We start from the raw sequence: 49,803 nt of genomic DNA, 5'->3' as shown, positions 1-49,803 counted from the left end.
GGGGCGACGGACGGCACGTACGCGATGGTCGGCCAGCACCTGAACGGGCTCGAAAGCACGATGGAGGTGAATCGATTCGGGGGCGCGCTTCCGCCGTTCCGGCCCTTGACTCTTTACCAAGCGCTTGCTACAAACCCGGGCATGGCGCTGTCCCCCCTCGATGACCACCCCGTGCACCAGGCGGCCCAGGTCATGCGGCACGTGGCCACCTCCGACCGCAACTTCTACGACCGCTACTACTTCAACTGCCACGCGGGCACCGACGAGCTCATGCTGATCGTCGGCCTCGGCCAGTACCCCAACCTGGGCGTCACCGACGCCTTCGCCTGCGTCCGCCGCCGTGAACTGCACCGCGTCGTCCGCGCCTCGCGCGAGCTCGGCGCCGACCGGATGAACACCGCGATCGGCCCGTTCCGCGTCGAGGTGCTCGAAGGGCTCAAGCGGCTCAGGGTCGTCCTGGAGCCGAACGAGCACGGCCTCTCCTTCGACCTCCTCTGGGAGGGCACGATCCCGGCCACGCTGGAGCCGCCGCACTTCCTGAGGTGGCAGGAGCGGGTCATGTTCGACTCCGTACGCCTCGCGCAGACGGGAAGCTGGTCCGGCACCATCCGGATCGGCGAGGAGGACATCCCGGTCACCCCCGACCGCTGGCTGGGCACCAGGGACCGCTCCTGGGGCATCCGGCCGGTGGGCGAGCCGGAGCCGCCCGGCATCCAGACCAAGAACGCCGGCACGTTCTACTGGCTGTACGCGCCGATGAAGTTCGACGACCACGCCATCCTCTGCATCATCCAGGAGGACGAGCGGGGCCGGCGGATGCTGGAAGAGGCCGTCCGGGTCTGGTCGGACGGCCGGGAGGAGGAGTATCTCGGCAGACCGGACTACCGCCCGGTCTACGCCCCCGGCACCCGCGACGTCGTCGAGGCCGTGATCACCTTCTCCCCGCCCGGCGGCAAGCCGTTCGACGTGCACTGCACCCCCATCCTCCCGGTACACCTCATGGCCGGCACCGGCTACGGGCTGGAGCCGGACTGGAAACACGGGATGTACCAGGGCGCGGGACCCGTCGTGCAGGGTGTCACCTACCGGCTGCCCGGCGACGCCGACCGGATGTGGGGCATGGTGGACGCCGTCGGGCGTTTCGAGTACGACGGGCTCGTGGGCCACGGGCTGTACGAGTACTGGGCGCTGGGGCCGCACCCGTCGTTCAGGGAGTGAGCCTCGTCTACTCGGGCTTCTTGCAGACGATCTTGATGGTTTTGGCGGGGCCGTCGGGCGCCGCCACCCCGGCCTCGACCTTGCGCAGCTCCTGGCCCGGCTCTGCGTGCGGCGCGTCGAGCGGCACGCCGTCCGGCAGCGGGATGCCTTCCTCGAACGGCACGGCCAGCGCCGCCGCGTCGGGCAGCTCGCCGTCAGGCAGCTTCTCGATCTTCATGCCGTCCTGCTTCGAGCCCGGCTCGACCCGCGTCACCTTGCCGTCGGGAGAGACGATCACCGCTCCCCGCTTGGGGGGCAGGGCCTTGGACAGCTCGATGGGCTTGCCGTCGGCGGTCGTGCAGGTCGGCTTGGGGGACGGGGTTTCGTCGGCCAGAGCGGAGCCGGCCAGGCCGGTGATGGCGAGAACGGCGGCCGCGCCGAGCGCCACGAGACGTCGCTTGAACATGGATTCTCCTCCTGCGGATCGCTGGAACGACCACGACATTGCCCCGGCGAACCTGAAGCAGCCCTGAAGGGGACCTAAATGATCTTCAGGTTGGCTTTAGGTGCCGTGCGGCACGCTGGTGGACGTGCGAGTCTTATTGGTGGAGGACGAGGAGCGGCTGGCCGATCTGGTCAAGGGCGGGCTGGCGGGCGAGGGCTTCGCGGTGGACGTGGCCCACGACGGGCGCGACGGGTTGTGGATGGCCACCGAGAACGCGTACGACGTGATCGTCCTGGACGTGATGCTGCCCCGGATGAACGGCTACGCGGTCTGCGCCAAGCTGCGCGAGGCGGGCGACTGGACGCCGATCATGATGCTCACGGCCAAGGACGGCATCTACGACGAGGCCGAGGCGCTCGACAACGGGGCCGACGACTACCTTTCCAAGCCGTTCTCGTACGTGGTGCTGCTGGCCAGGCTGCGGGCGCTGGTGCGGCGGGGCGGGCGGGAGCGGCCCGTGTCGATCACCGTGGGGGACCTGGTGATCGACACGGCGGGGCTGCGGTGCCGCCGGGACGAGGTGGAGATCGGGCTGACGCCCAAGGAGTTCGCGGTGCTGCACGCGCTCGCCCGGCGGCCGGGTGAGGTGGTCTCCAAGAGTGAGCTGCTGGCTCAGGCGTGGGACTTCTCCTACGACGGCGATCCCAACATCGTGGAGGTCTACATCAGCGCGCTGCGCCGCAAGATCGACCTGCCCTTCGGGAAGACCACGCTGTTGACGGTCCGCGGGGCCGGGTACCGGTTGGAGGCTACGTGAGGCGACTCCTGGCGAACAGGCGACGGCTGCTCCCCGGCGTGCGGCTCCCCGGCGTGCGCCTCCCCGGCGTGCGACTCCTCAACGTGCGGTTCCCCGGCGTGCGGCGGCTGCTTCCGGAGCTCAGTTGGGGGCGGCTGTCGGCGGGGTTGTCGTCCGTGCGGTTGCGGGCGACGGCCGCGGCCACCCTCGTGGTGGCCCTGGTGCTGGGGCTCGTCGCGCTGGTGCTGGTGGTGTCGCTGCGCGGCACGCTGGAGAGCATCGCGGACCAGGAGGCCGTCAAGAAGGCCGCGGCGGCGGTGTCGCTGACCGAGGCCATCGCGTTCGTGCCGGCCGGCACGAACGCGCCGGGCAAGTCGGCGCCCATCCTCTCCACCATGCCGCCGGAGGCCGCAGGCCGGGGTGGCGCGGTGCACCTGCGCGAAGGCCACATGGCCATGGTCGCCGACCCCGACGTCATGCTGACCAGCGGCAAGGCCCGCGCGGACACCGGGTGGGCGGAGCCGGGCCAGTACGCCGTCGCGGGGAAGAAGGTGAGCACCGCCGGCGGCCCCGCCATGATCTGGTCGCGGGTCTCCCTGGAGAGCGCCGGGCAGGCGCTGCGGACGCTGTACAGCGGCCTGCTGCCCGGCGTGCCGGCGGTGCTGGCCGTGGTGGCCGCGATGACGTGGTTCTCGGTGGGCCGCGCGCTGGCCCCCGTGGCCGCGATCAGGGCCAAGGTGGCCGACATCACGGCCAGGGACCTGCATCAGCGGGTGCCCGTACCGGACTCCAAGGACGAGATCGCCGCGCTGGCCAGCACCGTGAACGGCACGCTCGACCGTCTGGAGACCTCTGTGGGCACGCACAAGAGGTTCGTCGCCGACGCGGCGCACGAGCTGCGCAGCCCGATCGCGACCCTGCGCGCCCGCCTGGAGCTGGCCGAGCCGAGCGAGCTCACCAAGGAGGCCCTGGCCGACGTCGAACGCCTGCAGTCCCTGGCCGCCGACCTGCTCATGCTGGCCAAGCTGGACGCGGGCGAGCCGCTGCGCACCGGTGAGCTGGACCTCGGCCAGGTGGCGGCCGAGGAGTCGCTGCGGGTCAGGCGCCGGCCGGAGGTGCGGGTGGAGCTGGACATCGAGCCGGACGTGGTGATGAAGGGCTCGCGCGCCCACCTCGACCGCCTGGTGACCAATCTGGCCGACAACGCGGTGCGGCACGCCGTCTCGACCGTGCGCGTACGCGTGCGCGCCGACGAGGACACGGCCGTGCTGGAGGTGACCGACGACGGGCCCGGGATCCCGGCCGAGCAGCGTGAGGCGGTGTTCGACCGGTTCACCAGGCTGGACGAGGCGCGGGCCAGGGACGCCGGCGGGGCGGGGCTGGGCCTGCCGATCGCGCGGGACATCGCCCATCTGCACGACGGGACCCTCGTGTACGCCGGCAGCGGATTCGTGGCCCGATTCCCCTTACGGCTCGCCTGAAGGTCAGGTGGTCTTGAGCGGTAAGGCGTAGGCCGAGCTGCGCTTGGTGATCTCGAATCCGGCTCGGGCGTAGACGGAGACGGCGCCCGTGGGGTTGTCGGCGTCGACGCCGAGCCCGGTGGACGCGTACCCCTGAGCGGTGAAGGCGGCGAGTGCGTGCGCGAGCAGCGCGCCGGCCACGCCCTTGCCGCGCCACTCCCGCAGCGTGCCGACGATCTGGATCCACGCCTGGCGCTCGCCGAGCCGGGCCGACTGGGCCTCGAAGAAGTGGGTGATCAGCGCGCCCACCGCCTGGCCGCCGGCCACGGCCACGAACGAGGACTCCGGACGGAAGTGGCGCGTGCCCACGATGACGCTCTGCCAGCTCTCAGCGGTGTGCGGGACACTGCCCCAGTGGTCGCGGAAGGCCACGTTGCGGACGTTACGGGCGCCCTCGTCCAGGTCGGGCGACCACGTGGCGATGGTCACGCCGGCCGGCGGCGCGGCCACGGGCAGGTCGCCGGACAGGCGCCGCTCCATGTGGGCGAACGAACGCACGACGGCGAACCCGGCCCGCTCCGCCAGCGCCTTGAAACCGGGGTTGGTGTCGTCCACGCTGAGCTGGAGCTCCAGCGGCACGCCGGGAAAGGCCCGCGCGCTCAGCCCTGGCGCCGCCCCGATGCTCCAGTCGAGGACGCGCCGGCCGAGCCCCTGCCCGCGGTGGCCGGGGTGCACGCCGCCCCACAGGAGCATCACGTGCTCGCCTTCGGCGGACTGCCTGACCGGAAGGTGGCCGAAGGCCACGATCCGGTCGCCCTCCCTGGCCGCGATCGTGCCCTCGGCCAGGTCGATCCGCGGGTGGTCGAGCTCCTCGGCCATGTCGTCGACGCTGTAGATCCGCCCGGTGCGGTCGCCGGCCCGCATCGCGGCGCAGAGCTCGGTCAGCGGTCCGGCGTCCTGGCGGGTCAGGGGTCCCCATTCCATGACGGGAAGCCTAGGGGAGCCTCGTGGCGCAGCCCAACTGCCGTCCGAGGCGGGCCAGGCCGTCGGCGAACCCCTGCCGCGTGTTCTCCTCGAACCCGATGAACAGGCGGTTGGCCAGCGGCACGCCCCAGCGCAGCCGCTGGGCCACGTTGTAGACGCGGTGGACCACGCGCGTGCCCTCGGGGTGGGGGGCGACCGACCATTCGCCGCGATACCACCAGCCGCCCTGGTAGGCGAAGGTGTGCTCGCCCAGCTCGGTCCGCGGCACGCTGTCCAGCAGGGCGGGCCACACCCGCTCGACCGGCGCCGCGACCACTCCGGTCACCTCGGTGATGAGTTCGCTCTTCTCGGACATGGCGCTGCTCCTCCTGTCGCGGCGCCTATCCTGGTGAATGCGAGTTCGGGCAGGGCAGGCGCCTTGTTCGGGCATCCGGCCGCCGGGGTGTTGGCGCACCCTGGCGGCCTCTTCAGAGTTCCGCCGGGGGAGCCCAGTCGAGCTCCCCCTTGTCGAGCCGCTCCAGCACGTCCGCGATCCAGGCCAGTTCGGCCGAGTGGAGCGCCTGCTCGTACTCGACCTCCAGCATGAGGATCGCGGGCAGCCCGCTCTCGGCCGCGGCACGCAGATGGGCCTCCATCCCGGCCAGGACGCCCTCGATCGTGGCCGCCCGCCCGCGCAGCGCGCGTTGCGCCTCGTGCAGCGGCAGGCAGCCCATGAGCGAGACCGCCGCGACGAACGTGCGCCGGTCGGAGCCGGGCTGCTCCAGCAGCCGCCGCAACCGGGCGGCCAGCTCGCCGCGGCCCTCGTCGGTGATCTCGTAGACCGTGCGCTCCGGCCTGCGGCCCGCGCGGCCGGTCCCCACGGGCACGATCAGCTCGTCCCTGACCAGCCGCTCGACCGCGTGATAGAGGCTGCGCGGCAGGCCGGTGATGTAGTCCTTGTGCGTGTCGACGATCATGCGGTGCAGCTCGTAGGGGTGGCAGGACCGCACCGTGAGCAGGGCCAGGACGGTCAGGCCGACCAGGTCGTGGCGTTGTGCCATGATGCCTCCCCCCATAGTGCAAAATGCACTATAACGCTAAGCGTCGAGCTGCAGGAAGGCCCGGGAGATGGCCAGCCTGGTCACGTCCTCGGGATAGGGGAAGAGCTTGATCACGTCGCGCAGCCCCTCCACATGGGCTCGCCGGGCCAGCTCGGCGACCAGGACCAGCTCGTCGTGCTGCGCCAGCGCGTACGCCCGGTCCACCACCGCGCCGTGCCCCGGCACCACCACCCGCTCGGGCATCGCCGCGAGCATCGCCGCCGTGGTGCCCGGCCAGTCGAGCGGAAAGGAGTCGCCGAACGCCGGCGGTGCGCCCTCCTCCACCAGGTCACCGGCGAACACCACGCCCGCGTCCGGCACATGGACGACGATGTCGTTGCTGCTGTGCCCGAGCCCGAAATGCCGCAGGTGCACCATGCGCCCGCCGATGTCGAGTCCGGCCTCGGCGGTGAACGTGTGGTCCGGCGGCACAATGGTGACCTCCTCCAGCTCCTCGCGCCGCTCCGGCTGCTCCTCGATCATGCCCGCGCGATGCAGCTCGCCGAAGGCGTCGATCTCCTCGCCGCACCTGACGTGGCCCCAGATTTCGGCCGGCCGGAAGAGGGCGTTGCCGAAGTAGTGGTCGAAATGGGAATGGCTGTTGACGATCGTCCACGGGCTGGGCGTGATCCTGCGCACCGCCTGGATCAGATCCTGCGCCTCCCGGTGCGAGGAGCGCGTATCGAGCACCAGACAGTGCCCGTCCCCCACGACCAGACCCACGTTCATGTCGAAGGACTTATGACGCCGGACGTAGACCCGGTCGCCGACCTCCTGCCACTGCTCGTTCATGCCAACGAACCCTACTTTTAGGATCAGGGCATGGCATATGACTTCCAAGTCGTCATCGACACGAACGACGACCCCCACGCGCTGGCCGACTGGTGGGCCGACGCGCTCGGCTGGCAGGTCGAGCCGCAGGACGAGACGTTCATCAAGAGCATGATCGAGAAGGGCTACGCCTCCGACGACGAGACGACCAGGCACGGCGGAGCGCTCGTGTGGAAGTCCGGGGCGGCCATCAGGCACCCCGACGGCCTCGAACGCGCGCCGCGCGTGTTGTTCCAGCTCGTGCCCGAGCCGAAGACGGTCAAGAACCGCGTGCACCTCGACCTCCGGGTGGGGGCCGACAACATCGACTCCGTGGTCGAGGAGCTGACCGGCAAGGGCGCGACGGTGCTGCACCGCGGTCGCCAGGGGCCCAACTGGTGGGTGACCGTCGCGGACCCCGAGGGCAACGAGCTCTGCATCAGCTGATCAACCCCGCACAGGTACGCCGGCACCCGCTGGTGCCCGTCGGCGGCAGGTCGAACTGCCGCACCACCTCCGGCTGGACGACCGTACCGCCCTTGGCCACCGGGTCGAGGGCGGCCAGGCCGAGCCGAGGAACGGCAGCGGTCGCCGGGTGAGCGCCTACGGTCCTGTTCAGCAGCTTGTGACCGTATCCGGGGTCGGCGTCGCCGGGCACTGGCGCTGGGACTATCTCCGCGGTCAGGCGAAACGGCGCATCGGTGCGCGGGGCAGGCCGGACTTTCTGGCGTAGGGCAGGACGCCCACCTGGAAGTCGTCCTCGTAGATGATGGAGCCGGGGTCCGGCGAGCGCACGATGTCGTACGGGACCTCATAGCGCCGCAGAAGGTCCTCCAGCGGGGCAAGGGCGGCGATGAGGGCGAGCGCGGTGGGCTTGAACCAGGGGACGGCGCGGATGGTGTTGCCGTCGGCGTAGAAGGGTGGATAGGGCAGCCGTGCGATGAACCAGTCGTCGACCTTCGTGAACAGGTCGTCGTCTGCCGTGGTCAGGCGTCCGTTCTGGCGGAGATGGTGACAGGCGGCGAAGATGCCTACCGGCACGCCGAGCCACCCGTAATAGCGGACTTGGAACCGTACATAAAGGCTGCCTCCACCTTGACGCAGGGATTTCCGGCTTCCATGAGTCACGCTGCTGGTTTTACCCAGCGGGATGGACGCGCGCACGAAAGAGGCACCCTCCGGACATGCTTGTCGCACGCCGGAGTCAGTGTCTCGGCCGGGTCGTCAGCCGGCGGGCAGCAGCAGGGGCTCGGCGGCGGTGCGCATCTCGGCGCTGAAGGGGGCCGGGCGGAAGGTGGCCGGGTCGAGGTTGACGTTGACGCGGTAGCCCTCGGCGTGCACGATCGACCGGTCCCGGGACAGGACGCGGAAGCCGTAGACGCCACTGGTGCGGCCCATGCGGTCCAGCCAGAAGTCGACCAGCACCTCGCCGGCCCCGACGATCGGCGCGTTGTAGGTGATCTTGACTTCGCGGACGGCGAGATAGACCTCCTTGAAGCGCGAGGCGGCGGGGTCGAAGCTCCAGCCCTGCTCGGCCCAGAAGGCGGAGATGGCGCGCTCGACCAGCAGGGCGTAGCGCGAGTTGTGCAGCACGCCCATGGCGTCGAGGTCGTCGAAGTGGATCTGGGCGGGGCGGGTCTCGGGCAACGGTCAGTCCTCCGGGAGGAGTGCGGGGTCGGTGGTCAGGGCGCGCAGCCGCTCGTGCACGGCACGGCGGCCACGGTCGTAGGGGGCGTCGTCGCCCAGCAGCCGGGCCTGGGTGATCGCGGCCTCGCCGAGCGCGTCGATCTCGTACGCGAGCTGCGCGGGGTCGGTCTCCGGCCGCAGCTCGCCCAGCGTCACCGCCTCAGCGACCAGCCGCTCGATCAGGCCGAGCCAGTCGGTGAGCGCCTTGGCGATCCGCTCCCGCACCGGCCCAGGCCGGTCGTCGAACTCGACCTGCGCCACGAAGAAGAAGCAGCCCCCCGGCAGGACGCCGGTGGCGTAGAAGCGCAGGCGGGCCTCGTGCAGGGTCATGACGCGGCGCACGCCCGGCGGGGTGCGCAGCGCCGGTGTGACGATCTCGTCGACCCACTGGCGGCGCGCCCAGTCGATGGCGTCGAGCTGCAGCTCCTCTTTGTCGCGCCAATGCGCGAAAAATCCGGACTTGCTCATGCCGGCGGCGGTCGCCAGCCGCCCCAGTGTGAGCCCGTCGAGCCCCTGCACCGAGGCCAGCGCCACCGCCTGCTGGAGGATCGCCTCCCGGCTGCGCCGGCCCCGCTCCCGGCGGCCGTCTTCCTTCGTGTCGGTCACGACCGCGAGTCTATATTAACGACCGGTCGGTCTTATACAAAGGCGAGCCCCTCGAACGCCTCCGACGCGCGCCACTGATCGATGTAGGCGAAGTACGCCATCGCCCCCAGCGGATAGCCGACGTTGAGCCGGCCCCGCCGTCCGGGGTCCTGGCCCTCGTTGTTGTAGTAGCCGGGCGTGCAGTCCGGGGAGCCCAGCAGCCGGCCCTCCCCCGACAGCAGCAGCTCGACCCAGGCGTCCTCGGCCTCCCGGGTGGCCTCGACCGCGCGATGGCCGTGGTCGAGGGCGTGCTTGACGACCTGGGCGATGGTCCGGCCAGCCTCGGTGAGGTTGTGCGGGATGTTGGAGATCAGGTTCGCGCCCTGCGTCGGCTGCACCAGGAAGGCGTTCGGGAAGCCGTGCACGTGGATGCCGTGCAGCGTGCGCATGCCGTCCGCCCAGTGGCCGGACAGGGTGACCCCGCCGCGGCCGGTCAGGTCGTGGCCGGCGCGGCGGGTGTAGTCGGTGCCGACCTCGAAGCCGGAGGCGTAGATGACGCAGTCGACCTCGTACTCCCGGCCGGCCGCGACCACGCCCCGCTCCGTGATCCGGGTCACGCCCTTGCCGTCGGTGTCCACCAGGTGGGTGCCGGGCACGTTGTAGGACTGGAGATATTCGTCGTGGAAGCAGGGGCGTTTGCAGAGCTGGCGATACCACGCCTTGAGCTTCGCCGCCGTCTCGGCGTCCTCGACGATGCCGTCGACGCGGGCCCTGATCTCCTCCATCTTCTCGAAGTCGGAGTCCTCGAAGGCGGCCAGCATGTTCTCCTGGGTGAAGTCCTCCGGAGGCAGCGCCATGATGCGGGCGCGGACCCGGCGGGCGAGGTCGGTCCAGCCGTCCATCACCAGGTCCTCGTCCGTCAGGCCGCCGGTCTGGTTGGCGGTGAAGTTCTCCAGCCAGCGCTGCTGCCAGCCCGGCGTCGCCACGCTCGCGAACCAGCCGGGATCGGTCGGCCGGTTGTCGCGCACGTCCACCGAGGAGGGGGTGCGCTGGAAGACGTACAACTCCGCGCAGGCCCGCGCCAGGTGCGGCACGCACTGCACGGCCGTCGCCCCGGTGCCGATCAGCGCGACCCGCTTGCCGGCCAGCCCGTCCATGGGGGCGCCGAGCGGGTCGCCGCCGGTGTAGGCGTAGTCCCAACGGCTGGTGTGGAACGTGTGTCCCCCGAAGGTGGAGATCCCGGGGATGCCGGGCAGTTTGGGCACGTGCAGCGGGCCGATGCCCATGGTCACGAAGCGGGCGGTGAAGTGGTCGCCGCGGTTCGTCCGCAGGTGCCAGCATGATCGGGTGTCGTCCCAGGCGAGGCTCTGGACCTCGGTGTGGAAGAGCGCGTTGTCGTACAGGCCGAAGTGTTTGCCGATGCGGCGGCAGTGGTCGAGGATCTCGGGCGCGTGCGCGTACTTCTCGGTCGGCATGTGGCCGGTCTCTTCGAGCAGCGGCATGTACACGAACGAGGCCGTGTCGCACTGCGCGCCCGGATAGCGGTTCCAGTACCAGGTGCCGCCGAAGTCGCCGCCCTTCTCGACGACGCGGACGTCCTCGATCCCGGCCTCCTTCAGCCGGGCGCCCGTGACCAGGCCGGCGAAGCCGCCGCCGATGACCGCGACCGTCACGTGGTCGGTCTTCGGCGCCCGCTCGGTCACCGGCGTGTACGGGTCGTCGAGGTAGCGCGCGAACCGGCCGGTGAGGCGCAGGTACTGGTCGTTGCCGTCCGGGCGGAGCCGCTTGGCACGCTCTTCGCGATATTTCGCGCGAAGGGCTTCCTTGTCGATGGTCATTCATCCTCCGGAAGCGCGGGGAACTCAATTCCAGAATGTCATTCGGGATCGCTTCCCGACAAGGAACAGCGGTCCCCACACCGCCTGAACCGCCACTATGGTGAAGAACTTGCACACACGAGGAAGCTGATTCGTCTTGGCTCATCGCGCCCTGGTCATCGCCATGCTGCCCGCGATCGGGCTGCGCCTGCTGGCCATGCTCGGATTCCCGCCCGCGATCCTGTTCTACGGCGACTCCTTCGCGTTCCTGCGCGAGGAGCTGACGCCCGGCACCGCCAGGCCGTCCGGCTACTCCCTGCTCCTGGCCGTGTTGCGGCCCGCGCACAGCCTCACGCTGGTGACCGTGCTGCAGCACCTGCTGGGGCTGGCGCTCGCGGTCGCGGTGTACGCGCTGCTGCGCCGCCGCGGCCTGCCCGGCTGGGGCGCCGCACTGCTGGTCACCCCGCTGCTCTACGACGAGTTCCTCGTGCTGCTGGAGCACATGATCATGGCGGACGCGGTCTTCGTCGTGCTGGTCACGGCGGCGATCGTGCTCATCGTCTGGCGGGTCACCCCGGCGACGGCCGCCGTGGGCGGGCTGCTGCTGGGCCTGGCCGGGATCACCAGGACGGTCGGCCTGCCGCTGCTCGTCCTCACCGCCGCCTACCTGCTGATCAGGCGGTACGGCTGGCGCCCGCTGGTGGCGCTGCTGGTGGCCGGCGTGATCCCGCTGGGCGCGTACGCGACGTGGACGAAGGTCGAGAAGGGCAAGTTCGCGCTGACCGAGGCCGACGGGAACTTCCTGTGGTCCAGGACCATGAGCTTCGCCGACTGCGCGGTGATCAAGCCGACCGAGCGGCTGGCCGTGCTCTGCCCCGATATGCCGGTGGCGCAGCGGCCCTATCCGCCGCACTGGTTGTGGGAGAGCTTCTCGCCGCTGCTCAAGGTGCCGGGGACGGCTAACCGCAACCAGCTCGCCGGGGAGTTCGCCCGGCAGGCCATCCTGGCGCAGCCCGTGGAGTACGCCGGCGTGGTGCTGACCGATCTGGGGCAGCTCCTGCGCTGGGAGCGGACGGCCGTGGACGAGAAGACGCCGTACAAGCTGCCTGCCTCGGAGCGGCCGATCAGTGAGTCGGTGCGGGGGGTCGCGGAGGCGTACGAGGGAGGTCCGGCCGCGACGCGAGTGGTGGAGCCGTTCGCCGGCTGGCTGCGGGCCTACCAGCGGTTCGGGTACGTGCCGTTCCCGCTGCTCATGCTGGCCCTCGGCGGGGCGCTGGTCGCCGCGCTGGTCCGGCGGCGATGGGACGCGCTGCTGCCGGGGGTGACGGCGCTCGCGCTGGTCGTCTCGCCGCCGTTCCTGGCCGCCTTCGACGTGCGGTACGTGATCCCGGCGATCCCGCTGATCTTCCTGGCCCTGGGGCTGGCGCTCGGCGGCCGGTCACCGTCCGAAGAGAGGCCGGGGCCGGCGTCCGCGTCCAGGGCCTCCATTGCCGCGCCCCTTTGAGAATGCTACGGTTTCATGTGTAAAAGAAAGCTGACAGGTGATGGGATGCCATGACGCAGGCCGAGCCGACGGGCGACGACCTGGTCCAGATGCTGGCGGCGCTGGCCAACCCGCTGCGTGTGCGCATCATCGCGGAGCTGGCGCGCGGCCGTGACTATGTGAGCAACCTCGCTCGCGTGATCGGGGTCAGCCGCCCCCTGCTCCACATGCACCTGCGACGACTCGAAGCCGCCGGTCTGATCTCCGGCACGCTGGAGCTGTCCGAGGACGGCAAGGCGATGAAGTACTACGAAGTCACCGACTTCAGCTTGCATCTGACCGCTGCGGCGCTGGCCGAGGCGGCCAAGACACTCACCAGGCCGGACCCGGAGAAGGAGCACTCCTGATGTTTGGGGCATTGTCCTGGCCAGAGGTGATCTTCTACCTCGGCGTGCTGATCATCGTCGGCTTCCTGATCGCCCTGTTCACGGTGGGGGTCTTCGAAACCCGCAAGGCCAAGCTCGACGCCGGTCAGGCCGACGACCTGCGCCGGCTCGTCCAGCGCTTCGAGCAGCTCGCCGAGAACACCCTGGACGCCCAGCAACGTGTGGCCGCCGACCTGGCGGAGCTGCGCTCGCGGACGGCGTCGATCGAACAGATCTTACGAACCGTCGAGTAAGGGGGCTCCGCCATGAAGGCCGTCCACTGCTCCGCCTACGGCCCACTGACGTGCTCGAACTCAAGGACGTCGGCAAGCCGGAGATCGGCCGACCACGAGACGCGCGGCAAGGTCGCCATCTCCGTCTGACGCGCGACCGTCACGCGAAGCGGGTGACGAAGCGGCGCTGCCAGGGGGTCTCGACGGCGTGGCGGGTGTAGTGCTCGCGCACGTAGGCGATCGCCTGGTCGGCCGGGACTCCGTCGAGCACGGCCAGGCAGGCCAGGGCCGTGCCGGTGCGGCCCCGGCCGCCGCCGCAGGCGATCTCGACGCGCTCCGACTCGGCACGGGCCCAGCTCTCGCGCAGCGCCTCGGCGGTCGCGCGCCGGTCGGACGGCAACCAGAAGTCGGGCCAGCGCAGCCAGCGCTGCTCCCAAGGCGTCGGCGGGGGGCGGCGGCCGAGCAGGTAGAGGGCGAAGGCGGGGTGCGGGCCCGGCGGAAGCGGATGTCTCAGGCCCCTGCCGCGAACCAACCGGCCCGACGGCAGGCGCAACACCCCTGCCGCGCTCTCGTCCCACGTCGTGACCACGCGCACGAGCGTAGTGGCGGCGCGGGTGGCCCGGCCGCCGGTTCGCTCTCCGCTGACTCGCCTCGTAGCGGCCGAATTTAAGGTGCTATTTCGGTTAGCCTTTAATTTGAACCGTTCCAAAAAGGCCGATAAATCCGCAGACTTTCTTCCGGTGAATGTGATACATATGACCTCACTGTGAGCCATCGGGGGCCTACTGCCTGGCACCTGCGGGGGGAATCGATGGAATGGCTCGTCACGATCGTTGCTTCCGTGCTGGGAAATCTCGCGGGGAAGCTCCCTGAATTGATCATCGACGGAGTCCGCGACCGGCGAGCGGCCCGCGAGCAGGCCGCAGCAGCCTCGGTGAACCAGGTGGCGGAGGAACGACTGCAGGCGACCCTCCAGGCCTACTCCCGAGAGCGCTACGAGCGCGACTTCCTGCTCGAACGCTATCGGCAGCAGGGCGCCCACTACCCGCTCGGCACGGTCGGCCGCATTCATCAGGGCGCGCAGAACTCGAACCCGTCGGTTCTCGTCTCGCCGGTTCCGGCCGGCGGCCGGCTGGCCGGAAATCGTATTCCCGGATTGGTCCACGAGGCGCTGCGCGGCGTCCCCGCTTTCGGCAGCCACGCCAAGCTGCACACCGGCTCCTTCGTCTCCGACAACGGCATTCCCCGATCGATTTCCGGGTCGGTGGGCGCGGAGGAGATCGGCGCACTGGAATTCCCCGGCCACCCCGCGATCATTCTCTATTTCGAGCACGACGGCGACGTCCTGTCGGTCTTCGCCTTGCTGAACTCGCTTTTCCCGACCGTGGACGGCTCTCTGGGATTCTCCCTGCCGGTCGCGAGCTTCGGCTGGGACCCCGGCCGGGCGCCCAGCCGCCCCGGCAGCGGCGACCTGCCGACCTGGCAGTACATCAACCTGGCCACCACCCCGCAACCGCAGGAGAAGGTGGTCGCCGCGGTCATCGCCTGGTTCGTCCTGGTGTGCCTGGACCACCACTGGCGGGCGCGCGGCGTCGGCGACGTGGACCTGCTGGGACAGATCCTGCCGGAGACCTGGGAGCAGCCGCCGCCGAGAGCGGCGGAGCCGCCGGTCGAGGACGTGTTCGCCTACCGGCTGGAGACCGAGCTCGGCGAGCTGCTGCACGCGGGATACGAGCCCGAGGTCACGCCCTTCACCGACAACCAGGTGGCGCTGATCGTCGATCTGCAGGACCGCCAGGTCGCCCTCATCGTCACGGCCGCCTATCCCGCGAAACCTCCCCTGGTGCTCGTGCAGTCCGGCGCCGAAGGTGAGCGGCTGGACCTCGACGAGTCGGCGTGGACTCCCGACCGTACCCTTCTCGAGATCGTGGAGAGCCTGCGATGACCGACCACTACGTCATCAGGATTTACGAGTCCGAACTCGAGGTCATCTGCGACGAGACGTTCGACCATCAGAAGATCGAGACCGGCGGCAGCCTCTACGGGCTCTTCAGCCACGGAGGCAGCGCCACGATCTTCCTGGCCACCCGACCGGCCGGCGACTTCGTCCGCCACGAGGCGCAGCTCGAGCTCGACCCGAAGGTCGCCCGGGTGGTGGAGAGCAGCGTGTGGGAGACGTTCGGGCTCCAGGGCCTGGGCATGTGGCACTCTCACCACTGGTTCAACCTGTTCGTGCCGAGCGCGGGCGATCGCGACCGCGCCCAGCGCCTCGCGGCCAAAGCCGAACGCGAGCGCCATGTGGAGATCCTCGCCAACTTCGTCAACGAGGACGGCGCACCGCAGGAACACCGGTCGAAGCTCTGGAACTGGAACAACTCGTCCAAGGAGACCCTGGTCCGGCTCACGCCGTTCTTCTATCCCAACGCCCTGGCCGGTGACTGGGCGGCGACGTCGTTTGCCGTGATCTCCGGCGAGAGCCCGGTCCGCAGGGAGAGCGGCCGGCTGAAACTGCCGTCGGACATCGGCTCCGACACCCTGCGGGACGCCAGATCACGCAACCGCGCCCAATATCAGCTCTCCACCTCCACCGCGCTGCCGCGCGCCGAAGCGGCGCGTCCCGAAGCGGCGGCGGCGCGCGCCGTCGAGCGGCCGGCGGCCGGCCAGGCGCCGCCCGAACCGATCGAGGCGGGATCCAGCACGGCGGCTCCCACGGAGTCCGCCGCACGCACCGAGGAACCGCGGGCGGAGCCGATCCCCGACCCGGCCGTCTTCCTGGACGCGCACGTCAACCCGCTGCTGCAGAAGAGCGGCTACGCGGCCGAGCTGCACCCCCAGGGGGACAGCATGATGTCCATCGTCGTCCACAGCCACCGCCGTCGTGCCCTCTTCCTGTTCACGCTGGGCTGGGACGGCAGATATCCGTACGTGCGGGACGCGCGCGTCACCGCCGGCCAGCAGCGGTTGGACTGGAGTCCGTCCATTCCGGCCGACAGGTATCGCCTGGAAGAAGCCTTCGTCTGGGGCATCCAGATCCTGCACGGACATTAGGGAGTGAGGAGAGACCAGTGGCATGGGACGATTGGCAGAGATACGTGCTGGCGGCCGAGCGAAAGTTTCTCCGGAAGGAGTTTCCGGGCTTCGACTTCTTCAATCCGCTGGGCGACACCTTCGTGCACGGCACCTATTTGAGCAACACCGACCACTCCTACGGGCTGCGTATCTATCTGCCCGCCGGGTTCCCGGACGAGTGCCCGTCCACCTACGTCACGGAGCCGCATCCGCTGATGGGCTACAGCCAGCCCATTCTCCAGTACGAGACCAGTCACGAGATGCACACGTGGAAGACCGACCGCGCCGGCTGGGTGAAGGTCTGCACCTACCGTCCTGAGGCGTGGTCGGCGGGGATCTCCATCGTCAAGGTCGTCCGCAAGGCGATGCTCTGGCTGACCGCCTACGAATGCCATCTCCAGGATGGCAGCCCGATCTCCAGATTCCTGATGGACGCCTGAAAGGAAAGAAGTCCGTGGCCTCCGACCGACACAATGACATCCGCGCTTTCATGGAACAGGCGGCCAAAGGCGAGATGCCGCGCGGGAAGCGCATGGTATTCAACCCGCAGAGCGGGAAATGGGAGGTGCGCTCCTCGGGGGAGCGGGCGGGGGACGTGGTTCCCGAGATCGACGCCGAAGACATGAAGGCGTTCGCCGGATGACCACCGACCCGGGCCTTCCGCGGCACGTCGTCATCCATGGATCCGCGCTGTCCGCGGCGCGGACCAGGCTGGCGCTGAGCACGCTCGACGAGGGTGATCTGGGCCTGATCGACGGGACAGCCGGTCAGGACGTGCTGGTCGTCCACGGGACTTCCGTGGCCCGGATCGGCAACGCCGTTCTCGTCTGCCTGGTGGCGGCGGACGGCGTACGGTGCCATCGGGTGGTGGACGGCGAGCTCGGGGAGCAGGTCGCCACCACCGTCGTTCCCGCCTCTCTCGACGTCTTCGACCGGGTGCGCGGCATCTTCGAGACCGATGTGCTGCGCGACCGCTCCGTAGCCGTTCTCGGGCTCGGATCGGGCGGCAGCTTCATCGTGCGCGAGCTGGCCAAGGCAGGGGTCGGGCGGTTCCTGCTGCTCGATCACGACCGGCTCGAACCGGGCAACGTCTCCCGCCACGAATGCGGCCTGAACGACGTCGGCCGGCTGAAGGCACTGGCCATGCGGGATCTCGTGCGCCGGCACAACCCGGCCGCCGAGGTGGTGACGAGCACGCTCCACGTCGACGGCACCACCAGGCACCAGGTCGTGGAGCAGATCCAGAAGGTCGGCGCCGACCTGGTCATCTGCGCCACCGACTCGCGGGAGAGCCGCCTGCTGATCAACCGGCTCTGCCTGGACAACGACCTGCCGCTGATCCTCGGCGGGGTCTTCCAGCGGGCCTACGGCGGCATCGTCCAGCGGGTGATCCCGGGGCTGACCGCCTGCTACCAGTGTTTCGTGCAGGCCCTGCCCCGCCAGGCCGGCGACAACGAGATCAGCAGCGAGGCGGACGCCGCGCGCTTCTCCTACACCGACCGGGAGGTCCTGCCCCAGCCCGGTCTGTCCACCGACGTCATCCCCATAGCGCTGCACATGGCCAAGCTCGCGCTGGTCGAGCTGCTCGGCGAGGAGTCTCCGGCCTTCCGCGGGCTCAGTGAGGATCTGGTCGCGCCGCTGTTCCAGTGGATCAACCGGCGGGAGGCGGCGCACGCCGCCCTGGAGCCCATGGGCGTGTCCGTGGACGAGCTGAGCGTGCTGCGCTGGTACGGAGTGTTGCTGCCCAAGCTGGACGACTGCGCGACCTGCGCGAAACCGGAGGCCCTCGTGACGGACGACGACATGTTCACGGTCGCCGGAGACTCCTGACCACCGCCGCCGATCACCGAACCCGCCCGCACCCGATCCTCGTCTGACGGCTCGCTGACAACGTTCGCCGGCTCGTGACAGCGTGCTGTCGACGCGCGGTCAGCGGCGGGCGGCATCGTCTTCCTCATCGAGACCCACGAGGTCGCGGAGGACCACTCCGCGGACCCGCCCGATGAGGAGCTCCCCCATGATCGCACTCGCCGCGTCGGCCCAACTGCTCATCGCCCTGGCCTTCCTGAGCATTCCCCTGATCCGGCACCGCTACGGCGCCCAGGCGAAGGCGACGGCGGAGGCCGAGCTGCGGCGCCAGGGCGTCCCCACCACCGTCCTGGCGGAGAACAAGCTCAGCTTCGACGCCGGCGGACACGAGACGGCCGTGCCCGCCACGGTCGCGCTGGTCATGGCCGTCCTGGCGGTGCTGAACCTGGCCGGGAACGACTGGGGACAGACACTGTCCTGGGTCTTCCAGCCGATCGTGCTCATCGGGAACGTCCTCATCCTGCACAGCCAGCTCACCGCCGTGAAGTCCGTGGAGACGGCCTTCGCCCGCAAGGGCGACCCGATGCTCCAGCGCATCGACGTGCGCGCCATGCTCAAGGCCGCCGAGCAGGGCTTCCCCACCTGGGTGATGCCGGTCCTGCAGAACATCCGGCACGCGGTGGTGTTCGGCGGCTCGGTCCTCGTCCTGGTGGCGCTGATCGTCGCGTCATGACCCCGCTTACCTGGGACGTAATCGACAGACCACGCCGTGGGCCGGGAAGATCGTGCCATGACTCGGAAGATCGTCGAAGAACTGCTGCGCCGGATCGCCGCGAGAGACCATGACCGTACGGCCGAGCTGTTCGCCGAGCCGATCGACTGGCAGCTCAACTGGCCCGCCGCGGGGCACCCGGCGGTGCCGTGGATCCGTCCCCGGGCGAGCCGGGCCGACATCGCCGACCATTTCCGTTCGCTGAGCGCCCATCATGCGCCCGAGCTGGACGGCACGTCGGTGGCACACATTCTGGTGGACGGCGCGGACGCCGTGGTGCTCGGGGAGCTCGCGCAGACGGTGAAGGTGAGCGGGGTCGCCTACACCTCGCCGTTCGCGCTGCATCTCACCGTCGAGAACGGGCTCATCGTCCGCTACCACATCTACGAGGACAGCCTCACGGTCGCGCGGGCGCTCAGCGCCTGACGGCCTCCCCGCCGTCGGACGGCCTCCGGATGGAGGCCGTCTTCGGCGTGCGGAGTCCTTCACCGGCTCGCTGTCAGGTGAGGTTCTTGCGCTGGATCTGCCACTGGCCGGAGCACAACCCGCAGCTCGGCCCGACGAACATCGCCTTCGCCACCGCGTCCCCCTTGAGCTGCCACTTCAGCCAGGCCGCGCCGACCCGGCCGAACTCGCCGCCGTTGGGCTGGGAGTAGGTGCCCAGGTGGCCGACGTTCAGGTTGCCCATGAACGCGGGCAGCCCGGCGGGCAGACGGGCCCAGTCGTCGAGGGCGTTCTCGTAGGCGATGTCGCTGGGACCGCCGATGAAGTAGCCGATCGGCGCGTGCAGGCGGGCGAGCTGGGGGTTGTCCGCGTCGCTCAGCATGCCGCTGTTCCAGATGCCGGTGGTGGTGACGCGCGGGTCGTTCGACACCTCGTACGCCTCCAGGCCGCCGCACGACTGCCCCATCACCGCCACCTTGGTGATGTCGATCCTGCCTCTGAGCCTGCTGCCGAAGCGGCTGTTCTCCGCGACCGCCCAGCTCACCGCGTCCAGCAACATCTGCGCGCTGGTGCTCCCGGTGCCGCCCGGCCGGCCGTTGGCGATGACGAGGAAGCCGTGCGAGGCGAGCTCCTTGAGGAAGAGCTCGAAGAGCGTGCCGTCGGCCCGGCACGCGCCGTTGCCCCAGGCCACGATGGGCAGGAGCACGCCGGTGGGCAGGGTCGCGGGCCGGTAGACCGTGTGGCGGGGCAGGCGCAGGGTGGTCTCGTAGTCGGCCGGATAGGGCCCGGAGCCGCCGGGGGCCGCGTGCGCGGGAGCGATCGGCACCTGCAGGAGCGCGGCGGCGACCACGAATCCGGCGCCCGCCGTGGTGAGGCGCCGGACGAGCTGCCTGAGCTTCATGAATCCTCCTGGGGTCAGGTCGACTCGGTGCCGCGACCTTCGCACAGGCGCTCAGAAGGCATCAATGGGCGGACGGCAGGACTGGTGATAACACCGATGCCGGCCACAGGGGCCACCGGGCCGGGCACGTTCGACGAGCGGCGCAGCCGGTCTACGCGAGCGGCGGGCCGTCGGGGAGCTCGGCCGGTGCGCACCAGGTGCCGAGGAACTCCTCCGCCTGCTCGCACGCGCCGGCGAACGGGCCGCCGGGGTGCTCCAGGCTCGCGGCGGTCAGGTGGCCGACCCGCTCGTCCACCAGGGCGCGCACCGATTCGGGGCCGGTGACCACGCCTTCCCGCTCCGCCAGGTAGCCGATGGTGGCGCCGGCGCTGCAGACGAAGTCCGCGAGCGGGACGACCGCACGCTGCTGAAGGACGCGCAACCCCGCGGCGGTGTACGGGACGTTGGCGGCCGGTGCGACCACGCGCGCGCGTACCCGGGCGGCCCGATCCTGGTCCAGGACGCCCGTGCGCGCGCCCGGGACCAGGACATCGGCGGCGACCTCGTACAGCGTCTCGGGGGGAAGGACGGGCCGCCCCAGCCGGTGGACGCAGCCGTCGCCGTGCTCGGCACGCAGCTCGAACAGCGCGGCGACGTCCAGCCCCGACTCGTCCACCACGCACCCGTGGATCGTGGACAGGCCGACCAGGCGCCCGCCGCGCCGCGCCAGCTCACGCACCACCGCACCGCCCACCTTGCCGAACCCCTCCACGGCGAACGTCCGCCCGGCCAGGCCGCCGAGGGCGGTGTCTGCGGCGGCGACCACGCCGAGACCGGTCACGACCGTGTCCACGAGCGCGCCGTCGATCTCCCCATGCATGATCGAGTCCGCCTGGTAGTCCGGCAGCGAGGCGAAGTCGCCGGTCTGCGTGCCGAGGTCCGAGGCCGTGACGAAGAACCCGCTCGCCACCAGCGGCGTGATCTCCGCGCAGTACTTCGCCACCAGTGCGGCCCGGTCCTCCGCCCGCCCCCGCAGCACCGCTTTCGCGCCGCCGAACGGCACACCGAGCACCGCGAGTTTGTAGGTCATCGCTCTGGCCAGCAGCCGCGCCTCCGTGGAGGTGACGTCAGGGGCGAGCCGGGTGCCGCCCGCACTTGTCGGGCAGTCGATGTCGAAGGCCACGAAGCCGTCGACCGAGGTGAGTTCCATGATCTTCATGTGCGCCCCCCAGAGCCGTTCCGCGCGGTGACGTGATGGGGCATCTTAGGCATCTCGGCAGTGCGATATCCAGAAATTTACCGGTAAGCGGTTCGGTCCTAAGAGGGCAGCGGGCGGGTGCCCAAGGGGGTGAGCTGGTGGATGTCGTACCGGGCCCGGACGGCCGCGACGGCCTCCTGGTCCGGCGGCCGGGAGGCGGCGAGCACGTCGGCGAGCGCCCTCAGGTAATCCTCATGCCCGGCCGGGGAGACGAGGAAGAGCAGCCGGGCGGGACGCGGGCCCGGGTTGAAGAAGGCGTGCGGGCAGCCGGCCGGCACCTGCATGACGCTGCCGGGCCCGCCCCTGAACACGGGCGTGCCGGTGTCGGACTCCCAGGTGCGCCAGTCGCCCGCAGGCTCGGCGCGGGGGTGGAAGGCGAGCAGGTCAAGCTCCCCTTCGAGGACGTAGAACACCTCCTCGGCCTCGTGGTGCAGGTGCGCTCCGACGTCGAAGCCCGGCGGGACTTCGGCCTCGAACATGGACCAGATCGCCGAACGATCCGTGCCGACCTTGAGCGTCATGCCCGCGGTCTGGATGCGTGAGCCCTCGCCGGGCGGTAAGAGCAGTCCGTCTGTCACGTTCGCCTCGCCTTCTTCGGGGTTGCGGGGTTCAGGGTTTCCAGCCGGTGGCGTCCAGCCAGGTCGCCAGGGTCATCAGGTCCGGGTGGGCGGCGCGCAGAGCCGGGAAGTCGGGCTCGTCGTCGTCGCGCGTGCCGACCCACTCGAACATCTTCGCCACCTGCCCGTCGAAGGCGCGCAGTTGCTCGATGGGCGTCCGCTGGAACCGCGCGGGCAGGCCGCAGCTCCGGCCGAACGCGGCGGCGATCTCCGGGCCCGTCAGGCAGTCGCCGGCGATCTCGACGCGCCGGCCGAGGTAGCGGCTGGGCTGGTCGAACGCGATCGCGGCGAAAGCGCCGATGTCGCGCGTCGCGATCAGCCGCACCCGCGCCTCCGGTGGCACGGCCAGGCTGACCACGAGCTCGCCGGCCACCACGACCGGCCGGGTGAGGTTGGTGAAGTTCTCCATGAACATGACCGGACGCAGCACGGTGACGGGCAGCCCGAGCGCGTCGACGTGCTCTTCGATGGCGGCCTTGCTGTCGTAGTACGGGATCCCCTTGACGACACCGGCACCGCTGATCGAGCTGTAGACCAGGTGCTCGATGCCGTACTCCGCGGCGAGCCCGGCCACCGCCCGGCCACGCCGTTCCTCCGCGGCCACCCCTTCGGGGGTCACCTTGGGGCCGGTCAGCATGGTGAGCGCCAGGAAGACGCCCGATACGCCGGATATCGCGGCCCGCAGCGACGCCTCGTCGTCGAGGTCACCGCGCATGAGGATGGCGCCTGCCGCGCGTAACGACTCGGCCGCCGGCGAGCTCGGGTCCCGCACCAGAGCACGCACCTTCCGGCCCCGATCGAGCAGCCGGCGGGCGGCCGCCCCGCCCTGCTGGCCGGTGGCGCCGATCACCAGCACCGGTCCCGCTGGACCTGTCATGTCGTTCCTCCTCCACCTCCGCCGCCACCGGTGGTGGCGACATGATCAGGCTAGGTGGGACAGTACGGTTGGTCCTGGTACGGATACTGCTAGCCTGCGGCCGCTCCCCCGGGCCGCGCGGGAGCTGACGCGCTTTGGGCAACGGTCACGAGGGGCGCGACACCGGCCGGTCGGCGCGGCGTGCCGAGCTCGCCGCCTTCCTGCGCGCCCAGCGGATCCGCCTGCGGCCGGGTGACGTGGGGCTGCCCGAGGACCACGTCCCTGGCCGGCGCCGGACCCCGGGGTTGCGGCGCGAGGAGGTCGCCGAGCTGTCGGGGGTCGGTGTCACCTGGTACACCTGGCTGGAGCAGGGCCGGGCCATCTCGGCCTCGGCCCAGGTGATCGACGCGCTGGCCCGTGCGCTCCGGCTGGACGCGGACCAGCACCACCACCTCCACGTCCTCGCCGGCCTCCCCGCCCCCGAGCGCGCCGGTAGTCTCCCCGGCCCCGCCGGCGGTCTCCCCGGCCGCGAAGGCGCTGCCGGGGACCCGCGTTCACGAGCGCAACGGCTGGTCGACGCGGCGGCCCCGAACCTCGCCAGCGTCTATGACGAGCATTTCGACTACGTGGCCTGGAACCGCCCGTATGCGCGGATCCGGCACGATCCGACGACGTACCCGCCCGAGCGGCGCAACCTGCTGTGGATGATGTTCGCGGACGCGGAGAACCGCCGCCGCCTGGTCACGTGGGAGCCTGCCGCACGCTCGGTGCTCAGCCAGTTCAGGGCCGCGGCCGGCCGTCGTCCTGCCGACCCGCGTTTCGCCGGCCTGGTGGCGGCCCTGAGCGAGGCGAGCACCGAGTTCCGTGCCTGGTGGACCGAGTATCCTGTCCGCGCCTTCCGGCCCGCGACGACCACGATCGACCATCCCGAGCTCGGCCGGATCACGCTGGAGATCTTCCAGCTACGGCTGGTGGAGCGCCCTGACATGGTCATGGTCATGCAGGTGCCCGCGGATCCCGCGGATCTCCGACGAATCGCCTCCTTACCCGGCCTCTGATAATGGTGTGGCTTATTCAGAGAGCGCGTTCTTTCTGAGTGCGCGATTTATTCATGGCCCGGGTCTCAGGCGCGGGTCCACCGCTGGTTGGTGCTGCCCGAACAGTCCCAGATCTGCAGCCGGGTGCCATTGGCCGAGCCGCCGCCGGTCGCGTCGAGGCACCTGCCGGACTGGGGGTTGACGATCTGGCCGGTGCCGGCGTTGAAGGTCCATCGCTGTGCGCCGGTGCCGTTGCAGTCGTACAACTGCACCTGTGCCCCGTTGGCCGTGGCGCCGCTGGTGACGTCCATGCACTTGCCGAGCGCGCGTACCGAGCCGTCGCTGTTCCAGGACCAGCTCTGGGCGGCGGTGCCGTTGCAGTCCCAGAGTTGCACGGCGGTGCCGTTGGCGGAGCTGGCGCTCGCCACGTCGACGCACTTGCCGCCGGGGCCGGTGATCTGGCCGCCGCCGGTGCCGCCGGTGGGCGGCGCGTAGACGCGGACGTAGTCGACGGTCAGGGCCTGCGGGAAGGTGGTGGAGGCGTCCGGGTAGCCGGGCCAGTAGCCGCCGACCGCCACGTTCATGATCATGAAGAACGGGTGGTCGAAGACCCAGCGGTTGCCGCCCAGGCTCGCGGGCGTCCGGCGCTGGAACTCGGTGCCGTCGACGTACCAGACGATCAGGTTGGGCGACCAGTCGACGGCGAAGGTGTGGAAGGCGTCGGCGAAGGCGCCGCCGATCGAGTAGCCGGCGCCGATGCCCGCGCCGCCCGAGTAGCCGGGGCCGTGGATGGTGCCGTGGACGGTGCTGGGCTCGCGGCCGATGTTCTCCATGATGTCGATCTCGCCGCTGTTGGGCCAGCCGACCGAGCCGATGTCGTTGCCGAGCATCCAGAAGGCCGGCCAGATGCCCTGGCCGCGCGGCAGTTTCATGCGCGCTTCGAACCGGCCGTAGGTCCGGGTGAAGGTGGCGGCGGTGAGGAGGCGGGCGGAGGTGTACTGGCAGGTGCCGTAGTGGCACTGGAAGCCGGACGGGTTCTCCCGGCGGGCGGTGATCACCAGGTTGCCCGCGCCGTCCATGGCGGCGTTGCGGGTGCTGCTGGTGTAGTACTGCTGCTCGTTGTTGCCCCAGCCGCCGCCGCCGATGTCGAAGCGCCACTTCGACTGGTCGACGGCGCTGCCGGACGATCCGTTGAACTCATCCGACCAGACCAGCGGGCCGGGGGCGGGAGCGGCGATGGCGGTGCCGGTCATCGGCACGAGCATCGCGATGACGGCGGCCAATGCGGCGCCGATGGCGAGAAACGTTCTGAAACGGGGGGTGCGATCCATGTGAATTACCTCATCGGGTCCATGGATGTGGCTTTACCGAAACCTTCTGGCAACATCAGCACCCGTGTCAAGAGAGCGCTCTCTGGAAATTCTGCGTTGTGGTCCGCCGATGTTCGGCGGAAAGCGCCGGTTGCCGGGGTCGCCGGGATCGGACGGGACAGCGCGCAAGCGGCTCATTGTGGCGGTCAATGCTGGGAACATGACGGAATGACCGCGACGCCTGATGACTTCTCCTGGTTCTCCGTTGAGCGCTTCCCCGATCTGGCGGACGCCTACTGCCTCACCTACGTCCAGGGTCTGACACCGGCTGAGCTGGTGGCCCGGCTCGGCGCCCAGGCCGAGGACTTCACCCTTTTGTCGCTCGGCGAGCTGATCGACGCCGCCTACGCCGGCCCCGACAGGGACGGCATGTTCCTGGGCGCCACGGCCGTCGGCGACTGGGTGTTCATGGTCGAGCCCAACGGGCTGCTGGGCATCTCGGATGAGATCATCTTGCCGCTGTCGGCGGGCACCCGCCTCGTCTCCCACTTCCTCAACATCAAGGGCAACGAATACTTCTACTGGGTCGAGGACGGAACGGTCCGATTCTCCTTCCTGGCCGATGAGGGCTATGCGGAGGAGGTGCCGGAAGAGCTCCTGGAGACCGTGGAGCGGATCAGCTCCCACTACGGCGGCGCCGAGCCGCACGACGGGCCGGCCTTCCTGCTGGCCGAGCGGCTCACCGGGATCACGCTGACGCCGCAACTGCTGGAGGAGTCCATCTACCTGTCGGGCGCCGTCCCCGACCCGAGCTGAGCGGCGCCCTGGGCAACTCCGGTGCGACATGACACCATCGCTCAGGTGACGAGGAGTCCCGCCGAGGCGCAACATCTGCACGACCTCGCGCTGCTGCGCCGCGTTCGCGACCGGATCGACCGGGAGTTCGCGCAGCCGCTGGACGTCGAGGCGCTCGCCCGTGGCGTGCACATGTCGGCCGGGCACCTCAGCCGCGAGTTCCGGCGCGCCTACGGCGAATCGCCGTACGCGTATCTGATGACGCGGCGCATCGAGCGCGCGATGGCGCTGCTGCGTCGTGGCGACCTCAGCGTCACCGAGGTCTGTTTCACCGTCGGCTGCTCGTCGCTGGGCAGCTTCAGCACCCGCTTCACCGAACTGGTGGGTGTGCCGCCCAGCGTCTACCGGAGCCACGCGGCGCGCACGACGGCGGGAATGCCGTCGTGCGTGGCCAAACAGGTGACCAGACCGGTCAGGAATCGAGAAGCGCGGGTCGCCGAGCCGCAACTAGCCTGACCGCCATGGACATCAGCATTCACTCGACCTTCCTCCCGCATGACGACCCGGACGCCTCGCTGGCCTTCTACCGCGACGTCCTCGGCTTCGAGGTGCGCAGTGACGTCGGCTACGACGGGAAGCGCTGGATCTCGGTCGGCCCCGCCGACCAGCCCGGCCTGTCCATCGTCCTGGAGCCGCCCGGCGCCGACCCCGGCATCACCGACGACGAGCGCCGCACCATCGTCGAGATGATGGCCAAGGGCACCTATGCCGGCATCGTCCTGGCCACCGCCGACCTCGGCAAGACCTTCGAGCGGGTGCGGTCCGGCGGAGCCGAGATCGTCCAGGAGCCGGCCGAGCAGCCGTACGGTGTGCGCGACTGCGCCGTCCGCGACCCCGCGGGCAACCTGATCCGCATCCAGGAGCGGCGCTGAGCCGTCCGGCTCGGCCCGCCGGTCAGGCCACGGGGTGCCGGGCGGTGCGGGAGTGGGTGGCCATCAGGTGGTCGATGAGCGCCAGCAGCACGTCGCGGGCGTCCGACCGGTCGCGGGCGTCGCAGAGCACCAGCGGCACCTGCGGATCGAGAGCGAGCGCCTTGCGGATCTCCTCCTGAGTGCGGTCCTTGACACCGTGGAAGCAGTTGACCCCGACGACGAAGGGGATGCCGCGGCTCTCGAAGAAGTCGATCGACGCGAAACTCACGTCCAGCCGGCGGGTGTCGACCAGGACGACCGCGCCCATCGCCCCGTTGACGAGGTCGTTCCACATGAACCAGAAACGTTCCTGCCCCGGGGTGCCGAACAGGTAGAGCACGAGCTCGCGGTTGATGGTGATGCGCCCGAAGTCCAGCGCGACCGTCGTGGTGGACTTTCCGCTCAATCCCTGCAGATCGTCGACGCCGACGCTGGCATGGGTCAGGTACTCCTCCGTACGGAGGGGGGCGACCTCACTCACCGCACCGACCAAGGTCGTCTTCCCGACACCGAAACCACCGGCGACCAGGATCTTCACCGCCAGGGGAGCAGCGCTCCCCTGGTCAGAGCTTGCGTAAGCCATCCCTCACCGCCTCAAGGATCGTCATATCGGAAAAGCCGCCCGCCGGCGCGAAGGCCAGCGGCGGCCGGGCTCGCATCTGACCGGCCTCGATCAGATCGCCGATGAGAATTTTGGTCACCGACACCGGCAGGTTCACGGCGGCGGCGACCTCGGCCACCGCCATGGGTCGCTCGCACAGAGCGATGATGGTGCGGTGCTCCGGCTGCATTCTCCGTAAGCCGCGGCCGGTCTCCTGGGAGATCGCCGTCACCAGGGTGATCAGCGAGAGGTCGTCCCGCTCGGACGTGGTCCGCCCACCGGTGATCGTGTAAGGACGGACAAGGGACTCGTCGGCGTCATCGTCGTCGAACCCCTCCGTCCAGTGCTTCATCCGTGTCCCCCCACATCACTGGCCTGCGGCGGCCGCGCGTCGGTGCCCAGCTTCTGGCCGACCTGCTGGATCAGGGTGTGCATCGCGACGGCCATCAGCTCGGCGTCGACCTCCTGGGAGGCGACCACGGCCAGATGGGTGCCGCGGCCCGCGGCCGTGATGAACAACCACAGGTCGGCCATCTCGATGATGACCTGGTGGACCGGCCCGCCGCCGAACAACTGCCCGGCACCGCGAGCCAGGCTCTGCTGGCCGGTGGCTATCGCGGCGAGGCGTTCGGCGTTCGCCCGCTCGATGCTCCGGGACCGGCTGATCACCAGGCCGTCGTCGGACAGCACGATGGCGTGCCGGGTGCCCGCGACCTGATCGACCAGACCGTCCAGGAGCCAGTCCAGGTCTGCGTTGGTGGCGGTGGTGCGCTGCGTCATCATCGATCTTCCGTCGTAGGAGAGCCGGGCTCGGGGGATCCGTTCGGCCCGGGCTGGAAGGCGTCGTCATCGGTACGGCGCCGGCGAGACTGCCGCTGGAATGCCCCGATCGTGGCACTGGAGCGGGTGGGCTGGTCGCGTACGGCCCAGATGTCCTGGTCGCTCCGCTCATCCCGCTGCTCCGGGGCTTTGAGCTCGGTGACCAGGCTGGCCTGGCGCACCCGCTGGGGCAGCGGCTCCTGGCCGGAGGACGGAACGCCGTCCCCCGCGTGTGCGGTGACATTCGCCATCGCCTGCCCCCTTGAGCGAGTCGGCAACTGCGCGCCCGGGACGCGGCGTTCCTGCGGGCGGTGTTCCATCGGACGATGCTCCTGCGGGGCGGGGGCCTGCTCGGGGAGCGTGGCCGGCTGCTCGGGCGCCGTACGGGGGCGGTCCACCACCAGCGGTTCCGGGATCAGCACGACGACCCGGGTGCCGCCGAAGGCCGACGACCGCAGCTCCACCTGCAGGCCCAGGCTCGCGGAGAGCCGGGCAACCACGTACAGGCCGAGACGCACGTCGTCGGCGTGGGTCATCACGTCGAGCTGCGGCGGCGACTGCATCAGGGCGTTGGCGGCGGCGTACTGCTCGGGCTCCATGCCCAGACCGCGGTCCTCGATCTCCACGGCGACGCCCCGGCTGACCGGTGCGGCCCGCACCTCGACGGGGGTCAGCGGCTTGGAGAAGGTGGTGGCGTTCTCCATGAGCTCCGCCAGGACGTGGACCAGCGGTCCCACGGCGCGCTCGGTCACCCAGGGGTCGCCGGCGACGTCGATCGAAATCCGCCGGTAGTCCTGGACCTCGCCCTGCGCGGCGCGCAGCACGTCGAGCAGGTTGACCGGCTTGCGCCAGCGCCGTTGTGGCTGCCCGCCGCCGAGGATCACCAGGTTCTCCTCGTAGCGGCGCAACCGGGCGGTGAGGTGGTCCAGGTCGAACAGGCCCTCCAGCACCTCGGGGTCCTCGTGTTTGCGTTCCAGCTCGTCCAGCTTCTTGAGCTGGAGGCCGATGAGGATCTGGGTACGGCGGGCGATGCGCTGGAGCATGCGCTGGAAGCCACGGTGCTGTTCGGCCTGGCGCACGGCGGTCAGGACGGCGCTGCGGCTGGCCAGATTGAGGGCCTGCCCGAGCTCGCCGAGCTCGTCGGGGGTGGGCTCGACCATGTGGACTTCCGCGTCCACGTCGACGTCCTCGCCGCGCTCCAGCCGGGCGACCACCTGGGGCAGCCGCTGCTGGAGCTCCTGGGCCTCCTCGCGCAGGCGGAGGATGCGCCGGCGGAGAACAGCGGTGAGGCGCCAGCTGGTGAAGATCACCAAAGCCAGGGCGAGCAGGCCCACGGTGCTGACGCTGAGGAAGACCGTGAAGATCATGCTGGTGTGGTCGGCGCCGATCTTGCCGACGTTCGCGAGCCGGAGACCGAGGAGTTGCTGCACCTGCCCGGTGACCGCGGTCACCGAGGGGCGCCACTCGGAGCTGACCTCGCGGAGCAGCACCTGATCGCTCCTCGTGCCGCTGCCGGAGGTGATCAACCGGCTTTCCAGCCTGGTCAGGGTCTCCCATGCCTTGCTGGTCGTCAGCGCCGCGAACGGGGTCTCGTTGCCGGTGAGGTCCGGGACGACCCGGTCCACCAGGAGGTGCTTCCTGGTGCCGATGGCGTCGGTGACCTGGGCGTACTCGTCTCCTGACAGGCGCCCAGCCTGCCAGCCGCGGGTCAGCAGGGCGTCCTCGCGGCCGATCATCTCGATGGCCCAGAAGAGGTCGACCAGTGCCTGGGTCTTGGTGTGCACGTCGCCGTAGTCGGCGTGGGTGAGGACGGTCAGAACGCCCAGGGTCGACTCGGTGACATCGGTGTAGTAGTCGTACGCCTTCTGCGCGCTGGCCCAGCCGGCGTCCACCGCCTGGCGCTGCTGGTCAAGAAGGCCCAGATCGCGTTCGGTCCGCGCGATGGCCTCGGCGGTCCCCACCTGCGCGTCAGTGGTGTCCAGGCCGGCCAGAGCGGGGAAGGCGCTCACGGCCTCGTCGGTCTGCACGCGCCGCTCGTTGAGCTTGTCACGAGAGGCGATGTCACGGGGGTCGGCCTGCACCGCCGCGGTGAGCCGCCGCTCCTGGTCAAGGCTGAAGAACAGGTCGCCAGCGGGCCTGCCGACGAGATGGGTGCCCATGTCCATCTGGACCTGCTCCACCCGCACCTGACTGCTCAGCTGGCTCATGCCCGAAGCCAGCAGCGGGGTGAACGTCAGGCTCGGCACGAACACGACGATGAGCAGCACGGTGCGCAACGGCAGCCGGCGCGCGCCACGCAGTCGCCGCGGCCTGCCATCGGCCGATCCCGTCGGCCCGTCCCCATCGCCCGCGGTCCCCGTTCGCCGTCGTCCGACCCTGCCCCATCCAGCCACGTGCGGGACACTCTCCTCATGATCGGTACGTCCTTGACGAAATCGCCGGTGGCGATTGGTGCCTGATCGTAGCTATACGACAGTTGAGTAGAAAGCCCCGATTCGTCCGGCTGTGCCGCCGGCGCGCTCAGGCGCGACAGACCCGAGGTCAACGCGATGCCCTCCCCGGAAGGGGATGGACATCACGCCTGCTCCTCCTCGGCGAACACGACCTCGCGGCGCCTGCGGATCGTCGGCAGGACCGTGACGACGAGCGCCACCACCGCCAGAGCCAGGAACGCCGCGGAGATCGGCCGGGTCAGGAAGACCGACGCGTCACCGCGCGAGATGATCAGCGCCCGCCGCAGGTTCTCCTCAAGCAGGGGTCCGAGGACGAAGCCGAGCAGCAGCGGCGCCGGCTCGCAGCCGCACTTGATCAGGAGATAGCCCAGGATCCCGAAGAAGACGATCGCGTAGACGTCGAACGCGTTGAACTCCAGGGAGAACGTGCCGATCGCGGCGAACAGAATGATCATCGGGAACAACACCTGGTACGGGATGCGCAACATGCGCACCCAGAGGCCGATCAGCGGCAGATTCAGCAGGATGAGCAGCACGTTGCCGATCCACATCGACGCGATCAGGCCCCAGAACAGCGCCGGTTCGTCGGTCATGACGTTCGGGCCGGGGGTGATGCCGTGCACGATGAACGCGCCGACCATCAGCGCCATGACCGGATGGGCCGGCAGCCCCAGGGTCAGCAGCGGGATGAACGACGTCTGCGCGGCGGCGTTGTTCGCCGACTCGGGGCCTGCGACGCCCTCGATCGCGCCGCTGCCGAACTCGTGCTTCCGCTTCGAGATCCGCTTCTCGACGGCGTACGAGGCGAACGAGGCCAGCACGTGGCCACCGCCGGGCAGGACGCCGAGCGCGGCGCCGAGACCGGTGCCCCGCAGGATCGGGCCGACCATCCGGCGCCGGTCCTCGCGGGTCGGCCAGAGGTTGGTCACCCTGGTGACGATCGCCGTGCGGGTCTGCTCGTTCTCCAGGTTGCGCAGGATCTCGGCCAGCCCGAACATGCCGACGGCGACCGACACGAAGTCGATGCCGCCGTACAGCTCGCGCCGCTCGAACACGAACCGGGGCGTGCCGGTGTAGATGTCCTGGCCGACCGTGCCGAACAGGATGCCGAGCGCGATCATCGCCAGCGCCTTGAGCGCCGTGCCTCGCGCCAGCGCGATCGACACGATCAGGCCGAGCAGCACCAGCGAGAAGTATTCGGCCGGGCCGAACTTCAACGCGACGCGGGCCAGCGGCGGGGCCGCGACGGCCAGCGCGACAGTGGCCACCGTGCCCGCGATGAAGGACCCGATCGCGGCGGCGGCCAGCGCCGCGCCGGCCCGGCCCTGGCGGGCCATCTCGTGCCCGTCCAGCGCGGTGACCGCCGCCGACGACTCACCGGGCAGGTTGATCAGGATGGCGGTCGTCGAGCCGCCGTACTGCGCGCCGTAGTAGATGCCGGCCAGCATGATCAGCGCCGTCACCGGCTCGAAGCTGAACGTGATCGGCAGCAACATCGCCACCGTCGCCGTCGGCCCGATGCCGGGCAGCACACCGACCGCCGTGCCGAGCAGCACGCCGACGAAGCAGTAGAGGACGTTCTGGATCAGGAAGGCGGTCGAGAAGCCCAGCGCGAGGTTGTCGAGTAGTTCCATGCCTCATTCCGATGCCGCGTCAGAACCCCAGCCACGGTCCCAGCAGCGGGATCCGCAACTGCAGTCCGACGACGAAGATGAGCGTGCCGGCCACGGTCAGCCCGGCGGCCACGGCCAGAGCCGTGAGCGGCCGGACGCGCGCGCTGGCCAGCGTGGTGAGCAGGGCGGTCACCGCCGACGCCGGAACGAATCCGAGGCCACGGACGGTGAATCCGAAGAACAACACCGCGAGCACGACGGCGGCGACCGCCCGCCAGGGAATCGGCCCGAACGCGACCACCTCCCCGGCGATGAGTCCCTTGACGACGATCGCCAGCCCCATGGCGGCCACGGCCGCGCCGATCAGCAGCGGGAAGGCGCCGGGGCCCATCCGCAGCGGGGTGCCCAGCTCGTAGCCGAGCGACCCCACCACGAACGCGCCACCGATCAGCACGAAGATCAGCCCGGCGAGGACGTCCGGGAAGGACCGGCGGCGCTCCACCTCAGGAGGCCTTGACCCCGGCGTCGGCGATGACCTTCGCCCAGGTGCCGAGCTGCTCTTCGAGCTTGGTCCGGTGCGCCTGCGGGGTCGCGTCCCCGGCCGGGACCGGCGCGGTGCCGAGCTTGGCCATCTGGTCGATGACCTTCTGGTCGGCCAGCGCCGTCTTCAGCGCCTCGGACAACTTCTGGACGACGTCCTGCGGGGTGCCCTTCGGCACGTAGAGACCGTGCCACACGCTGACCTTGAGCCCCGGCAGCCCCGCCTCGGTCGTGGTGGGCAGGTCGGGCAGGCTCTTCACCCGCTCCGGCGTGGTGACCGCGTACGCCTTCACCTCGCCCGCGGCGATCTGGCCGCTGGTGTTGGTCGTCTGGTCGCACATGAAGTCGACCTGGCCGCCGACGAGATCGGTCAGCGCCGGGCCGGTGCCCTCGTACGGGACCTCCTGGAGCTTGACACCGGCGGCGGTCTGGAACAGCAGGCCGCACAGGTGGGACGCGGCGCCGATGCCGGCGTTGGCCAGCGTGACCTTGCCGGCGTTCGCCTTCACGTACGTCACGAGGTCCTGGAGTGTCTTGGGCTCGAAGTCCTTGCGGGCGACGATCGTCATCGGCACCTCGGTGACGAGCCCGACCATCTCGAAGCTCTCCAGCGGCTTGTAGCCCAGGTTCTGGTACAGAGCGGGCGCCGTCGACATGCCGATGTGGTGCATGAGCACGGTGTAGCCGTCGGGGTCGGCCCGCGCCACCTCACCGGCGCCGACGGTGCCGCCCGCGCCCTCGACGTTCTGCACGACGATCTTGCCGCCGAGCTTGGCGGCCATCGGCTCGGCGATCATGCGGGTGACGGTGTCCGTCGGGCCGCCCGCGCTGAACGGCACGACGATCGTGATGTTCTGGTCCGGGTAGCCACCGCCGGAAGCGGCTCCGCCGGTGGCCCCGCCACCCGGGGCGCCGCCGCTGCCGGAACAGGCGGCGACGAGCGAGACGACGCCGATCGCGGCGACCATCCGCGCGGCGGCCCGGTACCTGCCGGTCGTTCTCATATCGCGGCCTCCTCGTCAGCGCGTGCGCATTCGTCGGTGAGTGCGCGGCCTCAGTCTCGGCTCGCGGGGACGCGAATAGTGTCAGAGGAATCCCAAGGAATGCGCCGGATGTCAGGGAAATCCCAAGAACCCAAGGGCTAACACGCGCGTCGATCCGGGTCGTACAATCCGGTATGCGGATCACCATCATCGAGGATGACGACCGCGTGGCGCGGGGCCTGGTGACGGTCCTGACCCAGGCGGGGTTCGAGGTCCACCGCATCGCCACCGCCGCCGAGGCCGTGCGCGCCGCCCCGTCCGACGTGGTCCTCGTCGACCTGGGCCTGCCCGACGGCGACGGGCTCGACGTGATCCGCAAGCTGCGTGACCGCCCGGAGACCGCCGTCATCGCCGTGACCGCACGGTCGGAGGAGCACGAACGGGTCCGTGGCCTGCGCGCCGGCGCCGACGACTACATCGTCAAGCCGTTCGGCATCCCGGAGCTGCTCGCCCGGATCGACGCCGTCCTGCGGCGCACCCGGGTGGCGCGCGCCCTGAGCCATCCGGACGAGCCGCTCGTCCTCGGCCCGATGCGGATCGGCGTCGGCACCCGCGAGGTCACCGTCGACGGCACGCCCGTGACGCTGACCCGCAAGGAGTTCGAGCTGCTCCTGCTGCTGGCCCGGCGGGCCCCCAACGTGGTGAGCCGCGACGTCATCCTCGACCAGATCTGGGGCGCGACCTGGGAGTCGTCGAGCCGCACCCTGGACACCCACATCGCGGCGCTCCGCCACAAGCTCGGGCCGGCCGAGCTCATCCGCACGATCCACGGGGTCGGCTATCGGCTCCTGGCCGACCGGCCGGAGCTGATCGGCTGACGCGCCGTGCACCGCCGCCTGCTCGTCGTCCTCGTGCCCCTCGCGGTGCTGCTCGTCGCGGCGCTCGGGGTGCCCCTCAGCGTCACCGTGGCCGAACGGGAGATGCAGGAGACCTACGTCGACCGGCTCAACGACGTCGGCCGGTTCGCCTCGCTGGCCGAGACCGCGCTGTCGACCGGGCGGATCGAGGCGCTCCAGCAGGAGCTGGCGCGCTACCACGAGCTGTACGGCATCCCCGTCGCGGTGATCGACACCTCGGGCACGGTGCTGCTCGGACCGGCTGGCGCCTACCAGGAGGCGGCGCGGGCCGAGCCGGCGCTGCCCCGGATCGTGACCGCGGCGCTGGCCGGGACGCGGCCGGAACCGGCCGGGGAATGGGCGCCGTGGGACGACTCCGCACTCGTGGTCGCGGAGCCGGTGGGCCGGGACAGCGAGGTCGTCGGCGCCGTCGTGACGATCTCCGACCTGTCGAAGACGCGCCGGCACATCCTCGTGCGCTGGGCCCAGCTCGCCGGGCTCGGGCTGCTGCCGTTGATCGCGCTGATCGCCGTCGCCTGGCCGGTGTCGGCGTGGGTGTTGCGGCCGGTGCGGAAGCTGGACGCGGCGAGCTCGCGGATCTCGCGCGGCGACCTCACGATCCGGGCCGACGCCGAGGCCGGGCCGGTCGAGCTGCGGCGGCTGGCGCAGACGTTCAACACCATGATGGACGCGGTCGAGAACGCCGTGCAGCGGCAGCGGGCATTCGTGTCCGACGCCTCACATCAGTTGCGCAACCCGCTGACCAGCCTCCGGCTCGCGGTGGAGAGTCTAGAACCGCATCTGGGCGGGGCCGGCAACGGGCGGCAAGTGTACGACGTCGCCGTCGACGAGCTGAAGGCGATGCAGCGGCTGCTGAACTCGCTGCAGGCCAGTGCCCGGATGGAGAGCATCAGGACGGCGTCGCCGGTGGACCTCGACGCGGTGCTGGTGACCCGGGTGGAGCGGTGGCGGGCGTTGACGGCGGCGGCGGGGCAGACACTGGCGGTCGACGTGCCGCCGGGGTTGCGGTTGCTGGAGCCGACGGGCGGGCTGGGGAGCATCCTGGACGAGCTGATCAGCAACGCGTTGCGGTTGTCGGACGCGCAGGTGGTGGAGGTGACCGCCCGAGTCGTCCCCGGCGGTGCTGTTGGCGGTGGCGCCGGGGATGGCGGCGCCTTCGCGGCCGGAGGGGTGGTCACGATCGTTGTCCGTGACGACGGCCTGGGGATCGACGCGTCCGAGCGGGTCCAGGCGCTGCGGCGGTTCTGGCGGTCGCCGCGGCACCAGAACGTGTCCGGGACGGGCCTCGGACTGGCGATCTGCGCCGACCTGGTCGGGGCGGCCGGGGGCGAGCTGCGGCTGGAGGAGGGCCTGCCGCGTCCGGACGGGTCCGGGCACGGGTTCGCCGCGGTGGTCGCGTTGCCGGTCGTTCCGAGGGCGGCGTCCGGCGCTGAAGTAGGTCCGGACCGTGCACCGCCCCACCCGTGCCCTCCTTGACTTCGAGACCGTCCTCCTGCCGCTCGACCGGCACCGGGCGCTCGCCTGTCCCGGTCAGCGCTTGCGGTCGCGGAACCAGGCGGCCGCGCCCGGATGCAGCGGGATCGACGCGGTGGAGATCCCGGTCCGCACGTTGATCTGCCGCGCTTCTGGAACGGCGTCGGCGTCGGTCTGGGCGTCGGCGCGGCCGGCGGAGGTGATCGTGCCGGTGTGCGTGAAGATCGTGTCGGTGATGGCGTGGACGAGGTCGTCGGGCAGATCGTTGCGTACGAGAAGCACGTTCGGCACGGCGACGGTCCGGGTGGCCGGGACACCGGCGTAGGCGGTCGTGGGAATCTTGGCCGGCGTGTAGGGGCCCGGGAACGCCGTGATGAGCGCGTCCGCCTGTGCGCCCAACGGGACCAGCCGGATCGCATGCCGCTGCGCCAGCTCCGTGATGGCGGGTGTCGGGACGCCGGTCAGGGAGAACATCGCGTCGATCTCCCCGTCGAGCAGCGCCGCCGCCGACGCGGCCTGGCTGAGGTACCGGCCGTCGGCCCGCACCCGGCCGAGCTCCAGAACCCGCAACGACGTGAACTCCGTGCCCGAGTCGCGGGCACCGAGAGATATCCGCTTGCCCGCCAGGTCCCGGAACTCGTCGATCGCCGAACCGGCCATGACCACGAGATGCAGATGACTGTCGTAGAGGCGGCAGATCGCCGAGAGCTCCTCGGGCGCGCTGCCGTCGGTCATGATCAGCGCGTCCAGGCTCGTCAGCCCCAGGTGCACCTCGCCGGCCCGCAACATCCGGATGTTGTCGGTGGACGCCCCGCTCGGCACGGTGCTCACCGTGGCGCCCGGCACCTGCTCGGAGATGTGCCCGGCCAGCGCGCCGCCGATGCGCCGGTATACCGCCCCCGCCGGCCCGGTGGCCAGCCGCAGGTGAACCTGGTCGGCCTCGGGCTCCCCGGAGCACCCGGCGAGCAGCCCGCCGGCGCCCAGGAGCACCGCCCGGCGGCTGAGCCGTGACTCCTGGTTCAGCACCATGCCGAGATGATACGGACGACGGCCGCCGATGACCTCAGCGGCTCAGCCGGGCGTTGCTTTCCTCGTCACGCCGATCCGTCGCCACGATGGCCGCGATCAGTACGGCTTCGCCCGCGTTGCCCAGGATGGGCCACACCACGGCGGCGCCCGCGGTCACCAGGAGAACGGCCGCGCCCGCGAAGAGCCAGGGTGTGCGCCGCCGTACCCAGAGCATGACCCCAGCGGCCAGCAGGATCACGGTGGTGACCAGCGCCGCGACCGGCGGCCCCGACGGATCCGCGGAGACGTAGCGCAAGGTGTCCGACCACCGGCGGGGCTCCAGCCGCAGGTCCGCCAGGGCCACGGCGTCGAAGACGATCAGTGCCCCGGCCAGGACCCAGGCCGGGATGACGAGCCCGCGGCGCACGAGGCCGGCCGCGTGCACGATGAGCAGCGGGGTGAGGACGGCATGGGCGGCGAAGCGGCCGCTGTTCAGCATGTCGAGCGCCGGTCCCGCACCGATCAGCCGCCCGGCTCCGACGACCGCCGAGTCGTAGGCGACACCGAGTGCGACCACGAACGGGATCCACCGTCCCGAACGCGCCAGTCGTACGGCCAGAACCGCCTGAAACACAGCGAGCCCGCCGTACAGGACCGAGATCATGACCTATGACCTCTGTGGTCGGCGAGGGCGCCGGCGGCCCGGTCCGGCGCTTCCAGCCCACGACGTCCCGGCGGCCGGAGAGCTCCGGCGAACCTCAGCAACACGACCTGGCCCAGCACGATCGCCTCCTCGCTCCGGCAGCGTTGATGGAAACCTCGTTTCTCCACGCGTAACCGCGAGCATGCCCCGGCGTTTGGCATTTGCCTAGTCCCCTGCCGCTGGCTGTTGCCATGGGAGAACCACCGTTTCCACAATCCAGATGACAGTCGCCCTCGCGTGAAAGCTGGTGAAGCATCATGCGCTCCTGGTCGATCAGGCTCTGCGCGACGCTCCTGATCCCGTTGTCGCTCCTCACGTCCGCCCCCGCCGGGGCCGCCGCCGACCTCTCCGCACCGGGCGCGCACGCCGCCGGCTACGCCGACGTCAGCGTCTCCGCCTCCGGCCGCTCGTTCGGCGCCCGGGTCTACTACCCGGCGACCGCGGCCGGCAGCGGCACCACCGTCGCCGCCGGGCAGTTCCCGGCGGCGGCCTTCGGCCACGGGTTCTTCCAGAGCATCAGCAAGTACGCCTCCCTGGGACGCCACTGGGCCTCCTGGGGCGTCATCACGATCATGCCGACCTCACAAGGCGGCCTGTTCCCCAGCCACAGCGCCTTCGCCGACGACCTGAACGCCGCGCTGACCTGGCTGGTGGCGCAGAACACGACCGCCGGGTCACGGTTCAACGCCCACGTGCGCACCAACCGGCTGGGACTGTCGGGTCACTCGATGGGCGGCGGCGCCAGCGTGCTCGCCGCCGCGCGCAACCCCTCGGTCCGAACGGTGACGAACCTCGCCGCCGCCGAGACCAACCCTTCGGCCAAAGCCGCCGCGGCGACCACGTCCGTCCCCATGCAACTGGTCGCCGGTTCGAGAGACACCGTCGCGGGCCCGTCCGGCCATCAGATCCCCATCTACGAGGCCAAACTCGCTCCCAAGCAGCTCCGCACGATCGTCGGCGGCTTCCACTGCGGCTTCACCGACTCCGGCGGCCTCGGCTGCGACAGCGGCTCGATCACCCGGGCCGCCCAGCAGGAGATCACCCGCCGTGTGACCACCGCCTGGCTGCTGTACTACCTCCACGACGACACCGCCCAGTACGACGCCGTCTGGGGTACGTCCGCCCAGACCGACCCGGCCGTTCAGTTCCTCGGCGTTCAGTGACCGAACCCCGGCGCACCCGCCGCCGGACCGACCCGGCCGTTCAGTTCCCCGGCGTTCAGTGACCGAGCTCCGGCGCACCCGTCCCGGTCTGGGGCGGGTGCAGAACCGGTGGCCACACGCCGGGCACGAACAGGCCCAGCACGAACGCCCGCCCGGCCAGCGCCGACCGGCTTTCGGCACCGAGCTTGGCGCGCAGCCGTACCAGGTGGTAGTCCACCGCCTGACGCGTCAGGTACAGCCGCCGGGCGATCTGCGCGTTGGACGCGCCCGCGGCGACCAGCCGCAGCACCTCACCCTGGAGCGAGCCCAGCGCGGGCGCCACGGAGGAGATCTCGTCCAGCACCGCCACGGCGCGCCACGGCAGACCGTCCGCCCGCTGTTCGACGGAGGCGCTCACCCGGGCGGAGATCACGGCGCCGCACCCGCGGACGAGCCGCAGCCGCGTCCGGTAGACGGCCAGCTGCCCGAAGGCCAGCATCCGCCAGTGGGCCCGCTGCGCGTCGATCTCGCCGGGCGCGAGCAGCTTCTCCGCCAGGATGCCGTCCAGTTCCTCGGCCGTACGGGCCATCGCCGCGTGGAAGGCGGGATTGCTCTCCCTGATCCGGCCGAGCCCGTCCACCGCCGCGATGGGGATCCGGGCGCGTTCGAAGTACACCTGGTACGGGCCCTTCATGACCGCACCATAATCTTCCCCGAGCCTTCCATCCATGGCCTTGGGGCCGACTCGTGACCGAAGCCCGTCCGAAGCCGCAGCGGACGACCGGGACGGCTGGCGGCAGAGGCCTCGACGCGGGCCACCTCATCATTCAGACTGCCTTTCATGGCCTTGATGGTTAATCAGGGGTGCATCGGCAATTCCCGATCGGGCCGGCGGCATCTGTGGCGAGCGCCTGAGAACCGGTCCAATCCCCCTGTACCCTTCGGTGATCTGAATGGCCCGCGAGAATGGCATGGGGCAGCCGGCACTGCACATCGGCCGACCACTTAGAGGAGATTTTCATGGATGCGAGGCTCCGACCGATTCGCGAAGCGGACATACCGCATATTGAGACTGGAGCCTCTACGCCAGAGGGCCTGGGGCCTCTTCAGTGGTTCGGGCACCGTACATTCGTCAAACTGAGAGAAAGAGTGGCGAAAGACGGATTCCTAGGTTCAGAAGACGGCTCTCTTGTCGTTGAGTCAGCAGGCGCCGTCGCTGGTTGGGTCACGTGGTCCAAGCATTTTTGGGGGCCGGAGACAACCTCCTGGAGTTGGACGATCGGCATCATACTCTTCCCGGAGTTCCGTGGCAGGGGCATCGGAACCGCTGCCCAGAAGGAGTTGGTCGACTACCTTTTCGCCCACACACTGGCGGAGCGCATCCAGGCGGCCACGGACATCACCAATCTGGCGGAGCAACGTGCTCTTGAGAAGGCCGGGTTCCAACGAGAGGGCGTGCTGAGAAGAGCGCAATGGAGAATGGGAGGATGGCACGACCAGATTCTCTACGCGGCCTTGAGAGAGCGACGGGACCAGCCGATCGACGGCGAGCGGTAGCGTCGCTGCGCGGCGGTGTGCGCATCAAATGCCTTGCTTCTGCTGAGCACGGCGGAATTGTGCGACACTACGCTGCGCCACGCTCGGCAGGCGCATAGCGGGCGAAATCGCCTACCCGTACCGCCTTATCGACGCGGCCAAGAGGATCCTGCATTACCTGCGCCCAATCCAAATGGCCCTCGTTCTGCGGTGCTGCTTGCCTTTCAAGGCCGGCGCTGTGGAGGCGGTTCTGGACGGTGCACAGATCTCCGTTCCGGCTCGGGCGCACTCAGGTGACCTGTCGCCATCCGGACGCGAGCGGTGCCCACTCATCGAGTTGGGCGAGGAGTTGCGACTCGGTTCCGGCCGGCAGCAGGAGCAGGCACCGGTCGAGGCCGGCGTCGGCGAGCGCGTCGAGCAGCCGGCGGTCCGGCGGGGTGTTGAACACCGTGATCGGGATCGGTCCTCGGCCGGCGTCGGCAGCGCGCCGGCGTAGTGCCGCGGCACGCTCGCGCAGTTCGGCTGCGTCCGCGAGCCCGCCGCACTGCGGGAACCAGCCGTCGCCGAACGCGAGCACCCGATCTTCGGCGCCCGGCCCGTTGCCGCCGACCAAGACCGGTGGATGCGGCCGCTGAAGCGGTTTGGGCCACGACCAGATCGGCTCGAAGTCGACGTACTGCCCGTGGAACTCGGCCTCGTCTTCGGTCCAGATCCGGCGCATGGCCTGCACCCGCTCCGCGAGCAACGCCATCCGGGTGCGGGGCTCGGTGCCGTGGTTGGCCAGCTCCACGCGGTTCCAGCCGGCGCCGACGCCGAAGAGGAACCGGCCGCCGGACAACCGGTCAAGGCAGGCGACCTGCTTGGCCGTCACGATCGGGTCCCGCTGGGTCACCAGGCACACCCCCGTACCGAGGGTGAGCGTGCGGGTGACCGCGGCGACCGCGGACAGCGCGACGAACGGGTCGTAGGTTTCGGCGTAGGCCCGGGGAGAGCTCCCGTCCGGCCGCCGGCTGTGCACGGGGATATGGGTGTGTTCCGGAAAGAACAGTGACTCGAAGCCGCGTTCCTCAACCGCGCGGCCGAGCGCGTGAGGCTCCATGCCGTACGCGCCGGCGAAAGTGGTGATTCCGATGTCCACCCCGCCAATCTAGGAGGAGGTTGCCGCGCACGGAAACGGGTTTCCTGCCGCAAAGACCTCTGTCGCGGGCCGAACACACGTCCGCGGCGGGACTCCGCCAAGCAGTCGTCGCCTGCCGGCCCGCCGCACAGGGCCTGATCGCGACCAACTTGCCGTCGGGCGCCCTTGATCGGCCGGCTGTAGGCTGCGGGCTTATGGCTGAAGGACATCTGGATGGCAGGTTGGCACAGGCGAGTCACTTACTCGCCAAGTGTGAGTTCTTGCTCAGGCATTCCGATGGTGCGCGGGAGAACGCCGCATTGCTGGCCGGTGCACGACGCTGCTGTGATGAGGCCGAGGAAGAGGCGACTCCCGGCGACGCGGAGACCGCCGCCACCATTGCCATCCTGCGTTCGATGGCCGCGACGTTCTCCCTGCGGCATACCGTGATGTTCACCGTGCGATGCGATTTCGACGATGACGATGGCCCCATATTCGATGGAATGAAAGAGCATGACGAGGAACAGGTGACTCGTCCACTCGCGGAGCAGGCAGCCCATGCCTCGCGGACGGCTCTGAGCGCCGCCCCCGAGGACCCCCTCGTGCCGTTGTATCTGGGGCATGCACTCACCTGGTCGGGCGACCGCGAAGGTGCCGTCGCGGCGTACGAGGAGACGCTGCGCAGGGATCCTCGGGACGGCTGTGCCCAATCCAGCCTGGAATACCTTGAGGCGGGTGCCAACAGCCGGCCGTTACTGAACGACATGAGTCGAGGACGTCACGGGTTCGCTCTGCTCCGCGGCTGTTACTGGATATCCAACAACGATTGGGACAGAAAGCTTCTATCATTCGGATCTATCGCTGATGCGCATACGCACATCAACAGCAAGCTCAGCACCTATTTGACGGAGGACGATGCGGAGGACGAGGATGCGGAGCTGGTTCTGCACATCCATCGACCCGGGCAGCACATCGCCGAATACGACCTGAACGCTCGCATTCAACCAAGGTCGAATGACAAGCCGTTGCGTATCGACTGGTCGGACATCCCGATACTTGAGCCGCTGGAGTCGCCGCTTCCGCTGGGACGCCCACTCCGAATCGACGGCCATAACTATTTCTACGGCGGCGGAGAGTAGCCGCCGTACCCCGGCGAACTCACCGTCCAGGACGTCCAAGGGCGGCTGAACAAGCCGCGCCGGTCCTGCCTGAGCAAGGACGGTGCGCGGCCCGACAGGGCAGTACGCGAGTTGGTCAACGCGTCGTCAGAGCTGACGTGGTGGGTTGCCCGGAAGCGGGCGAAGCTCTCGCTCTGCCCGGCGGCGATGGCCTCAGGTCCGACCAGTGACGCGCCATTGGGCCGCGTCACGCGGCCACCGGCGGTGAACACCGCCTCAATGGCCGCGCGGTCGAAGCGCTTGTCGTCGATCGTGCTGAAGTAACGACTGACGAGGCTGCTGATCTCGTCACGATCGGCCAGTTCCGCGACAGCGGTCGTCATGACCGGCCCTTCGGGTTGCCGCCGGCGGCGGGCGGCAACATCTTGCGGTGCTGCTCGGTCAGGCGCTGCTGCTCCTGACGGCTCAGTGCGTTCCATGCGTCTTCCTTCTTCCGGCTGAGCGCGGCGAAGTCCTCGTCGCCCAGATCGCGTACCCGCCGTTGTAGCTGTTCCTTGAGTTCCGCGAACTGCGTTGGGGTCATCGGCTCGTTCATCGCAACGGTCTCCTCGATGATGTGCAGGAGCTGCGGGACGGAGGGTTCGGTGTTCCGGCCCAGGTCGGTCAGGGCGTCCAGTAGCCGGGCGCGCAGGTCGCGGGCATTGCGGATGCGCTCTTCCACGACCTCGAGCTGGTGGCGAAGCAGGCCGGTCGGGTCGGGCTCGCCGTCCAGGAGCGTCCCGATCTCCTCCAGCGAGATGCCCAGGCTGCGCAGCGCGACAATGCGATGCAGGCGCCGGACGTCGCCGCTGGTGTAACTGCGATGCCCGCCCTCGGTCCGCGACAGCGGCGACAGCAGGCCGAGCCGGTCGTAGTGGTGCAGCGTCCGGACGGTGAGCCCGGTCTCGCGGGCCAGCTCCCCTATCCGCCATGTCCGCTCGGGTCGTGACATGCCTCCCCCTCGCTTGGTGTTGCCTGATCGAGCCTAGAACCTGACGCAGCGTCAGGTTCAAGTGCTGCGAGAGCCGCGCGAGGCGCTGATCCGCTGCGTCGGCACCTCGGCTCCTGAGCCTGCGCCCACCTCAAGAACCGCCTCCCCAGAAGGCAGCCTTTGCTGTGGCGCCAGTCCTTGTCCTGATAAGACGGGAGATAATCGGCGCTCTCAGCTGCCTCAATCCCGGGCGAGTGGCGTGCGGAGAGGTGCCGGACGCGTGAGACACGAGGAGAACATGAGCCAGTATTTCCGGGTCGGCGATCAAGTCCTCTGGAACCCCTCGACCCGAGTTGCCGGCCTGTTCTTGCGGTCTGCGGAGGCGCTTGCCCCCGAGACGGGGTTGCCCACGGGACTCGGCCTCATGGCGAGCGTGACCTGGTACGTGATGTCGAGCGATGGGTGACCCTCTCGGCGCGGCACGCTCGGGCGATGCCACGCTGAGGTTCCTCCGACCCCTGACCGCTCCCGTCTCCGGTGCCGAGTCGACCGCGTCCCGGTGAATGAAAATTTCACCCGTCACGCCAGGCATTACGGCTTCGCGGGACTGATCCCGACCTGCTGGCACGCCTGGCCTACTCTCGCGAGAGCTGCCATGGCACACGATAAGGCCAGACCGAATCAGTGGCTCACCATCGTCTCTCTGGACGCCTGGAGGTCCCGACCATAGTCTCCGTGCGCGCTCCGCCGACATCACGAAAGAGATGAGGGTTGGAATTGACACGTTCCACAGCACGTCGCGCGGTCACCTCCGTCGCCATCGCCATCGCCACGCTCGCGGCAATCCTGGTGCCCGTCGCTCCCGCGCACGCCGCCTACGGCCCAGACCAGACCGTGTCCCTCACGGTGAACTCGAACGCCGGCCCGTCGATCATGCTCGCCCAACTGACCGGCACGCTGGCGTTCGACGACGGCAACACGAAGTTCAGGTACGCGCTCCAGTTGTGCTGGGGAAGCGGGTCCTACCCCTCGCCGAACTTCTACGTCTCCGTCAACGGCAGCACCACCTTCTATCCGACCCAGACGGGCACGGCGCCCGCTCCCCCCGGGTGCCAGTTGTCGCTCTTCGTCTACAACGGTGAATACACCCACTCCACCACCCTCACGAACGTCACCTTGTACGTGTCGGGCGGCTGGTTCTATCCCGGCAACAATTACAACAGCCGCACCAAATCCGTGACCTACGACAACCCCTACAACTGATCCGGCCGAGAAGCGCGAGCACATCGCCACCCGGCGTACATACCTGGGACACGACCTCCGCCTGCGCAGGATGGCAACCGAAACGTGCACCACTTCTGGACAGGCGCCGTGCAGCCTCGCTCAGGCAGCGTGTACGGACAACCTGCCGGCACCGGAATACTGATATATGACTTCCAGCGGAAGAAAGATCGTAGTCGCTCAGACAGTCAAGCACCCTCGCCGACGACCTTCGGCGAGAGTGCGTCTGGGCGTTGGAGCCGATCGACCAGACGGGCCCCCGAGCTTGCGCTTTTCAGGTGTGGCGAGGTGCCGAAAGCACCCTGGGTGCGGTCTTGGTAGCCGACGTTGCCGTCAGGGTTCCGCCGTCACTCAGCGAGGAACCACCTGAACGCGGACGCCTGGAAGATCATCGAATGCGGCCGAGGCGTCCATTGTGACCACAGTTCTCGCAGTGGCCGCGGCCGTCGCTGCGAGACGCTTCGGTGGCAGTCATCACCTTCATAAAATCAGATATCTGATTCAGTCCACTCGTACTTCGGCCCAGCGGCGATCAGTCTGAGAGAAGCAGCACCGCCAGGCACGCCGGAACACCGATCACCACGATCGCCCACCCGGTAGTGAAGGCGATCCCGAGTCCTCGCCTGCACGGATCCGCCGAATCCGTAAGCCGGGCAGAGGCGATGACGCCCATGACGAGCACGGCCGGCGCGCCGGCGTACAGCAGCCACGGACTGTCTGTCAGGGCGGCGCAGAAGACGGTCAGGTAGATCAGGTATCCGCCCACCTGGCCGATGGTGAAGACGAGCAGGACAACGGTGACGAGAACGAGGCCGGCGCTTGCGCCGAACCAGAACTGCACCCGCGAGGACGATCTGTTCATGGTCGGCATCGTCGCTCAGTGGACGCTATTTAGCAAGATAGCTATTTAGCAACTTAGCTATCGTGCTAGCCTATGGACCATGACGGATTCCGTGGACGAGGCCAGTGCCTTCCGGGCGCTCGCCGATCCCACCCGGCGCCAGATTCTCGAAGACCTGCGCGACGGCGAGCTCTCGGCCGGGCAGATCACCAGCCGGTTCTCCATCAGCGGCCCGTCCATCTCCCGGCACCTCGGAATCCTCAAGGGCGCGGGCCTGGTCACCGAGCGCCGCGACGGCAACCGCATCCTGTACACGCTCGCCGAGGAGCGCCTGGCCACCTGCGTCGGCCGATTCCTCAGCGCCGTCTGCCCCGAGCAGATCGTCCTGCGCCACACCAAGTGGGATCACCCCCCGGAGGAGAACAAAGCGTGAGACGACCCCGCCTGCCCAGCGCGTCGCCGGCGCGGCCTGTTGAGAACGCGCAGGTGACCCCACATCGCCAAGATCACGAAATGTCCTCGAAGCACTAGACGTGGGCAGCCTTGATCTGCTTTGCTCCAGCGGACCGTCTGCCCCGCGCGAGCTCGCGATGCCTCACGGGAGGCGGCGTCCCCTTGGTCAACCGAAAGAAGCGCATGCAGATTCGTAGCAAGGTTGCCGCCGCAATCGGCGCGGCCGTAGTTCTCGCCTCGCCTGTGGTCACCGCCGCGCCCGCCAGCGCGGCCGGCCCCTGCGGAAGCGGCTACAGCCGGGTCGGAAGCTATAGCGTCATGGACGGAGGCACGAGGAGAGGCACCCTCGAAGTTCATTACAACGCCGGCACAGGCGTGAATTGCGCGCTCACCTACGGCTATGGCAGCTATTACGGCGCAGAAACCCTCAAGAGGGTAAGTGTGAGCCGGACAGATCAACCGGGCTATTACGACGCGGACGAGGGCTTCTACAAGTATTACGCGGGACCGGTATACGTCCACGCCAACGGCTGGTGCATCAACCTCAGCGCGCAGGCAGGCGTCGCCACACGCACGCTCACGGGCGTTCACTGCGGCTAAGAAATCTCGGCTCCAGCGTGCAGTCGAGGATTGGCCAGGCGCGCCATGCACCATCCGATCGCCGACGGGCCTGAGGCGCGGATAGGACGCACGGCCACCGCGACATGAAGCGCAGAACAGGGCGCATTCCAGCCGGAATACGCCCTGTTCACCGAATGGACCGCTCAAGGAAGCTGTCGTCGCCGGCGCGACCATCGCCATCGTCTCGTTCAGTCCGCCCGCGCGGCGTGGAGCGCGGTGAAGGCCAGGAGGGGGGCGGCGGTCCGCGGCGGGTCCTCAAGCATGGGTGAGTGTCCGACACCCGGCAGCAACTCGACTCTCGCGCCCGCGACGGCGCGGTACAAGGCGGCGGATGAGGCTCGCCACCTCTCATCCTGCTCGCCGAAGATCACCAGCAGTGGTTTGCCGAGTGCCGTGAGCCGATCCGGGGGCGGACGCTGCTTCAGGTAGTCGTCGGACGCCCCCGAGGTCGCGGTGAGTGCGTGGTAGGTCATGCCGCGTACATCGTCGACGAGCCGCTCCGGGATCTCGAACCCGGTGGTGAACGCGGTGCTCAACCCCTTGCGGATCAGCCCGGCGGTCCGAAAGCGCCACAGCAGTTGCCCCACCACGGGAACATCGATGAGCCGGCCGACGAACCCGTCCGAGATGAAGGCGTCCATGCGGGGTCCGGTGTCGATGAGCGCCAGCGCGGTCACCAGGTCGCCTCGCTGCTCGGCGAGGGCGGTGGCAACGGCGCCGCCGGTGGAATGGCCGACCACTATGGCGTGCTCGACGCCGAGCCGGTCCAGTGCCTGGCCGACCCGGCGTCCCTGCTGGGGGATCGCGTACCACCGCCGGCCGCCGTCCATGGGCGCTGGTGGCTTGAACAAATGTTCCGGCCGGCCGGCCCGCGTAGCATGGCATGATGCGATCCGCCGTGGACAAGCGGGACGATACGGCAGTGTGGGACGTCGAACGCCCCGCGCGGCCCAGCCAGGTGGCCGGTGTCAGCATGGCTGGGTTCCGTGACCGTGGCATGAGCACGGTTGGCCACCGGGCGATCCCGCACCCGGCCGTGACCATGGCTCTGGAGTTCGGCGACGGCCCGCTCATCGTGGACGATGCCGCAGGGCGGCAGCAGCAGGGAAGTCTCGTCGCCGGGCTCGGACTCGGATTCGGACCCGGCGCGGTTCGGATACGGGGTGCGAACTTCGAGGCCATCCAGGTGCGTCTGTCCCCGGTACTCGCACGTGCGATTCTGGGCGTCTCCCCGGCCGATCTGGACGGCGCCGTGGTGGCCCTGGGTGACTTGTGGGGCCGGGAGGCGTCGCGGATCAGTGAGCAACTGAGCGACGCCTCGTCGTACGAGGAGCGGTTCGCGTTGACCGACGCGTTGCTCGCCCGTCGGTGTGAGACGGAATCGCCGGTAGATCCGGAGGTGGCCTGGTCCTGGAACCGGATCCTCGCCGGCCGCGGTCAGGTCCGGATCGGCATGCTGGCAGCGGAGGTCGGATGGAGCCGCAAGCGCCTGTGGTCCCGGTTCCACTCGCAGATCGGCCTGCCGCCCAAGCGCGCCGCGAAGCTTGTCCGCTTCGACCATGCCGCCCACCGCCTGGCCGCGGGCGAAGGAGCGGCCAGGGTCGCCGTGGAGTTGGGCTACGCCGACCAGTCCCACCTGCATCGGGACGTCATGGCGTTCACCGGGACGACCCCGGCGACCGTGGCTGGTGAGCCGTTTCTGGCGGTTGACGACTTCGCATGGCCCGGCCACGAAACATCTGCCAACTCGCAACCCAGCAGGTTCAGGATGCCGCGCGGCCTGTGAGTCACAACGACCCGGTTCATAGCTCAGCCGCTTACCACCTGACGCACCGGGCGGCGAACCGCCGGAGGCATTGTCGGGATTCTCAGAGACTGCGCGGCATGCCTGTCTACGCTTCTCCTACGTCGCCCATATCACGGCCGTTCCCGTCACCATGACGTAGCCATATTCAGAATACGGAGCAATTTTCAATCCCAGGATGGCGTGCGCGTCTTGGGATTTTGCATAGTCCGACAGACTCTTGATTGCCGTTCCCATGTGATTTTTCGACATGGTGTCTGAGTGTGCCCAGACTATCCAGGCGCTTGCCGCCACAGCGTCGGGCATGTCCGGAGGAGCGTCTGTTGTATAGATGGGGAGTAGATTATCCACGTGGCAAGCTTGGACGATCACACACAGCCTGGCCACTACTTTCCCGAAATCGCTGCCTGATCAGTGTCTGTCGGCTTCGTACGCCATGATGGGCGCGCTTGCATCAAGTACGTTCCCCGTCAAGGAGTGCCATGGTCGTCATTGAATGGCCCGGAATCGGACGGGAAGATCGGGCGGACTCTGAACCGGCGCACTCCCGGCTTGAGGCGGTCGCGGAACTGACCCAGCGCATCCAGGACATCGGCGCCCTTGCCGATGATGACGACGAGCATCCCGGCCGTACCGTGCTCTGGACAGCCGTCTTCGCCAATCGACCAGACCGCGCGCGCGTCCTGGTCGCCGCCGGAGCGGACCCGCTGAGGCTCCCCGAACGGGATGGGCGGAAGTGACCATGGATCCGTACGCCGCGCTGGTCGAGGCCGGGTTTCCGGCAGAGGGGTTCTGCCTCACCTGGTGCGAGAACCGTGACATGCAGGAGGTGGCCCGCCGGTTCGGAGCGGATGCGGAGGTCGGCCTGTGGGCCGGTCCGGAGGAACTGGAGGAGTTGGAGGAGTTGGAGGAGTTGGAGGAGTTGGAGGAGTTGGAGGAGTTGGAGGAGTTGGAGGAGTTGGAGGAGTTGGAGGAGTTGGAGGAGTTGGAGG

62 protein-coding genes are annotated in these 49,803 nt (G+C 69.5%); 30 read left to right on the top strand and 32 right to left on the bottom strand.

What is annotated here, in order from left to right:
* Window positions 1–141: 141 nt before the first annotated feature.
* Entirely contained in the window at window positions 142–1,218 is a 1,077-nt protein-coding gene (locus ACWD0F_RS46170; RefSeq protein ID WP_449888619.1) for a hypothetical protein, read from the top strand.
* Between the two features lie 7 nt (window positions 1,219–1,225).
* Here the strand turns inward: ACWD0F_RS46170 and ACWD0F_RS46165 are convergent, their stop codons facing one another.
* Entirely contained in the window at window positions 1,226–1,663 is a 438-nt protein-coding gene (locus tag ACWD0F_RS46165; protein WP_449888617.1) for a hypothetical protein, read from the bottom strand.
* A 124-nt stretch (window positions 1,664–1,787) separates the two neighbouring features.
* Here ACWD0F_RS46165 and ACWD0F_RS46160 point away from each other — a divergent pair, with 124 nt between their 5' ends.
* Together ACWD0F_RS46160 and ACWD0F_RS46155 are read left to right on the top strand one after the other, a co-directional pair.
* Entirely contained in the window at window positions 1,788–2,459 is a 672-nt protein-coding gene (locus ACWD0F_RS46160; protein WP_449888615.1) for a response regulator transcription factor, read from the top strand.
* Window positions 2,456–3,919, top strand: coding sequence for an ATP-binding protein (locus tag ACWD0F_RS46155; protein ID WP_449888613.1), 1,464 nt, complete (start codon window positions 2,456–2,458; stop codon window positions 3,917–3,919). The genes ACWD0F_RS46160 and ACWD0F_RS46155 overlap by 4 nt, the downstream gene beginning before the upstream one ends.
* A gap of 3 nt (window positions 3,920–3,922) precedes the next feature.
* Here the strand turns inward: ACWD0F_RS46155 and ACWD0F_RS46150 are convergent, their stop codons facing one another.
* The 4 genes from ACWD0F_RS46150 to ACWD0F_RS46135 all read right to left on the bottom strand — a co-directional run bounded on the left by ACWD0F_RS46150 (window position 3,923) and on the right by ACWD0F_RS46135 (window position 6,753).
* The gene (locus tag ACWD0F_RS46150; RefSeq protein ID WP_449888611.1) at window positions 3,923–4,882 is read right to left on the bottom strand and encodes a GNAT family N-acetyltransferase; all 960 of its coding nucleotides are present in this window, start codon (window positions 4,880–4,882) and stop codon (window positions 3,923–3,925) included.
* Window positions 4,883–4,892: 10 nt separating this feature from the next.
* Window positions 4,893–5,237, bottom strand: coding sequence for a hypothetical protein (locus ACWD0F_RS46145; RefSeq protein WP_449888609.1), 345 nt, complete (start codon window positions 5,235–5,237; stop codon window positions 4,893–4,895).
* 112 nt (window positions 5,238–5,349) lie between these two features.
* The gene (locus ACWD0F_RS46140; protein ID WP_449888608.1) at window positions 5,350–5,922 is read right to left on the bottom strand and encodes a PadR family transcriptional regulator; all 573 of its coding nucleotides are present in this window, start codon (window positions 5,920–5,922) and stop codon (window positions 5,350–5,352) included.
* 36 nt (window positions 5,923–5,958) lie between these two features.
* A complete protein-coding gene (locus tag ACWD0F_RS46135) occupies window positions 5,959–6,753 on the bottom strand; it encodes an MBL fold metallo-hydrolase (protein ID WP_449888607.1) in 795 nt (264 codons plus the stop codon).
* A 30-nt stretch (window positions 6,754–6,783) separates the two neighbouring features.
* Between ACWD0F_RS46135 and ACWD0F_RS46130 the strand changes: the two genes are divergently transcribed.
* Complete coding sequence (locus tag ACWD0F_RS46130) at window positions 6,784–7,218, top strand: VOC family protein (protein ID WP_449888606.1); 435 nt, start codon at window positions 6,784–6,786, stop codon at window positions 7,216–7,218.
* Here ACWD0F_RS46130 and ACWD0F_RS46125 read toward each other — a convergent pair.
* The 5 genes from ACWD0F_RS46125 to ACWD0F_RS46105 all read right to left on the bottom strand — a co-directional run bounded on the left by ACWD0F_RS46125 (window position 7,211) and on the right by ACWD0F_RS46105 (window position 10,880).
* Entirely contained in the window at window positions 7,211–7,429 is a 219-nt protein-coding gene (locus ACWD0F_RS46125; protein ID WP_449888605.1) for a hypothetical protein, read from the bottom strand. The genes ACWD0F_RS46130 and ACWD0F_RS46125 overlap by 8 nt on opposite strands.
* Window positions 7,430–7,452: 23 nt before the next feature.
* On the bottom strand, window positions 7,453–7,812 hold the full coding sequence (locus ACWD0F_RS46120; protein WP_449888603.1) for a hypothetical protein: 360 nt from the start codon (window positions 7,810–7,812) through the stop codon (window positions 7,453–7,455).
* A 183-nt stretch (window positions 7,813–7,995) separates the two neighbouring features.
* On the bottom strand, window positions 7,996–8,418 hold the full coding sequence (locus ACWD0F_RS46115; RefSeq protein ID WP_449888601.1) for an acyl-CoA thioesterase: 423 nt from the start codon (window positions 8,416–8,418) through the stop codon (window positions 7,996–7,998).
* Between the two features lie 3 nt (window positions 8,419–8,421).
* On the bottom strand, window positions 8,422–9,063 hold the full coding sequence (locus tag ACWD0F_RS46110; protein WP_449888599.1) for a TetR/AcrR family transcriptional regulator: 642 nt from the start codon (window positions 9,061–9,063) through the stop codon (window positions 8,422–8,424).
* A 32-nt stretch (window positions 9,064–9,095) separates the two neighbouring features.
* On the bottom strand, window positions 9,096–10,880 hold the full coding sequence (locus ACWD0F_RS46105; protein ID WP_449888597.1) for a flavin-containing monooxygenase: 1,785 nt from the start codon (window positions 10,878–10,880) through the stop codon (window positions 9,096–9,098).
* 136 nt (window positions 10,881–11,016) lie between these two features.
* Between ACWD0F_RS46105 and ACWD0F_RS46100 the strand changes: the two genes are divergently transcribed.
* From ACWD0F_RS46100 to ACWD0F_RS46090, 3 genes are read left to right on the top strand one after another with little or no spacing between them, the layout of a single operon-like run.
* Window positions 11,017–12,363, top strand: coding sequence for a hypothetical protein (locus ACWD0F_RS46100; protein WP_449888595.1), 1,347 nt, complete (start codon window positions 11,017–11,019; stop codon window positions 12,361–12,363).
* Window positions 12,364–12,413: 50 nt separating this feature from the next.
* On the top strand, window positions 12,414–12,749 hold the full coding sequence (locus ACWD0F_RS46095) for an ArsR/SmtB family transcription factor (protein WP_449888593.1): 336 nt from the start codon (window positions 12,414–12,416) through the stop codon (window positions 12,747–12,749).
* Between the two features lie 11 nt (window positions 12,750–12,760).
* The gene (locus tag ACWD0F_RS46090) at window positions 12,761–13,021 is read left to right on the top strand and encodes a hypothetical protein (RefSeq protein ID WP_449888592.1); all 261 of its coding nucleotides are present in this window, start codon (window positions 12,761–12,763) and stop codon (window positions 13,019–13,021) included.
* A 139-nt stretch (window positions 13,022–13,160) separates the two neighbouring features.
* Here the strand turns inward: ACWD0F_RS46090 and ACWD0F_RS46085 are convergent, their stop codons facing one another.
* The gene (locus ACWD0F_RS46085; protein ID WP_449888591.1) at window positions 13,161–13,589 is read right to left on the bottom strand and encodes a protein-tyrosine phosphatase family protein; all 429 of its coding nucleotides are present in this window, start codon (window positions 13,587–13,589) and stop codon (window positions 13,161–13,163) included.
* A 252-nt stretch (window positions 13,590–13,841) separates the two neighbouring features.
* Between ACWD0F_RS46085 and ACWD0F_RS46080 the strand changes: the two genes are divergently transcribed.
* The 7 genes from ACWD0F_RS46080 to ACWD0F_RS46050 all read left to right on the top strand — a co-directional run bounded on the left by ACWD0F_RS46080 (window position 13,842) and on the right by ACWD0F_RS46050 (window position 19,076).
* A complete protein-coding gene (locus ACWD0F_RS46080; RefSeq protein ID WP_449888590.1) occupies window positions 13,842–14,945 on the top strand; it encodes a hypothetical protein in 1,104 nt (367 codons plus the stop codon).
* Window positions 14,942–16,048: a hypothetical protein gene (locus ACWD0F_RS46075; protein WP_449888588.1), complete on the top strand. Its 1,107-nt coding sequence runs from the start codon at window positions 14,942–14,944 to the stop codon at window positions 16,046–16,048. Before ACWD0F_RS46080 ends, ACWD0F_RS46075 begins: the two co-directional genes overlap by 4 nt.
* A 17-nt stretch (window positions 16,049–16,065) precedes the next feature.
* Window positions 16,066–16,509 (top strand): hypothetical protein, encoded by a 444-nt coding sequence (locus ACWD0F_RS46070; RefSeq protein WP_449888587.1) that lies wholly within the window; start codon window positions 16,066–16,068, stop codon window positions 16,507–16,509.
* Window positions 16,510–16,523: 14 nt separating this feature from the next.
* Entirely contained in the window at window positions 16,524–16,712 is a 189-nt protein-coding gene (locus tag ACWD0F_RS46065) for a hypothetical protein (protein WP_449888585.1), read from the top strand.
* Window positions 16,709–17,899 carry a ThiF family adenylyltransferase gene (locus ACWD0F_RS46060; RefSeq protein WP_449888584.1) on the top strand — a complete coding sequence of 397 codons (1,191 nt, stop codon included), beginning with the start codon at window positions 16,709–16,711 and terminating at the stop codon, window positions 17,897–17,899. The genes ACWD0F_RS46065 and ACWD0F_RS46060 overlap by 4 nt, the downstream gene beginning before the upstream one ends.
* 187 nt (window positions 17,900–18,086) lie before the next feature.
* On the top strand, window positions 18,087–18,611 hold the full coding sequence (locus ACWD0F_RS46055; RefSeq protein ID WP_449888583.1) for a hypothetical protein: 525 nt from the start codon (window positions 18,087–18,089) through the stop codon (window positions 18,609–18,611).
* Between the two features lie 57 nt (window positions 18,612–18,668).
* The gene (locus tag ACWD0F_RS46050; RefSeq protein ID WP_449888582.1) at window positions 18,669–19,076 is read left to right on the top strand and encodes a nuclear transport factor 2 family protein; all 408 of its coding nucleotides are present in this window, start codon (window positions 18,669–18,671) and stop codon (window positions 19,074–19,076) included.
* Between the two features lie 73 nt (window positions 19,077–19,149).
* Here the strand turns inward: ACWD0F_RS46050 and ACWD0F_RS46045 are convergent, their stop codons facing one another.
* The 4 genes from ACWD0F_RS46045 to ACWD0F_RS46030 form a co-directional block, all read right to left on the bottom strand.
* Window positions 19,150–19,995, bottom strand: coding sequence for an alpha/beta hydrolase (locus ACWD0F_RS46045; protein ID WP_449888580.1), 846 nt, complete (start codon window positions 19,993–19,995; stop codon window positions 19,150–19,152).
* 151 nt (window positions 19,996–20,146) lie between these two features.
* Window positions 20,147–21,193, bottom strand: a complete 1,047-nt coding sequence (locus ACWD0F_RS46040; protein WP_449888578.1) for a Glu/Leu/Phe/Val dehydrogenase dimerization domain-containing protein — start codon at window positions 21,191–21,193, stop codon at window positions 20,147–20,149.
* A gap of 98 nt (window positions 21,194–21,291) precedes the next feature.
* Window positions 21,292–21,810 carry a cupin domain-containing protein gene (locus tag ACWD0F_RS46035; protein WP_449888576.1) on the bottom strand — a complete coding sequence of 173 codons (519 nt, stop codon included), beginning with the start codon at window positions 21,808–21,810 and terminating at the stop codon, window positions 21,292–21,294.
* Between the two features lie 31 nt (window positions 21,811–21,841).
* Complete coding sequence (locus ACWD0F_RS46030; protein WP_449888574.1) at window positions 21,842–22,726, bottom strand: NmrA/HSCARG family protein; 885 nt, start codon at window positions 22,724–22,726, stop codon at window positions 21,842–21,844.
* Window positions 22,727–22,860: 134 nt separating this feature from the next.
* Between ACWD0F_RS46030 and ACWD0F_RS46025 the strand changes: the two genes are divergently transcribed.
* The gene (locus ACWD0F_RS46025; RefSeq protein ID WP_449888573.1) at window positions 22,861–23,763 is read left to right on the top strand and encodes a helix-turn-helix transcriptional regulator; all 903 of its coding nucleotides are present in this window, start codon (window positions 22,861–22,863) and stop codon (window positions 23,761–23,763) included.
* 65 nt (window positions 23,764–23,828) lie between these two features.
* Here ACWD0F_RS46025 and ACWD0F_RS46020 read toward each other — a convergent pair whose 3' ends face one another.
* Window positions 23,829–25,073, bottom strand: a complete 1,245-nt coding sequence (locus ACWD0F_RS46020) for a lectin (RefSeq protein ID WP_449888571.1) — start codon at window positions 25,071–25,073, stop codon at window positions 23,829–23,831.
* A 207-nt stretch (window positions 25,074–25,280) separates the two neighbouring features.
* Between ACWD0F_RS46020 and ACWD0F_RS46015 the strand changes: the two genes are divergently transcribed.
* Genes ACWD0F_RS46015 through ACWD0F_RS46005 form a run of 3 tightly spaced genes read left to right on the top strand, consistent with a single transcriptional unit; the run spans window position 25,281 to window position 26,779 of the window.
* Window positions 25,281–25,868: a DUF6461 domain-containing protein gene (locus ACWD0F_RS46015; RefSeq protein WP_449888569.1), complete on the top strand. Its 588-nt coding sequence runs from the start codon at window positions 25,281–25,283 to the stop codon at window positions 25,866–25,868.
* Window positions 25,869–25,904: 36 nt separating this feature from the next.
* Entirely contained in the window at window positions 25,905–26,363 is a 459-nt protein-coding gene (locus ACWD0F_RS46010) for a helix-turn-helix transcriptional regulator (RefSeq protein ID WP_449888621.1), read from the top strand.
* A 5-nt stretch (window positions 26,364–26,368) separates the two neighbouring features.
* Window positions 26,369–26,779: a VOC family protein gene (locus ACWD0F_RS46005; protein WP_449888568.1), complete on the top strand. Its 411-nt coding sequence runs from the start codon at window positions 26,369–26,371 to the stop codon at window positions 26,777–26,779.
* Window positions 26,780–26,801: 22 nt separating this feature from the next.
* On the opposite strand, the gene ACWD0F_RS46000 is transcribed toward ACWD0F_RS46005, so the two are convergent.
* From ACWD0F_RS46000 to ACWD0F_RS45970, 7 genes are all read right to left on the bottom strand, one after another.
* A complete protein-coding gene (locus ACWD0F_RS46000; protein ID WP_449888566.1) occupies window positions 26,802–27,401 on the bottom strand; it encodes a GTP-binding protein in 600 nt (199 codons plus the stop codon).
* A complete protein-coding gene (locus ACWD0F_RS45995) occupies window positions 27,382–27,771 on the bottom strand; it encodes a DUF742 domain-containing protein (RefSeq protein ID WP_449888565.1) in 390 nt (129 codons plus the stop codon). The genes ACWD0F_RS46000 and ACWD0F_RS45995 overlap by 20 nt, the downstream gene beginning before the upstream one ends.
* Window positions 27,768–28,199 carry a roadblock/LC7 domain-containing protein gene (locus ACWD0F_RS45990; RefSeq protein WP_449888620.1) on the bottom strand — a complete coding sequence of 144 codons (432 nt, stop codon included), beginning with the start codon at window positions 28,197–28,199 and terminating at the stop codon, window positions 27,768–27,770. Before ACWD0F_RS45990 ends, ACWD0F_RS45995 begins: the two co-directional genes overlap by 4 nt.
* Window positions 28,199–30,505, bottom strand: a complete 2,307-nt coding sequence (locus tag ACWD0F_RS45985; protein ID WP_449888564.1) for a sensor histidine kinase — start codon at window positions 30,503–30,505, stop codon at window positions 28,199–28,201. Before ACWD0F_RS45985 ends, ACWD0F_RS45990 begins: the two co-directional genes overlap by 1 nt.
* A 308-nt stretch (window positions 30,506–30,813) precedes the next feature.
* Window positions 30,814–32,325 carry a tripartite tricarboxylate transporter permease gene (locus ACWD0F_RS45980; protein ID WP_449888562.1) on the bottom strand — a complete coding sequence of 504 codons (1,512 nt, stop codon included), beginning with the start codon at window positions 32,323–32,325 and terminating at the stop codon, window positions 30,814–30,816.
* Window positions 32,326–32,344: 19 nt separating this feature from the next.
* On the bottom strand, window positions 32,345–32,806 hold the full coding sequence (locus ACWD0F_RS45975; protein WP_449888561.1) for a tripartite tricarboxylate transporter TctB family protein: 462 nt from the start codon (window positions 32,804–32,806) through the stop codon (window positions 32,345–32,347).
* A gap of 1 nt (window position 32,807) precedes the next feature.
* Window positions 32,808–33,848, bottom strand: coding sequence for a tripartite tricarboxylate transporter substrate-binding protein (locus ACWD0F_RS45970; protein WP_449888559.1), 1,041 nt, complete (start codon window positions 33,846–33,848; stop codon window positions 32,808–32,810).
* Between the two features lie 173 nt (window positions 33,849–34,021).
* On the opposite strand from ACWD0F_RS45970, the gene ACWD0F_RS45965 reads away from it, so the two are divergent.
* Together ACWD0F_RS45965 and ACWD0F_RS45960 are read left to right on the top strand one after the other, a co-directional pair.
* Window positions 34,022–34,705: a response regulator transcription factor gene (locus ACWD0F_RS45965; protein WP_449888557.1), complete on the top strand. Its 684-nt coding sequence runs from the start codon at window positions 34,022–34,024 to the stop codon at window positions 34,703–34,705.
* Between the two features lie 6 nt (window positions 34,706–34,711).
* Entirely contained in the window at window positions 34,712–36,220 is a 1,509-nt protein-coding gene (locus tag ACWD0F_RS45960; RefSeq protein WP_449888555.1) for an ATP-binding protein, read from the top strand.
* A 54-nt stretch (window positions 36,221–36,274) separates the two neighbouring features.
* Here ACWD0F_RS45960 and ACWD0F_RS45955 read toward each other — a convergent pair whose 3' ends face one another.
* Together ACWD0F_RS45955 and ACWD0F_RS45950 are read right to left on the bottom strand one after the other, a co-directional pair.
* Window positions 36,275–37,246, bottom strand: a complete 972-nt coding sequence (locus ACWD0F_RS45955) for a TAXI family TRAP transporter solute-binding subunit (RefSeq protein ID WP_449888553.1) — start codon at window positions 37,244–37,246, stop codon at window positions 36,275–36,277.
* A 34-nt stretch (window positions 37,247–37,280) separates the two neighbouring features.
* The gene (locus ACWD0F_RS45950) at window positions 37,281–37,889 is read right to left on the bottom strand and encodes a hypothetical protein (protein ID WP_449888551.1); all 609 of its coding nucleotides are present in this window, start codon (window positions 37,887–37,889) and stop codon (window positions 37,281–37,283) included.
* Window positions 37,890–38,185: 296 nt separating this feature from the next.
* Here ACWD0F_RS45950 and ACWD0F_RS45945 point away from each other — a divergent pair, with 296 nt between their 5' ends.
* Window positions 38,186–39,091, top strand: coding sequence for an alpha/beta hydrolase family protein (locus tag ACWD0F_RS45945; protein WP_449888549.1), 906 nt, complete (start codon window positions 38,186–38,188; stop codon window positions 39,089–39,091).
* A 55-nt stretch (window positions 39,092–39,146) separates the two neighbouring features.
* Here ACWD0F_RS45945 and ACWD0F_RS45940 read toward each other — a convergent pair whose 3' ends face one another.
* A complete protein-coding gene (locus ACWD0F_RS45940; protein WP_449888547.1) occupies window positions 39,147–39,764 on the bottom strand; it encodes a LuxR C-terminal-related transcriptional regulator in 618 nt (205 codons plus the stop codon).
* 326 nt (window positions 39,765–40,090) lie between these two features.
* Between ACWD0F_RS45940 and ACWD0F_RS45935 the strand changes: the two genes are divergently transcribed.
* Complete coding sequence (locus ACWD0F_RS45935; protein ID WP_449888545.1) at window positions 40,091–40,627, top strand: GNAT family N-acetyltransferase; 537 nt, start codon at window positions 40,091–40,093, stop codon at window positions 40,625–40,627.
* A 268-nt stretch (window positions 40,628–40,895) separates the two neighbouring features.
* Here ACWD0F_RS45935 and ACWD0F_RS45930 read toward each other — a convergent pair whose 3' ends face one another.
* On the bottom strand, window positions 40,896–41,744 hold the full coding sequence (locus ACWD0F_RS45930) for an LLM class F420-dependent oxidoreductase (protein ID WP_449888544.1): 849 nt from the start codon (window positions 41,742–41,744) through the stop codon (window positions 40,896–40,898).
* A 20-nt stretch (window positions 41,745–41,764) separates the two neighbouring features.
* Between ACWD0F_RS45930 and ACWD0F_RS45925 the strand changes: the two genes are divergently transcribed.
* Window positions 41,765–42,862: a hypothetical protein gene (locus ACWD0F_RS45925; protein WP_449888543.1), complete on the top strand. Its 1,098-nt coding sequence runs from the start codon at window positions 41,765–41,767 to the stop codon at window positions 42,860–42,862.
* On the opposite strand, the gene ACWD0F_RS45920 is transcribed toward ACWD0F_RS45925, so the two are convergent.
* Entirely contained in the window at window positions 42,844–43,224 is a 381-nt protein-coding gene (locus ACWD0F_RS45920; RefSeq protein WP_449888542.1) for a nuclear transport factor 2 family protein, read from the bottom strand. The two genes, ACWD0F_RS45925 and ACWD0F_RS45920, sit on opposite strands and share 19 nt — an antisense overlap.
* Window positions 43,221–43,832: a MerR family transcriptional regulator gene (locus tag ACWD0F_RS45915; protein WP_449888540.1), complete on the bottom strand. Its 612-nt coding sequence runs from the start codon at window positions 43,830–43,832 to the stop codon at window positions 43,221–43,223. Before ACWD0F_RS45915 ends, ACWD0F_RS45920 begins: the two co-directional genes overlap by 4 nt.
* Before the next feature lie 277 nt (window positions 43,833–44,109).
* Between ACWD0F_RS45915 and ACWD0F_RS45910 the strand changes: the two genes are divergently transcribed.
* Window positions 44,110–44,277, top strand: coding sequence for a DUF6086 family protein (locus ACWD0F_RS45910; protein WP_449888539.1), 168 nt, complete (start codon window positions 44,110–44,112; stop codon window positions 44,275–44,277).
* A 305-nt stretch (window positions 44,278–44,582) separates the two neighbouring features.
* On the top strand, window positions 44,583–45,074 hold the full coding sequence (locus ACWD0F_RS45905) for a hypothetical protein (RefSeq protein WP_449888537.1): 492 nt from the start codon (window positions 44,583–44,585) through the stop codon (window positions 45,072–45,074).
* Window positions 45,075–45,624: 550 nt separating this feature from the next.
* On the opposite strand, the gene ACWD0F_RS45900 is transcribed toward ACWD0F_RS45905, so the two are convergent.
* The gene (locus tag ACWD0F_RS45900; protein WP_449888535.1) at window positions 45,625–45,933 is read right to left on the bottom strand and encodes a hypothetical protein; all 309 of its coding nucleotides are present in this window, start codon (window positions 45,931–45,933) and stop codon (window positions 45,625–45,627) included.
* 100 nt (window positions 45,934–46,033) lie between these two features.
* Here ACWD0F_RS45900 and ACWD0F_RS45895 point away from each other — a divergent pair, with 100 nt between their 5' ends.
* Window positions 46,034–46,366: a metalloregulator ArsR/SmtB family transcription factor gene (locus ACWD0F_RS45895; RefSeq protein WP_449888534.1), complete on the top strand. Its 333-nt coding sequence runs from the start codon at window positions 46,034–46,036 to the stop codon at window positions 46,364–46,366.
* 203 nt (window positions 46,367–46,569) lie between these two features.
* A complete protein-coding gene (locus ACWD0F_RS45890; protein ID WP_449888532.1) occupies window positions 46,570–46,986 on the top strand; it encodes a spore-associated protein A in 417 nt (138 codons plus the stop codon).
* 209 nt (window positions 46,987–47,195) lie between these two features.
* Here the strand turns inward: ACWD0F_RS45890 and ACWD0F_RS45885 are convergent, their stop codons facing one another.
* Window positions 47,196–47,858, bottom strand: a complete 663-nt coding sequence (locus ACWD0F_RS45885; protein WP_449888531.1) for an alpha/beta fold hydrolase — start codon at window positions 47,856–47,858, stop codon at window positions 47,196–47,198.
* 47 nt (window positions 47,859–47,905) lie between these two features.
* Here ACWD0F_RS45885 and ACWD0F_RS45880 point away from each other — a divergent pair, with 47 nt between their 5' ends.
* A complete protein-coding gene (locus ACWD0F_RS45880; RefSeq protein WP_449888529.1) occupies window positions 47,906–48,793 on the top strand; it encodes a helix-turn-helix domain-containing protein in 888 nt (295 codons plus the stop codon).
* 117 nt (window positions 48,794–48,910) lie between these two features.
* Here ACWD0F_RS45880 and ACWD0F_RS45875 read toward each other — a convergent pair whose 3' ends face one another.
* A complete protein-coding gene (locus tag ACWD0F_RS45875) occupies window positions 48,911–49,162 on the bottom strand; it encodes a hypothetical protein (protein ID WP_449888528.1) in 252 nt (83 codons plus the stop codon).
* Between the two features lie 131 nt (window positions 49,163–49,293).
* On the opposite strand from ACWD0F_RS45875, the gene ACWD0F_RS45870 reads away from it, so the two are divergent.
* A complete protein-coding gene (locus ACWD0F_RS45870; protein WP_449888526.1) occupies window positions 49,294–49,551 on the top strand; it encodes a hypothetical protein in 258 nt (85 codons plus the stop codon).
* A 2-nt stretch (window positions 49,552–49,553) separates the two neighbouring features.
* On the top strand, window positions 49,554–49,803 hold a 250-nt coding region (locus ACWD0F_RS45865), incomplete at its 3' end, for a hypothetical protein (protein ID WP_449888524.1).

It is taken from the genome of Nonomuraea sp. NPDC002799, from assembly GCF_053592075.1.
Note: the sequence above shows the minus strand (reverse complement) of the source record. Positions and strands in the feature narration are given on the sequence as shown.

Excerpts from the sequence above, each read along its gene's own strand:
- ACWD0F_RS46005 (WP_449888568.1), top strand. The coding sequence starts at position 26,369 with ATGGACATCAGCATTCACTCGACCTTCCTCCCGCATGACGACCCGGAC.
- ACWD0F_RS45920 (WP_449888542.1), bottom strand. The coding sequence starts at position 43,224 with ATGACGACCGCTGTCGCGGAACTGGCCGATCGTGACGAGATCAGCAGC.
- ACWD0F_RS46140 (WP_449888608.1), bottom strand. The coding sequence starts at position 5,922 with ATGGCACAACGCCACGACCTGGTCGGCCTGACCGTCCTGGCCCTGCTC.
- ACWD0F_RS45940 (WP_449888547.1), bottom strand. The coding sequence starts at position 39,764 with ATGAAGGGCCCGTACCAGGTGTACTTCGAACGCGCCCGGATCCCCATC.
- ACWD0F_RS46030 (WP_449888574.1), bottom strand. The coding sequence starts at position 22,726 with ATGACAGGTCCAGCGGGACCGGTGCTGGTGATCGGCGCCACCGGCCAG.
- ACWD0F_RS45910 (WP_449888539.1), top strand. The coding sequence starts at position 44,110 with ATGAGCCAGTATTTCCGGGTCGGCGATCAAGTCCTCTGGAACCCCTCG.
- ACWD0F_RS45890 (WP_449888532.1), top strand. The coding sequence starts at position 46,570 with ATGCAGATTCGTAGCAAGGTTGCCGCCGCAATCGGCGCGGCCGTAGTT.
- ACWD0F_RS46095 (WP_449888593.1), top strand. The coding sequence starts at position 12,414 with ATGACGCAGGCCGAGCCGACGGGCGACGACCTGGTCCAGATGCTGGCG.
- ACWD0F_RS46165 (WP_449888617.1), bottom strand. The coding sequence starts at position 1,663 with ATGTTCAAGCGACGTCTCGTGGCGCTCGGCGCGGCCGCCGTTCTCGCC.
- ACWD0F_RS45915 (WP_449888540.1), bottom strand. The coding sequence starts at position 43,832 with ATGTCACGACCCGAGCGGACATGGCGGATAGGGGAGCTGGCCCGCGAG.
- ACWD0F_RS46045 (WP_449888580.1), bottom strand. The coding sequence starts at position 19,995 with ATGAAGCTCAGGCAGCTCGTCCGGCGCCTCACCACGGCGGGCGCCGGA.
- ACWD0F_RS45995 (WP_449888565.1), bottom strand. The coding sequence starts at position 27,771 with ATGAAGCACTGGACGGAGGGGTTCGACGACGATGACGCCGACGAGTCC.
- ACWD0F_RS46060 (WP_449888584.1), top strand. The coding sequence starts at position 16,709 with ATGACCACCGACCCGGGCCTTCCGCGGCACGTCGTCATCCATGGATCC.
- ACWD0F_RS45990 (WP_449888620.1), bottom strand. The coding sequence starts at position 28,199 with ATGACGCAGCGCACCACCGCCACCAACGCAGACCTGGACTGGCTCCTG.
- ACWD0F_RS45895 (WP_449888534.1), top strand. The coding sequence starts at position 46,034 with ATGACGGATTCCGTGGACGAGGCCAGTGCCTTCCGGGCGCTCGCCGAT.
- ACWD0F_RS46105 (WP_449888597.1), bottom strand. The coding sequence starts at position 10,880 with ATGACCATCGACAAGGAAGCCCTTCGCGCGAAATATCGCGAAGAGCGT.
- ACWD0F_RS46170 (WP_449888619.1), top strand. The coding sequence starts at position 142 with ATGGCGCTGTCCCCCCTCGATGACCACCCCGTGCACCAGGCGGCCCAG.
- ACWD0F_RS46000 (WP_449888566.1), bottom strand. The coding sequence starts at position 27,401 with ATGGCTTACGCAAGCTCTGACCAGGGGAGCGCTGCTCCCCTGGCGGTG.
- ACWD0F_RS46055 (WP_449888583.1), top strand. The coding sequence starts at position 18,087 with ATGATCGCACTCGCCGCGTCGGCCCAACTGCTCATCGCCCTGGCCTTC.
- ACWD0F_RS45965 (WP_449888557.1), top strand. The coding sequence starts at position 34,022 with ATGCGGATCACCATCATCGAGGATGACGACCGCGTGGCGCGGGGCCTG.
- ACWD0F_RS46150 (WP_449888611.1), bottom strand. The coding sequence starts at position 4,882 with ATGGAATGGGGACCCCTGACCCGCCAGGACGCCGGACCGCTGACCGAG.
- ACWD0F_RS46040 (WP_449888578.1), bottom strand. The coding sequence starts at position 21,193 with ATGAAGATCATGGAACTCACCTCGGTCGACGGCTTCGTGGCCTTCGAC.
- ACWD0F_RS46020 (WP_449888571.1), bottom strand. The coding sequence starts at position 25,073 with ATGGATCGCACCCCCCGTTTCAGAACGTTTCTCGCCATCGGCGCCGCA.
- ACWD0F_RS45870 (WP_449888526.1), top strand. The coding sequence starts at position 49,294 with ATGGTCGTCATTGAATGGCCCGGAATCGGACGGGAAGATCGGGCGGAC.
- ACWD0F_RS46130 (WP_449888606.1), top strand. The coding sequence starts at position 6,784 with ATGGCATATGACTTCCAAGTCGTCATCGACACGAACGACGACCCCCAC.
- ACWD0F_RS45945 (WP_449888549.1), top strand. The coding sequence starts at position 38,186 with ATGCGCTCCTGGTCGATCAGGCTCTGCGCGACGCTCCTGATCCCGTTG.
- ACWD0F_RS46075 (WP_449888588.1), top strand. The coding sequence starts at position 14,942 with ATGACCGACCACTACGTCATCAGGATTTACGAGTCCGAACTCGAGGTC.
- ACWD0F_RS46050 (WP_449888582.1), top strand. The coding sequence starts at position 18,669 with ATGACTCGGAAGATCGTCGAAGAACTGCTGCGCCGGATCGCCGCGAGA.
- ACWD0F_RS45980 (WP_449888562.1), bottom strand. The coding sequence starts at position 32,325 with ATGGAACTACTCGACAACCTCGCGCTGGGCTTCTCGACCGCCTTCCTG.
- ACWD0F_RS46135 (WP_449888607.1), bottom strand. The coding sequence starts at position 6,753 with ATGAACGAGCAGTGGCAGGAGGTCGGCGACCGGGTCTACGTCCGGCGT.
- ACWD0F_RS45950 (WP_449888551.1), bottom strand. The coding sequence starts at position 37,889 with ATGATCTCGGTCCTGTACGGCGGGCTCGCTGTGTTTCAGGCGGTTCTG.
- ACWD0F_RS45955 (WP_449888553.1), bottom strand. The coding sequence starts at position 37,246 with ATGGTGCTGAACCAGGAGTCACGGCTCAGCCGCCGGGCGGTGCTCCTG.
- ACWD0F_RS45935 (WP_449888545.1), top strand. The coding sequence starts at position 40,091 with ATGGATGCGAGGCTCCGACCGATTCGCGAAGCGGACATACCGCATATT.
- ACWD0F_RS45970 (WP_449888559.1), bottom strand. The coding sequence starts at position 33,848 with ATGAGAACGACCGGCAGGTACCGGGCCGCCGCGCGGATGGTCGCCGCG.
- ACWD0F_RS46145 (WP_449888609.1), bottom strand. The coding sequence starts at position 5,237 with ATGTCCGAGAAGAGCGAACTCATCACCGAGGTGACCGGAGTGGTCGCG.
- ACWD0F_RS46015 (WP_449888569.1), top strand. The coding sequence starts at position 25,281 with ATGACCGCGACGCCTGATGACTTCTCCTGGTTCTCCGTTGAGCGCTTC.